The organism is Paucisalibacillus globulus, assembly GCF_900184735.1.
GTDB lineage: Bacteria > Bacillota > Bacilli > Bacillales > Amphibacillaceae > Ornithinibacillus > Ornithinibacillus globulus_B.
Window position 1 is genome coordinate 41663 of the sequence record NZ_LT855389.1, and the last position, 57671, is coordinate 99333.

Consider the following 57671-nt stretch of genomic DNA (forward strand, 5'->3'; position numbering starts at 1 on the left):
AACTAACACCATAGAACGCACTATTAAAGAGGTTAAAAAACGAACAAAGACTATGAATAGCCTACCAAACGAGAAAGCTGTTGAAAAGATTGTATACCTCGTATCCCAGGACTTCAATGAGAGATGGGGTAAAAGAGTTATAAATGAATTTAGTTCAGTTAAAAGCGAACTAAAAAAGATGTTTGAAGCTAGATATAATGATTAGATAATTATAAGAGGATTCTTACTTTTTTACGTCGGTTTGACATGGAGCCTCTGCGGGCATGACTCTTTAGCCAAGAAGCCAGATATCGAAAGATATTGGCTAAACCAATAAGGTTATCATGCCCGCCACTCTATATAAAACCTCCTTCGCTTCCTAATCAGGTGAGGAGCAACTATCTTACACAGACTTATTGACATCACCCTGGATTGGGTGCATCCTTCCCAATTTTGGTCACATGCTAGCCTGGGTTGGGTGCATCCTTCTCAGCTTTAGGTACATGCAGCATTGGATGATTCCATCCTTACCAAGTTCTAAATCATACTTTCCACACAAACGCACTCATAACAAACAACTTATTAAAATAATATATAAATTTCCTTTGTGTATTTAGTATCTCTTTTAGTTTGGTCTATGCTAGAATAACACCAAGTATTAGAAAATATAACCGAAAGGAAACACATCATGGCTCTATTTTCCAATTTTCCTATAACAGCAGCACTATTAGCAATTGTCTTTGCGCAGGTTGTAAAAATACCTATCCATTTCATAGCAACACGTGAATTTTTACCAGGGCTTGCTTTTAGTACTGGTGGTATGCCAAGTAGCCATTCAGCTGCTGTAACGGCTCTTTCAACAGCAATAGGCATTATAGAAGGGTTTGGTTCTACTTTATTTGCTGTAGCTGCAGTATTTAGTATTATTACCATGTATGATGCTTCTGGGGTTCGCAGGCAAGCTGGCAAGCATGCGACAGTTCTTAATCAATTAGTGAATGATTTTCAATTATTTTTTGAGGAAGCAAAGAACTGGGAGAATAAAGGTGCATATGAAAAAAGGGAGAATCTAAAAGAATTACTCGGACATAAACCAATAGAAGTCTTTTTCGGGGCAATTACTGGGATACTAGTAGCAATAATACTTTTTCAACTTTATTAATAAAGAGAGGGTCTCCCCTCTCTTTTATTTAGCTCTTATTTATTTGTTCACGGAATACTTGCAATGATTTATTCTCATTAAGTTGCTGTAGAACTTCTTCAGATAGAACACCATTACCCTGTTCAATAATATAAACTTCTACCTCACGTTTTCCCCATTGTGAATAGACATCCTCAACGGTGTGAAAATATAAGTCTATCTTATTGCCGTTGATTGCTCCACCTTTATCAGCGACAACACCGAACCCATAGTCGGGAATCCACATAATGGTTCCAATTGGATATACCTCTAGGTCAGCTGCGATTGTAGAATATAAGTCCCGCTTTACTTTTACACCCGAATACGTAATACCATACTGCGGATGATCTGCAGTTTTTCCCGTTGATTCTTCACCAGCTGTGTAACCTGTTGCCACAACAGTAGCTTTCGGATAGTTCTCAATATTTATAGCTTCTTCAACCGACTTAGGTCCCTCTATTTGCTCACTGGAGACATATCTCTTTTGCTTCTTTAGTATCTTTAGTTGCTTTTCCTGTAATGCTATTTTTCTGTATTCTGCTTGTCCAGCATAAAGAACATTTGAAGATACCTGATGATCTTTCTTTAACATGACGGCTAAATCTGCATACGTAATATTGGATATACTTGATAATGTTATCCAGAATGCTAGTAAAAATAAGACTGTCATGCTAATTCTTCGGACAATAATACTGATATTCAAATAACAACACCTCTCTGGGTGTCATCATTTCCTATCTAGTAAGATTTTATGCATATTGAATAGAAAACTAATCTACTATTAAAACATTTGATAACCAGATTTTCGTAAAAATTTGATTACAATACCAGACACAATCGTCCCTAAGAACCCTGAAGTTAAAATGACTATATCCCATCCATTTATAGAGAACAACTCTGAAAATGCTTTAGAAAAGGACTGCCCAGGTGATGTAAAATAGTCACCCATTGGAATCTTATCGACAATAATTAATACTATGAACGGATAAATAAATGCCATTAACCATGTCTTTCTTAATAACATATTTAAGATAAAGGCAATACCAAAAAATATGACAAAAAATAAAATAACCGAAACAATTAATTGAATCAATGTATGTATTCTCCTTTGTTAATTCACTTTTACAAAACTAATTCTATAAGGATTTCAATAAAAAAGCAAAGACGAGATACGCCTTTGCTCCTTATTCTTATTTAGTTAAACATTAGATTTAATAAAAGAAATTGAATTTACCTTTTTTCAGTAATAGACCAATTCCGCCTAATTTTAGTAAATAACGGTTGTCACTCATTTTCTTCATAACTGTAGCTTTCCATCCGAATAGCTTCTTATCTCCAAATACAACACCCATAGCATCATTATGACCTAAAGAAGCTAATGTTCCTAGTGGCTTATACTCGAACCCTTCTAAGTGGCCTTGACCTTTAACAAGTGCAGTCACATTATGTGCTACTGTTGCTGATTGTTGGATAGCAATTTGAGCTGTTGGAGGGAATGGTCTTCCACTCTCTTCATTCATAATTAAAGCACAGTCCCCAATTACAAATACATTATCATATTCTGGTGCGCGCATGTCAGGGCGAACCTGAATTTTCCCACGGTTATTTTCAAAACCAGAATCCGCAACGACAGAGCTTGCTTTGACTCCAGCAGCCCATACAGTTGTTAGAGTGGAAATCTCATTTAATTTGCCATCTTTTTCATAAACAACAGCGTCAGGCTTCGCTTCTTTTAACAATGCACCTGTAACAAATTCTACTCCACGAGCTTCAAGAGAATTCATCGCATATTCTACTAGTTCTGGATCAAATCCAGGTAGTACAGTTGGAGCTCCCTCAATGTTGATAATACGTACTTGAGATTTATCGATATCATATTCCTTACATAATTCAGGAACTTTATTAGCTAATTCTCCAACAAATTCAATTCCAGTGAATCCGCCACCACCAACAACGATGTTTAAACGAGCAGGATTCTGATCTTTATGATATTCTGCAAAATTAAACTCTAAATGTTCTCTGATTAGACGTGAAGAATTAATATCGTTAATCATCAATGCATTCTCTTCAAGTCCAGGAATACCAAATGTTGCTGATTCAAATCCTAAACCAATAACTAGATAATCATAATCTAATTCGCCATTTTCAAGTTTTACTTTGTTTTCCTTTGGTTTAATTTCAACCACTTTATCTTGTACAAAGTTAACTTTGTGTGGGTTGATAACATCTTTGATTGCAACTCTTGCTTGATCTTGATGAACAGTTCCAGCTGAAACTTCATGTAACCAAGTAGTTTGGTAATGATAGTCATTTTTATTAACTAGCGTAATGTTTGCTTCGTTTGCACCAAGTGACTTCTGTAATTTAACAGTAGTCATGATTCCTCCGTAGCCAGCACCCAAGACAACGATGTTAGGCTTCTTCATTCCTCATCACATCCATCTTTAATATTTATTAAACTATTACAAATGTGTATGTGACGTTTTTCACGAATAAAGATAAAAAAATAAAAGCAATTCTTAAAAGTGAATGTCACATAACTGTAATATATTATCCAACCTATATGATAGACCTTTTAGCTAGAATTTTCAACCCTAAATATATCTTTACACACTTTCTGGCTGTTTTCTAAAAAATTATTGTAATTCCGATTAGTTTATCTAACATATAGCAGATAGAAACTGTGCGGCTAATAATTTATTATGGGAGCAACATACCCGCTTCGGAAATACACTCCGCTTTCCGCGGGCGGCTGGTGACCCTCCTCGCGCTTACGCACTGCGGGGTCTCACCGAAGCCTATCCTCCCGCAGGACAAGGAATGCTAGGCAGCAATGCATCGCACGCAGAAAAAGTGATTTTCTTTTTCAAGGAGTCTCCGTGTATTTCCTACGCTAGTGTTGAGTGGTATTAAACAATACACAGATTTTAAAAATTAAATTGAATATCTATATATAAAGAAAACTAATCTAGCACAGGCAGAATACTTAGACTCCTCGAAAATAAAGAACAATTTTCTTCGTGCGATGATTATGCTGCCGAAGCCTTCCTTGTCCTGCGGGAAAAGCACGTGTCCGAAGACCCCTAGAGAGGCGAACTTTCCTCGAGGAGGCTGAGGCCGGGCCCGCGGAAAGCGGAGTATTCTGCCGGAGCGGTGTCGTACAGCTATACCCAATAACTAATTCTGTTGTAATTAAACTAGTTACCGCACAGTTTGTATCAGTAGCAACAGACTTTACTACTATAATTTTCTAACTTAGAAAGACTCATAAATTACAAGTATTATCTATTTATGGTAATATGTTAATGGTATTTCTCTATAAGGAGGGTTTTATATGACAGATAAAGTTTTTGATGTCACTATTATTGGCGCAGGTCCAGTTGGCTTGTTTACTGCTTTTTATGGTGGTATGCGTCAAGCAAGTGTTAAGATTATCGAAAGTTTGCCACATACTGGCGGGCAATTAACAGCCCTTTATCCAGAAAAATATATTTATGATATTGCGGGTTTTCCGAAGGTACGTGCTCAAGAGTTGGTTGATAATTTGGAAGAACAAGCTAATATGTTCGACCCTACTATAGTATTAGGACAATCAATTGAAAAAGTGGAACGTTTAGAAGACCAATCGTTTAAGCTGACTTCTAACACGGGAGAAATTCATTACACAAAAACCATGATCATTACTGCAGGAAATGGTGCCTTCCAACCACGTCGCTTAAACATAGACAATTCTGAGGATTTTGAAGGAATCAATCTTCATTACTATGTTAAAGACATGAACCAATTCAAAGATAAAAAGGTTGCTATATTAGGTGGGGGTGACTCTGCAGTTGATTGGGCAATGATGCTAGAACCAATTGCTGAAAAAGTATACCTAATCCATCGACGAAATGAATTTAGAGCCCATGAGCATAGTGTAGAGAAATTAATGAATTCCAAAGTAGATGTCATCACACCATTTGCTCCAAGTGATATTACTATTTCTAATAAAATTGAAAAAATTGCATTGGAAGAAGTTAAAGGTGATAGAAAAGTAGAGCTTGAAATTGATGAAGTCATTTGTAATTATGGATTTATTTCTTCCCTAGGCCCAATTAAAGACTGGGGGCTAGAAATAGAAAAAAACAGTATAGTTGTTAATACCAAAATGGAAACAAATATCCCTGGAATTTATGCAGCAGGTGATATCTGTACCTTCCCTGGAAAAATTAAACTAATCGCAACAGGATTTGGCGAAGGTCCAACTGCCATTAACAATGCAAAACAATACATCGATCCAAAAGCAAGAGTGCAACCAAAGCACTCGACTAGTATGTTTGAGTAAATAGAGTCGCACTGTACGGAGACCAACATAAAAAATAAGCATGAAAAGGAATCATTCCTCTTCATGCTTTTTCATTAACATTTATCTGGTGCACCTACAGTTTCCTTCGTACGGAATGAAGAACCACACCCACAAGATAAAATGGCATTAGGATTCTCAATACTAAATCCGCCACCCATTAAATTCTGTTTGAAATCAATAGTTGTTCCTTCAATTACAGGAATATCTGGCTTATGGATGATCACAGGAATCTCGTTAATTTCTTGTACAATATCCAAGTCTTCATTCACTTCCTCATCGAAACCAAGTGAATACGATAGACCGCTGCAACCGCCACCTTTTACACCAAACCGTAAGTAAACATTATCTTTTTCTTCTTTCATCATTTCCTTTATTTGGAGACGCGCACTATCTGTTAGCGATATAACCATCCTATTTCCTCCTAAATAAATGCATATCTTTACACTAGTATACATACGAAACGATACTGGTTTCAAATATTAAGATTTTCCAGTTACTCATAGTAATAGTTACCAGTAGCAACTATCCTTGCTTCACCAGTCATCCAAACGGAATCATTCTCATCCCATCTAATAAATAAATCGCCACCCTGAAGATGAACTGTTGTTAATGTATTCTTAGCAATATAGCCATTTAATGTTGCTGCAACAACTGCTGCACATGCACCAGTACCACAAGCCTCTGTAATACCAGATCCTCGTTCCCATACCCGAAAATTTAATTCATTCTCACTGACCACTTCTACAAATTCAACATTAACTCGTTCTGGAAAACGAGGATCTTTTTCAATTTTTTCACCAAGTGTAAGTAAAGGAGCTTCCTCAATATCTTCCACAAAAAATACAGCATGTGGGTTGCCCATCGAAACAGCAGTTACATTTAATATCTGATTCTCTATATTAAACGGCTCATTAACAACAAGCTCTATTTCTTCTCCAGCCATGGGAATAAGTGAACGTTTTAAACGGGGTTTCCCCATGTCAATTGTAACAGCGACAACTTTCCCCTCCACTATTTTAACTTCTGCATCAACAATTCCCGATCTAGTCTCGATTTGAAATTGGGTTTTATCTACAATTCCAACTTCATATGCGTATCTTGCAGTACAACGAAGTCCATTTCCACAGTTCATACCTTCAGATCCGTCCTTGTTAAATATACGCATTCCAACTTCTGCATTCTTTGTCGGATGGATTAGAATCATACCATCTGAACCAATGCCAGTGTTAACATTGGAAACTTTTTGAGCGACATCAGACAAAACTGCTTCCTCTATATCGAAGCTAAATAAATCAAGATAAATATAGTTATTACCTAGGGCATGCATCTTGATATAGGGAATTTCCATTTTACTTCCCCTCACTTTTGTCCCTCTAACAACTTTACGTTTCGCTGTTCCAGTGCCTCATAAATTGTCTTTAATCGTGGAATGCCCTCTGCTACCATTTCATCATTAACAAAAACAATGGGATAAAACAAATCCTCTTCTACAATTCTTTCTACAAAATCCCTGTGTTTCTCATCCTCTTGTGGTTGGTCAATATCGATATATTCATAACGAATACCTTCCGACTCATATTTTCGTGCTATTGCTGCCTGGAGCCATTCATAGGTATCAATTGAACCAGGTGCACCTACACAACTTGCGCAAATCTGCTCGGCTCCATATACCGTAATTAAAATTTCTTTATCGCCCATCTACTTCGCCCCCACATATATAGTTAGTTTCTTTTATTTTACAATTTCTCAGTATAAAGATAAAATAATAATGACTACAATTAATTAAGAGACATTAATGGAACTATATTAATAACGAAAAATAAAGAATAGATTTTTAAAGGGTACACCTTTATAATGTAATTAGGAAAGGAGAAGATGGATAATGCGTGAACAAGTACAAGAAGTATTAAATAAATTACGCCCATTTTTACTTCGTGACGGTGGAGATGTGGAATTAGTAGATGTTGATGATGAAGGCATTGTACTTCTTCGTCTCATGGGTGCATGTGGTAACTGCCCGAGCTCAACCATAACTTTAAAAGCAGGTATTGAACGTGCATTGATGGCAGAAGTACCAGGTGTAAAGGAAATAGAACAAGTATTTTAACTTAGACAATTTTAGCAGGTACCGTATGGATACCTGCTTTTTATTTACTTACTATTCCATAGCAGACTAAAAACAAAAACTATAGCCACTGAAGTAAAGGTAGATCATACTCTCGAACATCTACATTCATCCAATCAAACAACTGCCCCAATCGCTTTTCAAAAACTCGTTGCTTTATTACTAATTGTTTTAGTTCTTTATGATGCCGATCATCATTTTGTTCATTAAAGCTATCCTCTATTAAATCAAAAAAGTGTATGGGATAAGTTAATCGTGCATATAATAGTCTCCAACTAAAAATAGATAGCGGTCTAACCTCTTGATATTCTTTTAGAAATAAGCTCAACTCTCGTGGATTAATATTATCTTTTAGAAATTGATATCTAATATATTCAGCTAAATCACGGGTTGGGTGATCATAAACAAGATCATCCGTCCAGATAATTGGATTTAATAAGTGATCATAATACCTACGAAATCCGAATACACCTTGATCACTCTGATGAAATCGTTTATCTGTTTCACTTTCCTGCAAGTACTGAATCGCATTTTCACTTAATCCAATTATATAGGGAAAAATATCAACCAGTAGGCGGTAGTACTTATTTTGTTTTGAAGTTGATTCATGGTTAATTCTTTGCTCAAAAGAAGTTAGCTTTTTAATCCATAATTCTCTCCATAATCCATAGCTTGAAATCTCTTTTGGTTCGTAAGTATATGTAGCACTTCGATTATGAAAATCAGCCAATATTTTTCCATGGGATTCTTGGTGGTCATTCTGGATAGTTGAAACTCGAAATACCATATAATGATTTTGGTCCTTTTCTACAAACCACTTATTCCCCATTGTAGGAATAGGGATTGCTGCATGATTATAACCGATTTCGGCAAGATAATAGGCAAGTGCAGCTTGCTCTAAATGAATCATTTCCTTGTTCGATGAGGAAATGATAAAATAATAATAATCATTATCTCGGAACCCTTCTCTTCCGTTTATACGAACTTGTTCTGTAGCATGAATATTATAATTAGCTAATAGTAATTCTTTCATCATAATTCCCTCCCACACACCATTACTATAAATGTATGAAAAAATTACCCAATCTTAACCTAAAAAGGAGAAACGGTGGTAAACATGGATAAAAAATTAGAGCAAAGTGTATTAGAGAAAAAAGCAAGGGAACTCTTAGTAGAGAGAGGTGTTACTTTAAAAGACATCGCTGAGCTTGTCTACTACTTACAATCTAAGTATCATGAAAATCTAAGTATGGATGATTGTCTGTATAATGTAGACCGTGTATTAGAGAAACGTGAAGTTCAAAACGCAATCCTTACTGGTATTCAACTAGATAAATTAGCTGAGAAGAAAATGCTAGAAGAGCCTTTACAAACTACAATTGAAATTGACGAAGGACTTTATGGTGTTGATGAGATCATTGCATTCTCTATTGTAAATGTTTATGGTTCAATTGGGTTTACCAATTATGGTTATATTGATAAACAAAAGCCTGGAATTTTACAAAGGCTAAATGATAAATCAACTGGTGAATGTCACACATTTTTAGATGATATAGTAGGTGCAATAGCTGCTGCAGCATCTAGTAGACTAGCCCACGCTGCTGAAGACGCAAAATAGAGTAAAGGGAACTTCCCTTTACTCTATTTTTTGTATCCATTCACTTAAGTTTTGTATGAAATAGGTTGGTTTTATAGGTAATGAATCGTACTCTTCAAATCTCGTTACACCAGTAAAGACCATTAAAGTATCTATTCGCGAATTAATCCCTGCCCGAATATCAGTGTTGTAATTATCACCAACTAAGATAGTTTCATGTTGATCCGTACCAAGCACTTCTAAAGCCTCTTTTACAATAATAGCTTCTGGTTTTCCGATAAAAGTTGGACTAACCCCTGTACTAATTGATATTACCGATGTAAGTGCCCCATTTCCGGGTAAGAAACCGCGCTCAGTAGGAATTGCGATATCACTGTTGGTAGATATGAAAGCAGCTCCATTACGAACTGCAAGACAAGCTTTGGCTAGCTTTTCATATGTTATGTCTCGATCTATGCCAATAATTACTACATCACATATAGTTTCATCATTGGTAACCTGAATACCTTCACGCTCCATCGCATCAAATAAACCTTCTTCACCAATACAAAAACACGTAGCATCAGGATAATTCTGCTTAACATATTTAGCCGTTGCCATGCTAGTTGTAAAAACATCTTCTGGCTTTGCCTTTATGCCTAGATTTGTTAGATTTTCCGAGACTTGTTCCTGTGTTCTAGATGAGTTATTTGTTAGAAATAAATAGGAAACATCATGATCTATTAATTCTTTAATAAACAGTGGTGCTTCCTCAATTACTTTATTTCCTCGATATACTGTGCCATCTAAATCAATTAAATAACCTTTGTATTTCTTCAAAATAAGTACCCCTTATTCCTTAGTAAACGCATTTGCTACTCCGATTTCATTATTTAAATATTCACGAATACGAGTTGTAAATTGTTCAAGAATAGTATAGTTTTTATTCAGTACTTGTTGTACTACCTCATGATTAATATGTAAGTAATCCTTCACCAGCATTTTACGAAGAGCAATAACCTCTTTATAAGGAACGCTTTCTGTATCAGGTATAACTCTTTCATCCTCTAATATATCGATAATGTCCTCATAACTACCAGGATCGCGCATAATAAAACCATCAATCATCATATTTCCAACATCAATTACAGATTCAATAAGTAATTGCGATAACCGCTCTAAGGCTAGCTTATCTTTAGTTGATTCCACATTGAATGTTTTATACTCTTTTAATAATGTTTCTACAAATTGCAATGTAGCTTCGACTTTTTTTCTATCCACAAAATACATAGTTATACCCCCAATTCAGTACTAACACCATTATCATATCACAAAATGAGGACAAGAATGAATTAACTCAGGGTCAACCAACAAATGGAATAGTAATTATCTCCAGAACGGAAAAGATAAAGAGTAATTATCTTGTGCTTCTAAATTGGGGACTCGAATGCAAGCAAGTATGGACTATACACGTCAGTAGAAGATTAGAGGGAGTTGAAGTTATGGCTAAGGATGACAAAAAGAAGTTCTCTGATTTTTCCAATGTACGAAATCAAAAAAATTATCTAATACCAGAAGAATTTCCTGAAGGACCATTCGGTTCAAGTATTAATAAAAATGAACCTGTTGAAGGCAAATCAACACCGTGGGAAGATGGACAAAGAAGACAGAGTGCTTTTGTGTATCCATATAAGGAATTGCATGAAGACCTTCCGAGGCAAATAGACGGGGCACATCCTATTCATGATCATCCAGATGATGTTACTCCTGAACAAGAAGAATAGGCATTGTAATTCTAAGAATTAAGGGACAAACATACACCCCAATCATTGTGATGTACGTTTGTCCCTTATTATTTTAATCCTTTTTTTGTAATACAAAATAGGCACAGCCGAAATTACAATATTCAAAGATATAATCATCAAGTGCACTAATTTTTGAATCCTCTGATGCCTTCGAATTATGATCATGGTAAAACCCTCTAAGCCTTAACTGTTCATATCCCCAGTCACCTACTATGAAATCATATTTCTTAAGAATATCAGAATATCGGTCCTCTAGGGCTTTTTGTTGAAAACCTTCTTTAACATTTTCGATTAACTCGTATTTTTTCCCAAATAGTTCTATCACAAAAACTCACCCCTCATACGTTGTCTATAGTTTACCATACTTTTGCCAATATCAGCTATTCTGATTTTTTAACGCATGATTTCTCCCGTTTACTACAAACTAGTACTAATGTAATTGCTACTATTTAGGAGGAATAAGGTCATGAATAGAATATTAAGCATATTAGTCCTTGGATTAGTGTTAACTGCATGTGCACAAACAGATAATTCATCTGGAGAACAAGAGCAAGTATTAGACGAATTAGACCCAAATCGGGAGAACAAAATCCAAAACACATCAAATCTGGATGATAAATTAGGATATGTAAATTATACCAAAGACCAATTAGAACAAGATTCTGAAATACAACATGAAGCAACCATTGATCGAGTCAAAATGGCGGATATGATTGCAAGGCTTATTCTAAGAAATGAAGGTTTCAATCGAGTTGCAACGTTAGTGACCGATGAAGAAGTGCTAATAGCGTATGACCGTGATGAAGGGCTCGACCAAAAGATTGCAGCGGATATAGCTAGTGATACAGCATTCTCAGTCATGCCTGGCTTTTATCATATATACGTATCGGATAATGAAACTTTGATTCAGGATATCCAAAGTTTGCATAACTCTTCAACTCAAAATAAAGATTATGACAATACACTGGATCAGATTATTTCACAAATGAAGAAATCACCACAAGGGGTGGATCATGACAAAGAAGGTATGGAGAGGCTGGGACATAACTAAAAGTATAAGTTGAAAACCTGTACGTAACGCCACATCAGCTCCGGAAATATACGGAGACTCCTGCGGGAGGATAGGCATCGGTGAGACCCCGGAAGAGCTTTAGCTCTGAGGAGGCTCACCAGCCGCCCGCGGAAAGCGTAGTATATTTCCGGGGCATCGGTGAGACCCCGGAAGAGCTTTAGCTCTGAGGAGGCTCACCAGCCGCCCGCGGAAAGCGTAGTATATTTCCGGAGCGGGTCTATGCGCTTTTCATGTTCGTTCGGATTTTAATCAACTAAAACTCTTTTGTCCCAGCCTCAATCTCATTTATTTTAAGGAAACTGTCATGAGCGTTTAATTCGATGCAAAAAGATATTCATAAGCATGGCTGTGTTGGGTTTGTATTTATTTCAAATTTGCCATAAGAGAGGTGAATGAATTGAATTTTAGAGGCTATTTTTCAATCCTGTTTATAGTGACCATCTTATGTTCTTATCCTTTGTCTGCAAATGCAGAAGAGAAGGAAGAAAATATATATGATAAACGTATGGCACTTTATAAAAAAACCGAAGCCATTACTGAAGTACCTTGGTATTATATTGCTGCTGTTGATCAATATGAAAGGCAAATTTATAAGGATATTGAAGAAGATCAAGTTATCTCGATTAGAATACCTCCCGAAATTTGGTACGGGGCAGGTAATACATCAATGGATATTAATAGTATTGGGATATTTAATGGTAAAGGAAAAGATGGAAATGGAGATCATAGAGCGGACCCTAACAATGGTGAAGATGCACTTTATACGATGGCCTCCATTATTAAGGAATATGGGCATTCTGAAGAGGACTTTAAGATAGCCCTTTGGAATTACTATAAACGAGATTTAACAGTTCAAACCATTAAAAATACCGCGTTAGTATTCAAGAAATTTAATCATATTAATTTAACTGATCGAGACTTTCCTGTTGCCATAAATTATAACTATAGTTATCGAAACACTTGGGGAGACCGTAGAGGATTTGGCGGAAACCGAATTCATGAAGGCACTGATATCTTTGCAGGTTATGGTACACCAGTTCATTCCACCACATATGGGGTAGTTGAACTTAAGGGATGGAATTTATATGGTGGATGGCGAATTGGAATTCGTGATATCTTCAACATTTACCATTATTACGCACATTTAAGTGGTTATGAAGATAACATTAAAGTAGGACAAATTGTCAAACCAGGTGATGTTTTAGGAAGTGTTGGTTCAACTGGATATGGACCTCCAGGAACTTCTGGTAAGTTCCCACCTCACTTACATTACGGTATGTATAAGGATAATGGGTATAGTGAATGGTCATTTGACCCCTATCCGTATTTAAGAAAATGGGAAAGGATGGCTAAAAATAAAAATTAAATAATAAGACTGTCCTAGAGAGACTCTAAGACAGTCTTAATGATTAATTAGCTTCTTTTGCTTTTTTCACAGCCCACCAAATACTAGCTGCTAAACCTCCCCATACAATAACAATAGAAAGTATCATAAAAGAGATCCAGGCCATTTTATTGTGCCTCCTTTTTATATGTCTCTTCATCTTCTACTGAAGGTTTCTTCCATTTAGTAATAGCCAAGACGACACCAATTACTAATGCACCAATAGCTACTGCCCAGCCTCCCCATAGAATGAATGCATCTGGATAACCTTCGTAGTTTCCGGTTGCATTATCGAATTCCTTCATGATATTTTGTTTTAACAAACCATACATCATGTATCCAAGGACAACTGGTGTAATTAGCGATAGACTGACTGTCCACCAAGCTCCTAACTTAATATCCGAAATTTCATTTGCATGATCTTTAAGATTTTTAACTTCTCTAAGTATCCAAGCAATTAGTACTACCTCTACTAGACCTAATAGAGCTACACCGAATTGGTTAATGAAATAATCTGCTGCATCTAGGAAATATAATCCTCCCTGTGTAGCAAATAATAGTGAAATCAATGCTGCAACTCCACCACCAAAAAATACTGCTTTCCCACGAGAAATCTTGAATTTATCCATTAAACCGGCAACATAGGTCTCCGTAATCGACATTAAAGAAGTCAATCCAGCTAACACTAATGATGCAAAGAATAGGAAGCCAAATAATGCATTCAACCCAGGGAATTGATTAATAATCTCTGGGAACACAACAAACGCTAATCCAACTCCAGCATCTACTACTTCACTAACTGGCTCACCTAATTGTCCTGCCATATAACCCAAAATACCAAATACTCCAATACCTGCTAGGATCTCAAAACTGGAGTTACCAAAACCAGTAATAAAGGCATTGTTTGTGATATCTGATTTTTTAGGAAGGTAACTTGAATACGTTATCATAATCGCAAAAGCAATAGACAAACTAAAGAAAATTTGCCCATATGCTGCAACCCATACATCAGGATTTAATATCTTACTAAAATCTGGAGTGAAGAATGCTTCTAATCCATCCATTGCTCCAGGTAATGTAATTGCACGAATAACGATAATAAGGAAAATAACTACCAATGCTGGAATAAAAATTCGGTTCGCAATTTCAATACCCTTTTTAACACCTTTAAATAAAATACCCAGTACAATAACCCATACTAGAATTAATGGAATTAACACACCAGGTACAAAGCTCCCAACCTCACCAGGATTCTCTGCTAATTTCAGATAATCACCAAATAGGAATCCACCAGTATCTTCACCCCAGTTTAGATTGAAAGAAAATACGGAATAGGACATTGCCCAGGCAATAATAACAGAATAATAAGTTGAAATTACAAAGGCAACTAGAACAGCCCACCAACCAATAAATTCTGTTTTCTTATTCATACGCCTAAAGGTTAACGGTGCAGAACCACGATATTTATGCCCCATGGTAAATTCCAAAATTAAAATTGGAATCCCTGCAGTTAACAATGCAAATAAGTAAGGGATTAAAAAGGCACCCCCACCATTTTCGTAGGCTACAGCTGGAAATCGCCAAATGTTACCTAGACCAACAGCTGATCCCACTGCAGCCAAAATAAAACCTGCTCTTGTTCCCCACTGAGAACGTGTTTCCATAAAATACCTCCTCCTATCATTCTTCTTATCCCACTATGTAGTATGGAGATAAGCCTTTTATTTCGTAATTTCAGAAGTATTCAATATTAACATAGTTTTCTGAAATTACTGAACTTGTCTGTATTATACCGGTACTTTTTTCTTATGTCAAAGCATTTTTTAGATTCTTTTGTAAATAGAGAATCTTTGAAAAAGAAAGCGGGGTCTAACCTTTATTTCACAACAGTTAGAGTTGATTTGATAAAGATTAGACCCTGTTATAAGGTTTAATTATGATTGTTTTTTATTATAGTTATGAACAACAAAAGCAGTTAAGATAACTAAAAGGAATGTTACTACTAAACCTAATAGTAAGGAATTAGTTAACCCAACTAAGAGATAACCTATAGCCGAAGCGATAGCCACAATTATCGCGTATGGAAGTTGAGTTAATACGTGATCAATGTGATTGGCCCCCGCTCCTGTAGACGATAGAACTGTTGTATCAGATATAGGAGAAACATGATCTCCAAACACAGCACCAGCTAATACTGCGGCAAGTGAGGGAATAATTAGGGATGGATCTGCAATAGACATTACGTTTGCAGCAATTGGTAGCATTATCCCAAATGTTCCCCATGATGTACCTGTTGCCAACGCCATAAATCCGGAAATGACAAAGAAAATAACTGGTAATATTGCTGAACTAATATTAGCATTTTCTACCACTTGTGCTAAGTATTCACCAGTTTGTAGGGTAGATATGATAGAACCAATCATCCACGCTAATAATAGAATATAAATGGCTGGCAGCATTGCTTTGATGCCTTCCACCAATACAAGACTCGTTTTAACATGATGGTTGTTTTGAGCAACATATAAGATTAACGCTACAATTACCGCTGCTACACCACCATAAAATAAAGAGAAATTAACATTTGTATTTTCAAAAATCGATAATAATGTTACAACATCACCACTCGCATTTGCCCCAGTTATGAGCATTAGACCAACAGTTGTAAGTAATAAAACTATAATTGGTATTACTAAGTGATATACTCTACCATTTTTACTAGGTTCAAAAGAATTTGATAAATCGCCTGGTACCGTTTTATCCTTAGGTATTACTTCACCTGTTTCAACTGCTCTAGCTTCATGCTTTTTCATTGGTCCAATATTGATATTAAAGAATGCAACAATAAAAACGAGTAAGATTGCAGCTAAAGCATAGAAATTGTATGGTATCATTTTCACAAAAGCTTCTAATGGTTGAAGATCAATCATCGTAACTAGTGCCCCAACTACACCGATTAAATATGCACCCCAACTGGAGACTGGAGAAATAACTGTTACCGGCGCTGAAGTCGAATCAATAAAATACGCTAACTTCGCACGAGAAGTGTTGTAACGATCTGTTATAGGTCTTGCAATTTGCCCTACAGCTAAAGCATTAAAATAATCATCAATAAAAATGACTATCCCAAAAATTGGTGCCATAAGATGGGCGCCGCGACGGGTTTTAATTTTAGAAGTCATCCAATCTCCAAATGCCTTACTCCCACCTGACGCCTGCAAAAATGCAGTCATAATTCCTAATAATAACAAAAAACCAATCAGTTGAATCTCACCCATATTAAGAGATCCATCAGAAACAAAGATCCCATAAAACACATTCCATATTTCCTTAAAGCTATCCAACATATTAAAATTGTGAATAAATAAAGCCCCAACAACAATCCCTATTCCTAAAGAAAGTAATACCTTTCTAGTTAGTAGTACGAGTACTAACATAATAATTGCCGGGATAAGTGAAAAAATAGTTCCTTCCATTACGTTACCTCCATTGTTGTTTTAGTTTATCGCTAGACGGTCATGGAGATACGCTTTTTGAGAAAAAGAATTTTTTCCACACAAAAAAGCAACGATAGAAAATAACCTATCATTGCTTATGCAAATACGTTATCCTCCATCTCGATCTGTAGTCCTCCATGCACGTTAGCATGACAGTGTGTCTCTTGTTCAGTAAACACCCCAGCAAATAATAAGTTTGACCCTTATTACGCTTCGGCAAACAAGCCTTTCATCAATAATCTTCGTTGTCATCCTCATATTGATTACTTTTCTTATTTGCACCTCTACCTCACCGATCTGATAAGGTCTTATTAAATTATGAATCTACTATACTATATTAATCTTCCCCTTGCAAGTCTTCTTTTGGTACTGCAATGGAAGTATCTCCACCTGTACCACCATAGAAGTCTGGTACTTCTCCCATAATTACTGCTTTATCAATTAGAATTTTTGTTTTCACCTTTTCCACTTCTGAGGTAAAAGGTATAACTATCTGTACATCAGCTTCCACCTCTACATATAACGTGACGAAGAAATTATTAATTCCAAATTCTTCAGTTTCTTCACCGAGTTCCGTTCGCACCGCACCTACAAGTTCTAAATTAACTGGTATTCTCGGTCCTAAATTAGCTAAAATAGAGTTTCCTGTTGCTTGCCCAATAGGAATCTCAATAACTGTCGGGTCACGGTCAACTAATTCATCAACAGTGTCACCATAAACATCCGGTTCTCCGAGTGGATCACTGTACTGGGGCGGTGTCCCGCGATTCATACTATGAAAAAACTCCTCCACTCTATCGGTTGCTGCTCTATTAATTTTATTTACTACTGAAGGATCCCAACCTACAATGGATATATGGCCAGATTCTGTTTTTTCCGTTATAGCAATATCTTCAAATGTATATTCCTCCGCAAACTTAACTGCTGAATTAATCCCTCTAGTTGCAAATTCGGTAGTCTTTGCCCGTGCTATCTCTTTGATAGTAGGTGTAATTTCTTCATCAATAAATTCCAAACTAAAGTACGTAATAACAATGACTAATATAAATGAAATCATCAATATATACCTTGACGGAGGTGGTGAATTTCTTCCCCTAAAACCCATCCGATGCCTTTTCATAAAAAAAACCCCCTCGGTACAATCTATGCTTGTTCCAAGGAGGGTAATACTAAAAATTAGACTAAATTACAATTTATAATGGTTACATTTAGTTGGGTCGATAGATCAACCATATACGGTTCAATCTGTCCCGATTCGTTTTCAAGTATCCGAACATTGGGTCGATCACATATGTGTTTGTTCTGACTAACGACTACACCTTTCCTCTTGTCGTTAAACTCCACATACATCCCATTTGGATAAACCGCTACACTATTTTTGAAGGCTTCCACAATTCGAATATCAAATTGATTAACAGCTATACTGTATAAGAGTTCTAACCCCTCATGAGGGAGCAGGGCTCTTCGGTATACACGATTACTGCTCACTGCATCAAACACATCTGCTACCCCTATTATTTGCGCAAAAAGATGAATTTCATTTCCCTTTAATCCGCGTGGATACCCTGAACCATTAATTCGTTCGTGATGCTGATAAGCACAATGTGCTACAACAGAAGAATAAGTGTGATTTTTTCGGAGTAAATCATATCCCATAGTAGTGTGGGATTTCATGATAGAGAATTCTTCTTGTGAAAGCTTATCTGGCTTCTGTAAGATATCCGGATCTATAAAGACTTTTCCGATATCATGAAGAATAGCACCTTTTCCAAGCTCCGAAAGTTCTTTAGCATTCAAATTTAATTCAGAGCCAATAGCAAGTGAGTATATAGCTACATTTAATGAATGTTGAAAGATATAATCATCAGTTAAATAGATATCTGTTAATAACGTAATAGATTCTTCGTGTCCATTTATTTCATCCATTATACGGGTGATGATGTTGGTTAGATTAGTACTCTCTTCATCTAATACAAAGGAGTTTGTTTCTAACTTGCTTTTTCGAATACTGGAAAAAAGCTTCCTCATAGATGAAGTAGCATCGTGTCTTAGTTTTTCTGATATGACTGGTTGAATGATAATATCTCTGGTGGCCTCATCTTCTATATATACATAACTAATTCCTTGTTCCTCTAAACGATTAATTAATCTATCCGTTAAAGGAATTCCGTTATGTAATAATATGGTACCATTTTCTCCGTAAATGGTTTGTCCCAAAATCTCTCCTGGTTGAATTGATGCTGTAGCTACTAGTCTCATTATGTACTCCTAACCAGCCATTTACAAAACGGCAATATTCGACAAAATTATATATTAATAGTAACAAATCTGTTTTTAAAAAGCTATAATTAGAACAGTAATATTCACATAATTTATTTGCTATTCGGTACAGTTGATAAAAACTGCGCGGCTAATAATCTAATTTGGGAGCAACATACCCGCTACGGAAATACACTCCGCTTTCCGCGGGCGGCTGGTGAGCCTCCTCAGAGCTAAAGCTCTTGCGGGGTCTTACCGATGCCTATCCTCCCGCAGGAGTCTCCGTGTATTTCCTTCGCTAGTAATAAGTGATTAAGGGCAATAGAACCACTTAAATCCAAAAATATGATCAATAACTAACAATAATTAGAATACTAAACCAGCGCAGGCAGAATACGGAGACTCCTCGAAAATAAAGAGCAATTTTCTTCGTGCGATGATGATTATGCTGCCGAAGCCTACCTTGTCCTACGGGAATAGCACGTGTCCGAAGACCCCGCAGCGGTGAACTTTCCGCGAGGAGGCTGAGGCCGTGCCCGTGGAAAGCGGAGTATTCTGCCGGAGCGGAATCATACCACTATACCCATTTATTTTTTGAGATTAGCAGTGGTTACCGCACAGTTTCTAACAAATAATGTAGTAAACAACACCTTTAAGAAAAGCTTTATTTTTGGGGGTTATTAAGTCAACTAGTACATTTATTTAACTATTTTCTCTTCCTGAAAAACGCCAAATAAAAATGCCTCTAGAGAGACATTTTTTAAGATATTCGTTTTAAGGCTTCTTTTCCAATCATACCAACTTCCCATCCATATTTATCTTTGGAAGCGTCGGTAATCTTTTCGAGTGGTGCACTTAATAAATCATCTATGGTTCGAACTCCTACTGCCCTTGCAGCAATTACTTCACGTTCTTTTAGCTTTTCACTTAATAAATCAACATCTAAAGCTCCACACATGATATAACCTATTTCATTCGTAATCATTAATAAATTTGTTTTCGGTAATTCCACTTTTATCGCCGTGAACATTATCCCGTCCACTTCTAATGGATTGATGGTAATCATGAACATGATGCCTCCTTTTAATGTACACTATATTTCTATGCAAATGGAAGGTCATGTGTCACGATATGAATAGTATCCCTTTTAGCTATAATATTCCTTTAGAGTTTCAGCTAGAAAATCCCTTATAAAATCTGGAAGAATATAATTTTTCCTTTCTGACTTGGCTACTTCTGGTAATAATCTCCCAAATGTAAATGCATCCGCAATAACAACTGTATAGATATGGTCCATATCTACCGGCTCTTTATTCATTAATACTTCCTGAACATACTCCGAACCATTTGAATGAATTCCTGTTTTGACATGTAAACCAGAAAAAATCATTCTTCCTAGTACCTTACCTCGAAAGCCGAATCCCTTTAACTGAAATTCCATAAACTCTTTCGTTAGACTAGCTCTTACCACTTCGATTACTTCTCTACCAGTTAACTCTACAATACAAGGATTTATAGGATGTGGACATGCCCTATGAATGTCCCCTAATGTTATTCTACCAGCAGGAAAGCCATTTAGTAATAAGCCTGTATTGAACATCGCAATGTCAACATTTGTTTCTTGTTTTATTTTATTGGTTAATAGTTGCATAATCTCTGTGTGTTTATACCAATCCACTTGGATAGGTTTTTCTGTGACCACAACTGTTGTATCTAATATTTCTTCCGCCTGAACTAATAACGTATTAAGCTTTTGCTCCGTTTCAAGATCCACAGTATATTCAGAGATATCAGTAGCATAAGCTTCTTTTTTAATTAACCTTTTTTCTTTATGATCCCAAGTTAGGATTACTTCGCCTATATAATAACAATGCTTCCCTGCTGCAGTAATGATTGTTTGATTTACTTCTTCTCCACTACGCAGCAAATGATGTGTGTGTCCACCGATGATTACATCAATATCAGAAAATCTTCTTGCAATCTCTTCATCCTCACTTAATCCTAAATGAGATAATAAGACAATCACATCGGATGATTCTTTTACCTGCTGAACTAGTTTTTCTAATGTTTCATATGGGTCTCTAATATGCCACCCGAGTAACTCATAATAATCATTAAAAGGTGCCGTAAGCCCAATAACCCCAATTTTAATGCCATGATGTGTAATAAATTCTAAGCTCGGGCTTAACCATTCAGGTAATCTATCATCTAGACTCTCTAAGTTAGCACAAACTACTGGAAACTTTGCTTGATCATATAATTGGAAGAGATCGTGATGGGAAAATGTAATACCCTCATTATTTCCGATAGTTACAGCATCATAACCAATATCATTGAGTAATGTTACATTCCCTTTCCCTAGAAGTGCTTCAGAGATAGGGTGTACTCGATCGACATGGTCCCCAATATCAAAAAGCCAATACGAGTCATTTTCAAGTTCTCGTTTGGCCTTTACTCCTTTTAAGAACTTCGTAACCCTTGGCCACTGGCTGAAGTTACTATGTAAATCATTTGTATAGTAAAAATATATTTTCTCTTGCATGTGAAAACTCCTTATGCGGTTACTCCATTAATAATCATACGTAATCCAATAATGATCAATGTAATTCTTAAGATCCATTCCAGTGTTTTCCCTTTTAATAGTTGGTTCGTTCTAGCACCAAGTCTTCCACCGATCCAAGCACCAGGGATAAAGAAAAATAAATATTGCCAAATGATGTGTCCTAGCACAATATGAGTACTCGCTCCAATAATACTAACAAAGAATATCATGAACATAGACGTGGCCGTTGCAATATGAACTGGAAAACCAAACAAGAGAATCATGGCAGGTACCATAATGGATCCACCACCGATTCCAAACAGACCAGATAACGTTCCAACTACTAATGAAAGTAAAAACGCAAATGGGGTTGAGACTGCATATTGAAATTCTTCACCGTTTACCTGAAATGTTCGTACATTATTTCCCGTAACATCATTTTTTCTAGTAGAACGTTTAAGGAAAAACAGAAGTGAAATGATGATAATTAATATACCAAAATATAAGGAAAACACATCAGTATTCATAAACTGATTTAACCATGAACCAATCATACTACCAGGAATACTTCCAGTTAAAAAAAGCACAGCGGTTTTATAATCAACTCTACCCTCTTTTAAATAGGTAAGGGATGATGAAAGCGATGTGAAGACCATCGTGATCAATGAAATACCAACTATAGCTTGTGGTGTGGCCCACTCAAATCCAGGAACAAATTGATATAGTAATAATAAACTTGGGATTAAGATAACTCCCCCACCAAGTCCAACTAAACTTCCTACAAATGCTGTTAAAATACCTATAAATAAACATATAAAAAATACCAAATTCATTACCTCTAACTATTTTAGTTTTCACTACTAATTTTAGCATTGTTTTACTTAGAATCCCAACAAGCAGTTTATCGTATGGGGTTATAAGGAAACAGATTGGTTGTGTCCAAAAAAAATCCAAGTCCAGATTATTCCTGAACTTGGATTCCTATTCTTAGAAAGAATTAACCGATAGAACCTTCCATCTCGAATTTGATTAGACGGTTCATCTCAACCGCATATTCCATAGGAAGTTCTTTTGTAAATGGCTCAATAAAGCCCATTACAATCATCTCAGTTGCTTCTTCTTCGGTTAAACCTCTACTCATTAAGTAGAATAGTTGTTCTTCCGATACTTTAGATACTTTTGCCTCGTGCTCTAATGAGATATTATCATTTAAAATCTCATTGTATGGGATTGTATCAGATTTAGATTCGTTATCTAAAATTAACGTATCACACTCAATGTTAGCACGTGCTCCATCTGCTTTTCGTCCGAAATGAACCATTCCACGATACGTTACGTTACCACCTTGTTTAGAGAAGGATTTCGAAACGATTGTAGAAGAAGTATTCGGTGCTAAGTGATGCATTTTTGCACCAGCATCTTGTACTTGACCTTTACCTGCGATTGCGATTGAAATGGTGTTACCACGAGCACCTTCACCTTTTAGAATAATGGCAGGGTATTTCATCGTTAATTTAGAACCGATATTACCATCAATCCATTCCATCGTCCCGTTAGCATCAACTACGGCACGCTTGGTAACTAGGTTATAAACGTTATTAGCCCAGTTTTGAATGGTTGTGTAACGGCAATAGCCATCTTTCTTAACAATGATCTCTACAACCGCACTGTGTAATGAGTTTGTTGTATAAACCGGTGCTGTACAACCTTCTACATAGTGTACAGATGCACCTTCATCCACAATGATTAAAGTTCTCTCAAACTGTCCCATATTTTCAGAGTTAATACGGAAGTATGCTTGAAGAGGTGTATTTGTTTTTACACCTTTCGGAACATAAATGAATGATCCACCAGACCAAACTGCTGAGTTTAAAGCAGAGAACTTATTATCAGAGTATGGAATTACTGTTCCAAAGTACTCTTTAAATAAATCTTCATTTTCTTTTAAAGCAGTATCTGTATCTTTGAAGACAATACCTAAATCTTCTAGGTCTTCTTTTAAGCTATGATATACTACTTCCGATTCATATTGTGCTGAAACACCAGCTAGATATTTTTGTTCTGCTTCTGGAATACCTAATTTATCAAATGTTTGTTTAATTTCTGCAGGCACTTCATCCCAAGTTCTACCTTGTTTTTCGGAAGGCTTAACATAATAAACAATTTCATCAAAATCAAGACCCGTTAAGTCTCCACCCCATTGTGGCATTGGACGTGAGTAAAAATGTTCCAACGCTTTAAGGCGATAATCGAGCATCCACTGAGGTTCTTCTTTCATGTTTGAGATTTCTTCCACGACTCTTCGTGTTAAACCACGCTCTGTACGGAAAATAGAAACGTCTTTATCACGAAAGCCATATTTATATTCATCTATTTCAGGCGCTTTCTTTGCCATCATATACCCTCCTTCTAGTATTGTTACTTATCATTAACTCCCTTTTCCATCGCTTTCCATGCTAGGGTAGCACATTTGATACGTGCTGGAAATTGTGAAACACCACTTAGTGCCTCCGCATCTCCCATTTCAATATCAGAATCAATTTCCTCACCAAGCATCATCTCAGAAAAGAGTTTAGACATTTTTAGTGCATCTGTGACAGTTTTACCTTTTATAGCTTGTGTCATCATGGATGCAGAAGACATACTTATTGAACAGCCTTCACCCTCAAATTTAGCATCCTTTACAACACCATCTTCAACTTGTAATTGAAGTTGGATACGATCACCACATGTGGGATTATTCATATCCACTGTCAGTGCGTCACCTTCCAGAACACCACGATTTCGAGGGTTTTTATAGTGGTCCATAATGACTTGTCTGTAAAGTGTTTCCAGGTTGTTAAAAGACATTACCGAAAAACTCCTTCGTTTTCAAGAGTCCGTCAACTAATTTTTCAACATCATCTTCGGTATTATATAGGTAGAAACTTGCCCTTGCTGTTGCTGTAACATTTAACCATTTCATTAATGGTTGTGCACAGTGGTGACCAGCACGAACAGCTATACCATAGGAATCTAATGCAGTAGCAACATCATGTGGATGAACATCACCAAGATTAAACGTAACAAGTGCTGCACGATGTTCTGGTCCGTAAATTTTAATGCCTTCTACTGTACGTAAACGATCCATTACATAATCTGCCAGCTTTTGTTCATGATCCAGAATATTATCCATACCAACTTCTTCTAAAAAGTCAATTGCAGCTGCAAGGCCAATTGCACCACCGATAATAGGAGTACCACCTTCAAATTTCCAAGGTAGCTCTTTCCAAGTAGAATCATGTAAGCTTACGAAATCGATCATCTCACCACCAAATTCTACTGGCTCCATATTCTCAAGTAATTCTCTTTTTCCATATAAGACACCAATTCCAGTAGGAGCAAGCATCTTATGTCCAGAGAAAGCATAAAAGTCACAGTCTAAATCTTGTACATCAACCTTCATATGCGGAACACCTTGTGCACCATCGACAACTAGGATAGCTCCCTTGCTATGTGCAATTTCAGCAATTTCCTTAATTGGGTTTATAGTTCCAAGAACGTTAGATACATGAGCAATTGCAACAATCTTTGTATTTTCAGTAACTAACTTACGGTAATCCTCAAGTGAGACTGTACCATCATCTTGCAGGGGAACATATTTTAATGTCGCACCAGTAGCTTTAGCAGCTTGTTGCCAAGGAATGATATTACTATGATGCTCCATTGGAGTAATTAAAATCTCATTTCCTGGTTGTAGGTTAGCTCGAGCATAACTTAAAGCAACTGAATTAATCCCAGTTGTTGTGCCTCGATTAAAAATAATTTCTCCCGTACTTCTAGCATTAATGAATCGTCGAACTTTTTCACGAGCACCTTCATATTGATCCGTTGCACGCGAACCTAGTGTATGAACACCTCGGTGAACGTTTGCATTATCAAATCGATAATAGTTTTCAACAGCTTCAATAACTGATATCGGCTTCTGTGAAGTTGCAGACGAATCAAGATAAACTAATGGGTGCCCGTTTACTTCCTGATCAAGAATCGGAAACATTTGCCTAATGGCTTTAACATCCATTAGTCAACTTTCCTTTCAATTACTTGCTTCAACTGTTTCTTAACAGCATCAATCGGTAATTGTCTTACTACAGGATCAAGGAATCCATGAATGATTAAACGCTCCGCTTCTTCTTTGGAAATACCACGACTCATTAAGTAATAAAGTTGCATCGGATCGACACGTCCTACAGATGCAGCATGACCTGCTGTTACATCGTCCTCTTCAATTAATAGAATTGGGTTTGCATCCCCACGAGCTTTTTCACTTAACATTAGAACACGAGATGTTTGTTCACTATTGGCACCAGATGCACCATGTTCAATTTTACCAACGGCATTAAAGATTGAAGTTGCGCTTTCTTTCATAACACCACGTTGTAAAATCTGGCCATCTGTGTTTTTACCGAATTGAACCATTTTCGCTGTGAAGTTCTGTGTTTGTTTACCACGTCCAACAGTAACTGCATTGGCATTCGATACACCACCGTCACCAACTAAATGAGTAACGTTCTCAGAAATTGTATCTCCATCATTCATTTGGCCTAAAGCCCAGTCAATTGTAGCATTACGATATCCAACACCACGACGGTTTACATAAGTAGTAGTACCAGCTGCAAAATTATCAACTGCACCAAATGAAATCTTCGCATTATCTTGCGCGATGACTTCTGTTACGATATTAGCAACTGTAGCTTCATCCTTATTATTAGAAATATAGTTTTCAACATATGTTAAACTACTATTTTCTTCAGCAACAACTAATACATGATTTACTAGTGCTACTTCTGGATCTTCTTGCCAGAATATAGCTTGAATTGGCTCTTCTACTTGAACATTTTTAGGGACATAAACGAAAACTCCCCCGTTCATTAATGCTGCATGAAGTGCTGTTAATTTATGTTCATCAATTGAAACAGCATCTTTCATATAATATCGTTTTACTAATTCTTCATGCTCTTTCAACGCTGTAAAGATGTCCGTGAAAATAACACCTTTATTTGCTAATTCTGGACTCAATTTTGCAAATGCAACTGTTTGGTTACGTTGAATTACAAGATTCTCTGGTAACGCATCTACATCAAAGAAATCTTGGATTTCAGTAGGCAACTCAGATAATGAAGAAATAGTTTCTCCCGTTGCAACATGTTTAAATTGCGTAAAATTCCATTTACCGATCTTTGTTTTATCTGGTTTTGGTAATTCTAATGTTTCAGCTTTTTCTAATGCACTAACACGTAATTCTTTCATCCATGTTGGTTCATTATGCTGACTTGAGAACTGTTCAATATAGCTTCTATCATAAGGTAGCTTTGTGTCCACAGTCATATTACCCCTCCTAACTATTAAGCGTTTTGTCCTACTGTTTCGTCTTCGATACCTAACTCTTCCTTAATCCAGTCATATCCTTCTGCTTCTAAGCGTTGAGCTAGTTCAGGACCGCCAGATTTAACAACGCGACCTTGCATCATTACGTGCACAAAGTCTGGAGTAATATAATTTAATAGACGTTGATAGTGTGTAATGATTAAGCAACCGAAATCTTCGCCACGCATTTTATTAATACCTTTGGATACCACTTTTAATGCGTCGATATCTAGACCAGAATCAATTTCATCAAGAATTGCGATATCTGGTTTAATCTGCATTAATTGAAGGATTTCATTACGTTTCTTTTCTCCACCAGAGAATCCTTCGTTTAAATATCTTGTTGCCATACTTTGATCAATTTCCAAGAAGTCTAAATCTTGGTCTAAACCTTTGATAAATTTCATTAGTGGAATTTCATCGCCTTCCTCACGGCGCGCATTAATAGCTGAGCGTAAGAAATCTGAAGTTGTAACACCACTAATTTCACTTGGATATTGCATTGCTAGAAATAGACCTGCACGTGCACGCTCATCTACTTCCATTTCAAGTACATCTTCACCATCTAGAAGAATGCTTCCTTCTGTTACTTCATACTTAGGATGACCCATGATAGCAGATGCTAACGTTGATTTACCAGTACCGTTTGGTCCCATAATAGCATGGAATTCTCCACCCTTAACGGTTAAATTAACACCTTTTAATATCTCTTTACCTTCAATTGACACATGAAGATTTTTAATTTCTAATACAGATCCTGCCATATTGATACCTCCATATATTGTTATGATATTTGGATATGTAAAATATCGATATCCATTCTCAATTTATTCTCATTACAATCTTATAGCATTTCGAATCGATTATCAACTTATTTGGGTTGTTGAAAGATGTCCCTATAATATAGGATAAAACAGGTATTCAAATAGAATCTTCAAGCCAAAAAACAACTGAGGATTCCCAGGAGGGAAACCTCAGTTTCACATGTATCATCTATAAATATTACTATCAATTTCAGCAACAATATATTTACATTTATTGTATTCCTCTTGCCGTCTCCTTTCAACCTTCATTCGGTTTTCTAGTTTACGACAATAATCAGCATACCCCATATGGTGTGACGTTTGCATAGCTTTTTCCATTTCCGAGGTATAGTTCATCTTTATCTCACTATTAATAGTGAATCATCCTTTCGTTGTAATGACAATTTCAATGTTAGCATGAAGGTATGGTGGACACCAAGTCTGATTTAGTCGCCAATTTTAGTTTCTTTTTACATCACACCCGCTATAATCTAAATAATGGATTAATCCATAAACATTTACACTTTTACTCGCATATACTGTTATTTACTAGTTAAACAAAAAAAACAGTAAACCCTAAATAGGATTTACTGTTATTAAAATTAATTGTTTCCACCAACAGGTACTACCGCTCCATCATATTTCTCAATAATGAAGTTTTGAATTTCTTCTGATTGAAGAACTTCAACAATTTTCTTCAAGTCCTCATTATCTTTATCTTCTGCACGTGCAGCAATAATATTTACATAATCAGATTCTTCACCTTCAACAAATAATGCATCCTCTAGCGGCTTTAAGTCACCTTCAATTGCATAGTTTGTATTAATTGCCACAAGAGTATCTTCCTCATTGTTATAAGCCTCAATTAAGAATTCTGGATTAACTTCTCCAAATAAGAACTGTAGATTTAATGGATTTTCAACAATATCCTCTTGTGATAGTGTTAATGGATCCTCTATATCATCTGAAACCTTAATTAATCCTTCTGCTTCAAACAACTCAAGAACACGAAGATGATCTGCATCATTACGACTGATAATTACTTCTGTGCCTTCTGGAATCTCTTCTACACTTGTAATTCCTTTTGAATAAATTGCAATTGGTTCAATATGAATGCCACCTAGATTAACAATATCATATGCTTTATCTGGATCTGTAGTTTCGCCTTCAAAAAATGGAATGTGTTGGAAATAGTTAGCATCAATTGCGCCTTCATCTAAATCTAAGTTAGGTAAGAAGTAATCGGAATACTCTTCAATTTCAATTGTGATACCTTCCTCTTCAAGAATAGGTTTAGCCTTTTCTAGAACCTCAGCATGTGGTGTACTAGTTGCGCCAATTTTAATAACCTCATCATTTCCACAAGCAGCTAAAAGTCCAATAAGTAAAATCGATAGTACAAATAATAATTTCTTCATTTTTGTAATCTCCCTTATTTTTATGTTATTTATCTTTTATCCAATTTCTTAGTAATCAAGTCACCAATAAATTGGAAAATGAAAACAATAATAATGATTAATACTGTACAAACAAACACAACGTCAAAATCTCGTCGTACAAATCCATGATAATAGGCGAAATCTCCTAGTCCACCAGCACCGATAACCCCAGCAACTGCCGTGTATCCAATTAGTGCGATTGCTGTTACGGTTGCTCCAGAAACTAGAGCAGGCATTGATTCAGGTAATAACACTTTAAAGATAATTGTTTTTGTTTTCGCCCCCATCGATTGTGCAGCTTCTATTACTCCTCTATCCACTTCACGTAAACCGATTTCTACTAACCTCGCATAGAATGGAGCAGAACCAATAATTAAAGCAGGTAAAGCCGCGTTCGACCCTCTAAATGTACCCATTAAAAAGGTTGTGAAAGGTATTAACAACAAAATTAAGATGATAAAAGGAATAGCTCTGAATATATTTACGATTGTTGCTACAATTAAATTTAAACCCTTATTCTCCCATAGATTCTCACTAGAGGTTAAATAAAGTAAGAGGCCTAATATAATTCCAAAAATAACTGTTCCTACTAGTGCCAGAAGTGTCATATAAAATGTTTCCCCTGTTGCGACGATGAGTTCTTCCAGTACTACGTTAGGGAATAATTCCTTAAGCATGGGCTAAAACCTCCACTTCTACTGAGGTTTTCTCTTTGATAAAATGAATTGTATTCTTTACCTCATTTTGCTCGCCATTGATTTGGACAATTAATGTACCATAGGCACCTAATTTGGTCTGTGTAATCTTCCCTTGAAGTATGTTCACTTCTATATTGAATTCTTTGGATATATTACTAATTAGGGCTTGGTTTGCCGATTCCCCTACAAAATGTAATCGAACAAGCTCACCAGTTGTATGATCTACTAATAATTGTTCTAAATCTCCATCTTGATTTCCCATCACTTGCTCTACAAATTTCTTAGTTACCGGCTGCTTAGGTTTTAGGAACACATCTAGGACTTCACCTTTTTCAACAATTTTTCCATTTTCCATTACCGCAACCCGATTACATATCTTCCTGATGACATGCATTTCATGAGTAATCAGAATGATGGTTAACCCAAGTCTCTCGTTAATATCAACTAGTAGGTCTAGTATTGAATTTGTAGTCTCTGGATCTAGAGCAGATGTTGCCTCATCACAGAGTAATACTTTTGGATTATTAGCTAATGCTCTAGCTATACCAACCCTCTGCTTTTGACCTCCACTCAACTGCGAGGGATAAGCATTTTCTCTACCTGATAGCCCCACTAGGTCAATTAACTCATTTACTCGCTTTTCTCTTTCCTCTACAGATACTCCAGCTATCTCTAACGGAAATGCTATATTTTCACTTACTGTTCTTGACCAGAGTAAGTTGAAATGCTGAAATATCATACCTATATTCTGCCTAGCAACTCGAAGTTTATCTTTACTAAGAGCAGTTATTTCTTGTTCGCCGATTGTTATTTTACCTGAAGTTGGTTCTTCTAAACGATTTAACAGCCTAATCAATGTACTTTTCCCAGCGCCACTATAACCAATCACACCAAATATTTCACCATCTTGTATGGTTAAATCTAGATTATCTACTGCAGTAATTTGTTTTTGATTGAGACGGAATATTTTCGACAGTCCTTCAATGGATATCACCAGAGCATCCCTCCTATTTCTATGATGTACTATTCGTTATTCCACATTCGTTTAACTTCGAGAACACAGAATATTTTATTACAAACAAAAAACGCCTTTCTGTAAGAGAACAGAAAGACGTAATAATATATATTAGATCTTCACGTTCTCTCATCTTTCAAAGCTAATGCTTTGTAGGACTTAGCACCTTTTTCAAACACGAATGTTTGAAGGTTGCCGCGGTTTCATAGGGCCTTTCCCTCCACCGCTCTGGATAAGAGATAAATCATTTATTCAATTTTCGATAAAACTAACTATAGCACCAGAGTAAATATGTGTCAACCATAAAAAGAAATTTTTTTAAATATTTTCTTTAAATAACTCTGGTTGGTATTCTAATAGATAACTATAAATATTAGGTATAGAGTGAAACACATATACTTTTTCACGAATTATATTATCTTTTTTTATTAACAGGCAGGGAACACTTTCTATTTTGTTGTCCTGCATAAATTCAGGAAAAAATGATGCATTCATTTCATAGAAAACATCTGTCTTGTGCACACTTTCTATCTTTTCCAACATGGTTCTTGCTAGATGGCAGGTTCCACAAAAAGGTGTATAAATATATAGTAACAAATCTTTTTCTTCTAATGTTTCCTCGTTTAATTGCTTCAAAAAATCACCTACCTGTAAGCTAGACTAAATAATGAGGATTGACTGAAATTTGCTTACCAAGTAATAGCATAGCTAATATTCTTTCCGGTGTAGCTGCAACTTCACGGTATTCACTACTTACATAAATATGCTCTGCATGTGGTAATTCAAGAGAAAGCTGCTTTCTAAGCTTCAGCCCGGATTTATCTTCGTCAACAAAAATATAAACATCTTTTTCATCTAATTGATAGGTTTCTAACATTTCATCAAATCGCTCTATATCAAAGGTTCCATTTGTACAAATAATCGTAACCTGATCTTCAATTACCTTCTCAAGCTGCCTTTTATCAGTTAGCCCCTCCACTATTATTACACGTTCAGAATGATGTGAAATCATGATAGATCCCCCTCTATTTGAAAACGCAAGGCGTCATATTAGTACAACTAGATGTCTAGAAATCTTTGAAATTAAAACTGACTCTTTCCCTTAAAGCAGGAAAAAAGTCAGTGTATAATGCAATATCAAATTAGTCTTGCTCAATCAGTTCTTTATAGGCTTCTGATGATAATAGTTCATCTAGTTCAGATTCGTTGCTAAGCTCGACAACTATCATCCAAGCATTTTCATAAGGAGATTCATTAACAAGCTCAGGGCTGTCTTCTAACTCAGTATTAACTTCGACAATTTTCCCACTTACAGGTGCATATAACTCAGATACAGTCTTCACAGATTCAACACTTCCAAATGGCTCATCAACAGAGATTTCATCTCCAACCTCTGGAAGTTCAACAAATACGATATCACCTAGTTCATCTTGTGCAAAATCTGTAATACCGATACGAACCGTGTTACCTTCTTTTTTTACCCATTCATGTTCTTTTGAATATAATAAATCGTTTGGTAAGCTCATTGTAATCCCTCCGAATAATTGGTTGTACATTTACTATACAACCTATATTTGTTTATTGCTAGTATTATTATTTAGACCCAGCTACTCTGAAATATTTCTTCTTTAAAACCTAACGTAACCACTTTTCCATCGGTGACAATTGGTCGTTTAATAAGCATCCCATCTGAAGCTAAGATCTCTGCCATTTCCTCGTTTGTTGCATCCTGAATCTTCTCTTTTATATTTAATTCACGATACTTCTTACCACTCGTATTAAAGAATTTTTTAGCAGGAAGTCCACTTTTTTCAATTAGCTCTAATATTTCTTCCTTGGAAGGTGTTTCTTCCACAATATGTATGCTGTTATAGGAAACGTTATGCTCATCAAACCATTTCTTCGCCTTTTTGCATGTTCCACAGTTTGGATACCAGTAAAATGTAAGTGCCACAATACCCCTCCTTTATTACTATTATATTACCATGATTTGTGTCGAATTATAAGGGGGAACACTTCATTTGCTAAGGCTCTTTCGCAAAGTTAGTTGCAATTGATAGAAACTGTGCGGTAACTAGTTTAATTACAACAGAATTAGTTATTGGGTACAGCTGTACGACACCGCTCCGGCAGAATACTCCGCTTTCCGCGGGCCCGGCCTCAGCCTCCTCGAGGAAAGTTCACCTCTGCGGGGTCTTCGGACACGTGCTATTCCCGCAGGAGTCTACGTATTCTGCCTGCGCTGGTTTAGGTTTCCTACTTTAAGTTAGCAAATAATGATTGTCTTGGTTTTAATTGTTAATCTTTTTTTCACTCAAAACTAGCGTAGGAAATACACGGAGACTCCTGCGGGAGGATAGGCTTCGGTGAGACCCCGCAGTGCGTATGCGCGAGGAGGCTCACCAGCCGCCCGCGGAAAGCGTAGTGTATTTCCGAAGCGGGTATGATGTGCTATACAAAATGGGAATTAAAACTATCTAGCTAATTTTTTTGGAGATTAAATCTAAATCTATTAAATTAAATGCTATACTAGTCTTAATATTAAAAACGTAAGGAGTTAGAATGGATTATATTAACGATTTACCAATACTGTTTATTGCAATAACACTCTTCCTATATATACCGTTACGTATCTCGTATCGGAAGAAAATGAAGATTAAAAATAATAAACTCCGAGAGATTACTTTTATATTACTCATTGCGTATGGAGAAAGCTTACTTTACTTAACCTTATTTCCAACATCATCGGTAGTACCTAATCATGTTTCTATTAATCTAATACCATTTAAAACTATTAATTTATACATTAATCACCACCAAGACTTCACACTTCAAGTTATAAACTTATTAGGTAATGTAGTGGTGTTCATTCCAATTGGAATTTTTGTATTACTGTTACTAAATCGAGTTACATTCTTTAAAGTCTCTTTCATTGGTCTAGGGAGTACATTATTCATTGAAGTAATGCAATTGTTGCTGTCGATTAACGGGGTGATATCACGTAGTTTTGATGTAGATGATTTAATATTGAATACTGCCGGGGTAATAATTGGATATGCCATCGGTACGCTAGGACGAAAATTCTTTCCTCTATAGATACGGAGTGATTATTTATGATAAAAAATGAATTAGTTCTAAGAGACGTAAATGAGGGTGACCTGCCCATATTCTATAGCTATCAAACAGATAGAAGTGCAAACTATATGGCAGCATTTACAGCTAAAGATCCATTAGACGAGAAAGCATTCCTGAGGCATTGGAATAAAATCATGTCTGACGAAACGGTAATCATCAAGACTATCATAAAAGATAATACAGTAGTTGGCCATATTGCTAAATTTGAAATGTTCGGTTCGCCTGAAATCACCTACTGGTTAGGAAAAGAACATTGGGGCCAAGGAATAGCCACAGAAGCGTTGAAAATGTTTTTAAATTTGGTTACCATCCGGCCAATATTTGCTCGTGCAGCCAAAGATAATTTGGCCTCTTTAAAGGTACTTAATAAATGTGATTTTCAAATTATATCTGAAGATAAGGCTTTTGCAAATGCAAGAGGTATGGTAGTCGAAGAATATGTTTTAAAACTTAGCAAGTAAGACAAGAGAAAAAAGCTAGAATCTAAAGTGATGTATTCTAGCTTTTTAAAAGAACTTGCCTAACATTACCGAATTAGAAAAATTCATAGAGTCCCTCATCAAAATATGAATACTCATCGTTTGAAACTTTATAACGAGTATAGCCCTCATAAAAAGCATTTAGGTACTCTGGATTTTGTTTCAAACGACCAATCGCTAACGATTCATCGTACCGAGGGTCACCAACTGCCATACCTGAAACATCAATGAACATCTTAACTTCCCCATGAATAACTAAAACATTGTCAGTAGTACAGTCTCCATGAATAACAGTTTGCTTTACTGGTAAAGGCTTATGAGATATTAATTTATCTAGTAATTGGATATTTCCATCTACTCCACCTTGTTCTAAGTTTTGCTCTGCAATCTTTAATTGAACATCTAACCAATTATTGTCATGATTCAACGAGTTGATTGGACCTAATTCATGAAGTTGATTAATAAAACTACCAAAACTTTTTATTAATGCTAATTTCTCTTGGAAATTTGCATGTTCTAATGCAGTAGTTAATGAGATTCCTTCCTCAAATGACATCAGTAAGTGGCTTTTGTCCTCTTCCTTTATAAACCCATAGTAATGCGGAACAGATATTTTGGTTTGTTTAACTAATTTCTTCAGTACCTGGGCTTCGGTCTCAAGCCACTCCCTATATCTATCCTCAGAAGAGCTTTTCAATATAAAATTCCCTGATAAGGCACTAATCTTTTGTACAATGGAAGTGCAACCTTGTTCTTCTAATTTTGAAATACTATATATTTCTCCGACAACATTTTCTATTTGTTTAAGTAATTCTTGGTTCAATGGTATCACCCACACTTTAATTTAAATCAATTGAAGAAAATTAGTAGAGGAGCTTGATTGTTAAAATCAAGCTCCTCACATTTTTAACATCATGAACTCTATTAATTAAACAGTATATTTTTCAGCTTCAATAATTCCTGCAGCAATCTCACGTTTCTTAGCGATTACATTAGTTGGAGTATGACGAGTCAGTTTGCGAAGTGACGAAAGCATCATACGTAATGTGTCTCCTTCTTCAACTGCAATTAACGTTTCTTTTGCATCAGCTTCAATTCGGTTGAATGCTTCTTGTACATAAACCTGCGTATAAAGAATCTTTTGTTTATTTTTATCAGCACCAGTAGCATTGATTGCTTTTTCTGTACGAAGGATTGCACTTTCCATGTTGTAAACTTCCGCAACCATATCTGCAAGATTCACAAGAATTTCTTGTTCTTTTTCAATCTTTTGCATGTACTTTTGTGCTGCTAATCCAGCACCAAGTAGTACGATCTTCTTCGCATTTCTTAATAGATACTTTTCTTGTTCTAGAGGCTCAGTACCTGGCTCTTCTGGCATCATCATCATCAGTTCTTCTTGAAGGCTCATTGCTTTTTGGAATAAAGGTAAGTCACCTTTCATTGCCTTCTTCAACAATGTACCTGGAACTAGTAAACGGTTAATTTCGTTTGTACCTTCAAAGATACGGTTGATACGAGAGTCACGGTAGATACGTTCCACTTCATATTCTTGCATAAAACCATAACCACCGTGCATTTGCACCGCTTCATCTGCTGCATGGTCAAGTAATTCAGTAGCCATATATTTGTTCATGGAGCACTCAATTTGATATTCAGCAATGGCACGAGCAATCTCACGACCATCCTTCAATTGTTCATCAGTTAAAGAACCCATACGTTGTTCGAACAATCCAACAGTACGATATACTGCACTTTCGTTCGCATAAATTTCAGATGCAATTGTTGCAAGCTTTTCTTGAGTTAATGAAAACTTAGAGATCGGTGTGTTAAATTGTTTACGTTGGTTTACATACTGTGTAGCAACTTCTAGAGCACGTTTTGCCCCTCCTACACCACCAATTGCAAGCTTATAACGACCTACATTCAAAATATTAAAGGCAATAATATGCCCGCGGCCTTTTTCACCAAGTAGATTTTCTACTGGAACCTCTGCGTCCTCTAAAATTAACGTACGAGTAGAAGATGATTTAATACCCATTTTCTTTTCTTCCGGTCCTGTAGAAACACCAGGGAAGTCTTTTTCAACAATAAATGCAGAGAAGTGTTCACCATCAATCTTTGCATAAACAACAAATACATCAGCAAAAGCGGAGTTTGTGATCCATTGTTTTTCGCCGTTTAATACATAGTGTGTTCCTGCTTCGTTTAATTTAGCAGTTGTTTTGGCACCTAAAGCATCAGAACCTGAACCTGGCTCCGTTAATGCATATGCTGCGATAAGTTCCCCAGTTGCAAGTTTTGGAAGATATTTTTCTTTTTGTTCTTCATTACCAAAGAATACAATTGGAAGCGATCCGATTCCTACATGGGCCCCATGAGTAATAGAAAACCCACCAGCACGAGCAAATTTTTCTGTTATTAAGGATGAACTGATTTTATCTAACGCAAGACCACCGTATTCTTCTGGCACGTCCGCACCTAGTAGGCCAAGTTCACCTGCTTTTTTTAATAGGTCTACAGAATGTTCGAATTCATGGTTTTCTAGTTTTTCTACTAGTGGTAATACTTCTCCGACGACGAAGTCTTCTGTTGTTTTGGCAATCATTTTGTGTTCGTCTGTGAAGTCTTCTGGAGTAATGATATCTTCTCCTGTTAGGTCTTCAACTAGGAAGGATCCACCTTTGAATAATCTTTCTTTTGTTTCACTCATTTTATATACATCCTTTCATTAGAAAGTTAAATTTGTTTAAATCTCGCTATACCTTTCTTCCCAAGTCCGCGTCCCGTATACACTTCGCTTTCCGCGGGCGGCTGGTGAGCCTCCTCGTGCTAATGCACTGCGGGGTCTCACCTATGCCTATCCTCCCGCAGGAGTCTCCGTGTATTCGGGCCGCTCAGTGTAATTAACAAGTTTAACTAAACTAAAACTATAGTAAAAGCTTTCAATGACTAATTAGTTTACCAGCCTACTAACTTACAAGAGTTCGAATACTCCTGCTGCTCCCATTCCGCCGCCGATACACATGGTTACGACTCCGAATTGAATGCCTTTTCGTTTCATTTCATAGGCAAGGCTTAGGGTTAGTTTTGTTCCGGTCATGCCTAGAGGGTGGCCTAGTGCAATTGCTCCACCGTTTACGTTTACAATATTTGTGTCTAAATCTAGTGCTTGAATTACTCGCACAGATTGGGAAGCAAATGCTTCATTCAGTTCGAATAGTCCAATATCAGATAGACTTAACCCAGCAATTTCTATTGCTTTTGGAATTGCTTTGACTGGTCCTACCCCCATTATTTCTGGTTCAACTCCTGCAACTGCAAAGGAACGGAATTTCACTAATGGTTTCAGGCCTTCTGCTTCTGCCTTTTCTCGGTCCATTACCAGAACCGAAGCAGCGCCATCACTCATTTGTGATGAGTTACCAGCTGTAACAGAGCCCCTCACATGGAAGGCTGGGCGTAGTTTTGCAAGTACATCCATGGTTGTTCCTGCTCTAACACCTTCATCAGTATCGAAGAGGAAGGATTTTTCCTCCACTTTGTTGTTTTTCCCGATAAAACGTTCTGTAATTTCTACCGGTACGATTTCCTCTTTAAATTTATCTTCAGCAATTGCTTTTGCCGCCCTCTCATGACTTTGTACAGCGAAGGCATCCTGGTCTTCTCGAGAGATACCAAAACGATTTGCTACCTCTTCTGCTGTATGTCCCATCCCCATATAATATCCTGGTGCATCAGCTACTAATGTAGGGTTTGGTTTAATAACGTGACCTGGCATTGGTACTAGACTCATAGACTCAGCACCACCAGCAATTATTGTGTCACTCGCACCAAGCATAATACGTTCCGATGCGTATGCAATACTCTGTAGACCAGAAGAACAATATCGATTAATCGTAATACCTGGTACATCTGTTTTCAGCCCCGCAAGGCCTGCAATGTTACGAGCCATATTCATTCCTTGCTCTGCTTCCGGAATTGCACAACCAATAATGACATCATCTATATTTCCATCATAACCACCAGCACGTTTCAATGTTTCTTTAATAGTTAATGCTGCTAAATCATCTGGACGGCTATTTCGTAATGACCCTTTATTTGCTTTTCCTACAGGGGTTCTAGCACCTGCTACTATAACTGCTTCTCTCATTCTATTTCCCCCTCCCTAGTTTCTCAGTGGTTTTCCTTTTAATAACATGTGCTGCATACGAGCTTGTGTTAGCGGTTCAGCAATTAGACTTAGAAAAGCTTCACGTTCTAAATCAAGCATGACTTGTTCGTCAATTAACGTACCTTCTTTAATACGACCACCTGATAATACATATGCCAACTTCTCAGCAATTTTCACATCATGATCCGATGCATATCCACCAAATTGTAATGTTTTTGCACCAAGTACCATTGCTGCGTAACCAGCATCACCAACAACTGGAATTTTCTCACGCTTTGGAGCTCTGTATCCTGCTTTAGCAAGTTCCAATACACGTTGTTTTGCATCATGGATTAAATGGTCTGGGTTAACACTAATCCGATCATTTGCATCTAAGAACCCATTTTCTCTTGCCTCTTGTGCAGATGTTGAAACTTTCGCCATTGCCACTTTTTCGAAAACATCATTGGCTACTTTGGTCAGATCGAAGTTAATGCCCTTTGCTAGATTTCGTAGTTCCTTTAAGTAAAGTTCTTTTGTTCCCCCGCCACCAGGGATAAGGCCAACTCCAAATTCAACAAGGCCCATGTATAATTCACTAGATGCTTGAATAGCTGCTGCCGGGAGCGATACTTCAGCTCCTCCCCCAAGTGTCATATTAAATGGTGCTACCACTACTGGCTTGTCGGAGTATTTAATCGTTGTTCCCATGTCTTGGAACATTTTCACAACCATATCTAGTTCAAAGAAGTTATCATCCTGTGCTTCCATTAGCATTAAGGCTAAGTTAGCACCAACACTAAAGTTCTTACCTTGGTTTCCAATGACTAGACCTTCATAATTTTTTCCAACTTCTTCTACTGCATAATTAACCATTTGGATGGTATCAAAGCCGATTGCGTTACTTTTCGAATGAAATTCTAGTAAGGCAACTCCATCACCAATATCAACTAAGCTTGCTCCCGTGTTCTTTTTTATAACACCTTGAACATCCTTCAGGCGTTTAATATTGATTTCTTTCGGATTAAATTCTTGCTTCTTATATTCATTATTGACTAGGTAGAACACATCACCATTGTCTTGTTTATAGAAGGATTCATGACCAGATTCAAGTAACTCTAATACCCAACTTGGTATGTCTTCCCCTTCTTCCTTCATACGATCTACAGAAGTTCTTAAGCCAATCGCATCCCAAGTTTCAAATGGACCTATTTCCCAACCGAATCCCCACTTCATTGCTTGGTCAATTGCAACAATATCGTCTGCAATTTCACCCACTAACTCGGCCGAGTAAAGTAAAGCAGGTTTTAATATATTCCAAATTAAGTCTCCAGCACGGTCACCTTTCATGTTTACAAGCGCTTTCAATTTATTGCGAGGTCCTTTTGCTTGCTTAGCCAACTCAACAGCTGGAGTTTTCAATTTTCCACGATCTTCATATTCCAATGTTTCAGGGTTTAATTGATAAATTGTACTTACGCCTTTTTCTTTTTTCTTTAAGAAGAATCCTTGACCACTTTTTGCACCTAACCAGCCGTTTTCTTGCATTTTCAACATAAATTCAGGTATATCAAATACGTCCTTCTCTGCACCTTCTACCTGTTCATAGACATTTCGTGCTACATGGATAAAGGTATCTAATCCAACAACATCTAATGTGCGGAAAGTAGCACTCTTTGGCCTACCAATAAGTGGACCTGTTACAGAGTCTACCTCGCCAACACTATATCCACCTTTAAGCATCTCTCTAACTGTAACAAGTAATCCATATGTTCCAATACGATTGGCAATAAAGTTAGGTGTATCTTTTGCTTCTACAACACCTTTCCCTAACACGTCTTCACCAAATTGTTTCATAAATGCGAGTACTTCTGGATCTGTGTGCTCAGTAGGAATAACTTCTAATAATTTTAAATATCTAGGTGGGTTAAAGAAGTGTGTTCCTAAGAAGTGTTTTTTAAATTCCTCTGAACGCCCTTCTACCATTGCATTTACTGAAATACCGGAAGTATTTGAACTTACAATGGAACTTTTTTTACGAAACTGATCTACCTTTTCGAAGACAATCTTTTTAACATCTAATCTTTCGACAACAACTTCAATAATCCAGTCCACATCAGCTAATCTTTCCATATCGTCATCCATATTCCCTACTTCAATTAAGTCGAGACTATCAATGGATACGATAGGTGATGGTTTTTGTTTTAATAGTGCTTGCTTACTACTCGATGCAATTCGATTTCGTACTGCCTTATCCTCAAGGGTAAGTCCCTTTTTCTCCTCAGCTTCTGTTAATGCTCTTGGTACTATATCAAGCATTAATGTTGGAATACCGATATTTGCTAGATGTGCAGCAATGCCGGAACCCATTACACCCGAGCCTAAAACCGCAGCACGCTTGATTGTTCGCTTCATGTTTTGTCCCCCAATCACATTTTGAATGAATACTCATTCATTTTTACGGTAAAAAATTAAGGACAGTCTCCTATCCATCTATATTCACTATAAATTATATTCAGACATTTCGCAATAAAAATTATTACATTTCTATTATCTTTTTTTCTAAATCACTTCCCTCAGATACTAATTCTGAATGATTTACTTCGAAGGAAGTCTTTATGAATCAGTATAGCCATCTAGTCTCGTGGGAAAATAAACATAATATTTCTCTATAATCGTAATCATTCCTATTTACAAATCGAAACGATTACGATAAGATACATTAGTCAATATGAATTATATGAAATCGAGTGATAAAAAAATGAAACCTTTTAACTTATTTTTTTCGATTATACTAATGAGTATCCTCCTTATTGGATGCCAAAACGAAGCTACTAATCATCAAACAAAGGAAAAGCTAACAATATATACATCGGTTTATCCTATACAATATGCAGTTGAAAAGATAGGTGGAGACACCATACAGGCCTTATCCGTCTTTCCACCAGGAGTTGATGCTCACTCCTATGAACCAACAACAAAAACATTAACTACTCTTGCTAAAGGTGATGCGTTTATTTACATGGGAGCAGGAATGGAGGGATTCTCCGAAAGCATTGCAGATGCTCTGGAATCTGAAGAGATTGAACTTATTGAACTAGGGAATCATGAAGAACTGTTTGAAGAAAATCATCATGAGGATGAGCATAATCACGAGGAAGAATCTAATAATCATCACCATGATGACGGACATAACCACGGTGACCATGACCCACATATATGGATAGATCCCCTTCGGATGATTGAAATGAGTCACATTATTACGGAATACTTAAGCCAATTAAACCCAAGGAATAAAGAGCTTTATCATACTAATTATCAATTATTAAAAGAAGATTTGTCTAAACTTGATTTAGAATTTCAAGAAACATTACAAAGCAAAACAGATAAACAAATTCTTGTTTCCCATGCAGCATATGGATACTGGGAAGTACGATATGGTATTACCCAAATTCCAATTAATGGACTTTCTTCCACTAGCGAACCTTCGCAACGTGATTTAGTTCAAATTATAGAACAGGCTAAAGAGAGTAAACTGAAATACGTCATTTTTGAACAAAATGCAACTAGTAAAGTATCTAGTATTATACAAGATTATATTGGTGCTGAGGCATTGACCATTCATAACTTAGCAGTCCTAACAGAAAAGGACATTAGAGAAAATATGGATTATCTATTATTAATGAGACATAACCTAAATGTGTTAGCTCAAGCAACCAAATGAAAGGAAGCTACCTGAATATGAATTCAATTATCTCTTTACAAGATATTAACTTTTCATACGAGAATAAAACCATTCTTCATCATATAAACTTTGAAATTCCAAAAGGAGCCTTTGTTGGCCTTTTAGGACCCAATGGTGGAGGAAAAACAACCTTAATCAAAATAATCCTTGGGATGTCAAAACCTGATAGCGGGAGATTAACTTTGTTTGATAAATCTCTTGAGGAATTTAAAGATTGGAATAAAATTGGCTTTGTGTCACAAAAATCTAACTCCTTTAATAAAGGGTTTCCTGCTTCCGTTTACGAAGTAGTGTCTTCTGGTCTTACTAGTAAAGTGGGATATCTTAGATTTTTTAATCATAAGCATAAGGAAAAAATCCTTCAGGCTATTGATGCCGTTGGAATGAGTGAGTACGCCTATGAAAATATCGGAAATCTGTCTGGTGGGCAACAACAACGAGTATTTATCGCACGTGCATTAGTTAGTGAGCCTGAATTGCTTATTTTAGATGAACCAACTGTTGGGGTAGATTATGAGAATGTACAACGATTTTATGAGCTACTACATGAATTAAATAAACGTAATGGAATTACCTTGTTATTAGTGACACATGATACTGGGACAATGACAAAATATGCCACTAATATCGCTTGTCTAAACAAAACACTTCATTTTCACGGAAAACCAGAAGAATACGAGAATTTAACAGAAAAGGAAATGTCAAAACTTTATGGTCATGACGTGAATATTATTTCACACGATCATTAATGTTGGAGGAGAACCAATGATTGCAGATTTATTAGAATATGACTTTTTGAGGCAAACATTTATTACTGGAATATTAATTGGAATTATCGCACCACTACTAGGAACGTTCATTGTGGTTAGACGTCTTTCCTTAATAGCTGATGCACTTTCCCATGTTACTTTGGCCGGAATTGCTTTTGGTCTATTCCTAGAAAAGAAGTTTTCCATTATGATACTATCCCCTATTTATAGTGGCTTATTATTTTCCGTTATGGGATCTATATTCATTGAAAAGTTAAGAAGTGTCTACAAGGCTTATCAAGAATTAGCTATTCCTATTATTCTTTCAGGAGGAGTAGGTCTAAGTGTTATTTTTATTGCATTAGCGGATGGGTTTAACACGGAGTTAATGAATTTCCTATTTGGTTCTGCATCAGCTGTAAGTAGAACAGACTTTATTACCATATTTATTATCACTATTTTTGTTTTAGTTATCATTTCATTATTTTATAAAGAGTTATTCACTCTATCATTTGATGAGGAACATGCTAAAGTTTCCGGAATTCATTCCAAACAGATACATTTATTATTTATCATTTTGACTGCATTAGTCATTGCCGCTTCCATCCAAATAGTTGGCGTGTTATTGGTTTCTTCCTTGATGACATTACCTGTTGCAGCAAGTATGCGTATAGCGAAAGGTTTTAAACAAATGATGTTTCTCGCTATTGTATTTGGAGAGTTAGCTGTTATGATAGGATTAATAGCAGGATATTATTTAAATATTCCACCTGGTGGAACCATTGTTGTTGTAGCAATTATTATTTTATTAATCGCAATAGGATATAAAAAATTACCAGTAGCAACAAAGGGGGCAAGAACATGAATACCTCTGAAGCAATCGAACTTTTAAAGAAAAAAGGGTTCAAAACCACGGGAAAGCGAAAAGATATTTTAACATATTTTGAGAATGAAGACAGATATCGTACTGCAAAAGACCTTATCCAGCATTTAGAAGAAACACATGAAGGAATAAGTTTTGATACCATTTATCGAAATTTACATCTTTATAATGAAGTAGGAATTCTGGAATCTACAGAATTAAATGGGGAAAAGCACTTTCGAATGAATTGCACACATCATCACCATCATCATTTTATTTGTAAGGATTGTGGAAAAACAAAAGAAATTGAGGTCTGTCCAATGGATGAAGTAAAAAGAACCTTAGCTAACTATGAAATTGAAGATCATAAATTTGAAATCTATGGATTATGCCCATCATGCCAACACACTTAACATCCTGGAAAGAATACCTTGCAGTAGGTATAGGTGGTATGTTTGGTGCTGTTGGACGCTATAGTATTTCTGTTTTTGTGGAAAATCGTTTCCTTTTTCCAATTGAAACTTTAGAGGCTGGGACAAAAGAGTTTTAGTTGATTAAAATCCGAACGAACATGAATAGCGCATAGACCCGCTCCGGAAATATACTACGCTTTCCACGGGCGGCTGGTAAGCCTCCTCAGAGCTTAAAGCTCTGAGGGGTCTCACCGATGCCTATCCTCCCGTAGGAGTCTCCGTATATTTCCGGAGCTAATGTGGCGTATCGTTCAGGTTCTCAACTTATACTTTTAGTTATGTCCCAGCCTCTTTTTGCTAAGCTTTCTATTAGCTAGTAAATGGTTTAGAAGAAATGTACCCCCGACAATATCCATAGGATTTACAACCGGGGCAATCGGTGCATTTACAACCTTCTCTACCTTTGCTGTTGAAACGATAGAGCTTGGTGTAAATCACTTTTTGTTAAGTTTTATTTATGTTTGCATTAGTGTTATTGGGGGAATCTTATTCTGTTTTATGGGTTATAAACTAGCAAATAAAGGAAAGAGAACTATATGAATTTTATTATCGTTGCACTAGGGGGATTAGTAGGCAGCATCCTCCGGTTTTATATTTCTATCAAACTAAATAAACGCTTAATAGCTACTTGGATTGCCAATATTTCCGGGTCAATTATATTGGCTTTTTTACTCTATTATTATTCTAATGATGTGCTAAACAAATCCCTTTGGTTATTTTTCGGCGTCGGGTTTTGTGGTTCATATTCTACCTTTTCAACCTTTGGCAACGAATCTTTGCAGTTGATCATGAATAACCAATTAAAAGCTGCAATGAAGTATATGATGACAACCTTATTAGTATCTCTACTTTGTGTGGGGATTATCTTATCTTTATTAGGATATCAGTTTTAGTCCGACAGCTGCTGATAGGACCATACACATAAACAATATTCTCAAGAAAGTCTTTGGTTCATTGTAAAAAACCATTCCTATGAGCACACTACCTACCGTACCAATACCCGTCCATACTGCATATGCCGTCCCCATTGAGATAGACTGCATAGCCAAGGCAAGAAATATGAAACTTACGGTAAATCCACCAATTAGTAACGTAAAGCTCCATAGGTTTTTCTTTTTATTGACTTGATTAATCCCTGTAACTCCAAGTACTTCCCCTATCCCTGCAATAATTAATAGTATCCACTCCATTTAAACCGTACTTCCTTCCTGTTCCTTCTCTTTAGTCACCGTCTTTAAGCCTATGACACCAATTAGCAATAATACAATTAAACCAACTTTAGCAAGTTGAAATGGCTCACCAAAGACAAGCATTTCCACGATTACTGTACCCGCTGCGCCTGTCCCTGTAAATACTGCGTAGGTTGTTCCAGCTGGTAGCTTGCTAGAAGCAACAACGAGTGCATGCATGCTGACATAAATTGCAATGATAGTTAATCCCCATGTCCACCAATTATATGAATGCTTCAATCCCACTACCCAACCAATTTCAAAGAAAACACCAAGCCATAATAAATTCCAATATTTATTCATCTAATCACCTCATCTTGATGTGGAGTTTTAAAAAATACTCCGCCTATAAAAAAAGCCCGGGAAGATATCATTATTCTTGATATCCTCCCGGGCTTTTCTCCCTCCGTGTACACTTCCGTGCGTTTTCTCTCGGACCAGACCATATTATGCGGAACCCTAGAAAACTTTATATTTTATATTATGACAGGTAAGTAATAAAAAGTTAAGTATTATCTACTTTATTGTTTTTTAACAAATTCTGCTCAAATAGTTTAATCATGTTCCTTAACTTATCTTCTTCCTCAACCGTAGTGCTTTGTTCACCATAACGTACTTTTTGGTATACCTGAATATCACCTTCTAAACCGATACGTTCAAACCAATTCTCTATGGATTCATGGCTCATTCTACCAAGTTTAGCCTTAGATGCTTTCCTCTCAAAATCATAGACAATTTTTCGAATAGGATGATTTGGTTTTAACTTCCTTCTTTTAAAGACTTTACCGAAAAATCGACCATCATCTTTAACTTCGTCCGGCTGTATGTTAAAACCATTCGCTTCCAGGTCCTCAGTTTCATAAGCTTCTGATTTCATAGATTTATAAATAATGAACGTAAGGAATAGTACTATTGCACCTATAGAAATAGCTAGTAATAAATTAAAATGATCACCATCCGAAGGTTCAAAATGCATCTCAACTGTTTCACCTTCAGCAAATCCTGGTGTACCCTCTATAGGCTCCATTTGGTTCACACCACTTTTGAAGAAATCACTGATCCCAAGCCATTCAAAAAAACGAGCTATGAGACTAGCAAATAAGGTAATTCCACCACCAATTCCAGACCAAAACTTACTTGCTACCCATGACAGAGTATCAGATAACAAATAGATTATTAGGATTGTCCCAAGAAAAAATCCACTTATTTTTGCCCATTCTGTCTTATGAAAAGCTCTTTGATTTTCTTTTTCAATCACTAATAAATTACTAAATGTAAACCCTAATACTATTACGACAATTTGTGTAATAAATACAATTACTACATCAAAATTTCGCATTAAAAATATGCCAAGTATCGTTAGAAGCAAAGTCGCTGATATATAAGTAGACTCATAACCAAGAAAACCCTTTCCCCGTATCGCAATATAACGCCAAGCAAATAAGCCGGAAAAAATTATACTTAAAAAGAGTGGGTATTCTATTATATAAAATAATAGAAATACTACCGGTATAAACGCAATATAAGGTAAATAGCTGTTCGTCCTATTCGAGATGAAAGAATACACAATCCCAATACCAGCTAAAATCGCCAAGTAATACCACACCGGTACATTTCCATAATGATAGAAATTAAACGGAAGCAAAGCTAGATAAATAATTATTCCTTCCGCTAAGAAGTGATAAGTTTGGGTTATATTCATTTGTTTTGTGCGCACTTCTTTCACCTCTATTCTTTATTTCTTTATTTCGCTTCAAGTATCTCTTCCATACTTTTTAATTGCTTTCGTAACAAATCCTTTTCGGAGTCACTTACATTTAGGTGACCATAACGAACACCTTGATAGACATTAATATCTGCTTCTATTCCTAACCGTTTAAACCAATCTTCTATTGTTTCATGTACTTTTCTGCCTTTATTATGCTTAACAGCTTTTTTCTCAAACTGAAATACCATCTTACGAATAGGATTATCTGGTACTCTTACCTTTCGATTAAAAAATGAAAACTTCTTCTCATCAACAAGATTATCACGATGAATTTGAATGGGGCTATTTAACATAGCTTCCTGAACTTCTACTTTAATAAATCGTCTCTTCACTTGCCTTTTCACAAAAGAAATAGCTAGAAGTACAAGAACAAATAACAACACTACAGCAATAGCAAAGACTAATAATCCTGACATTTCTTTAAGAACACTTTCATCCGGTGCCATATAACCATAACCATCATGTGTTATCTTGTCAGGGTCTTGGTCTGGCCAACCTCTTTTTTCAACCTCCCAAAATCCCAAGAAGTTAGAAACACCAAGAATAGTACTACTTGCCACAAGAATCAGTCCATCCCATAGGGTAACTGTAATACTACGAAGTAAAGGGTAAGTAGAAAGAAATAATCCAGCCCCTGCAATAAGTAAGCCTATAAAATACCCTGGGATTTTACGATCAATTTGTTTCCGATCTTCTTTAACAACATGTACCAAATGACTAGTGATATAGCCAAAAAACAGTATGATAAACTGCAAAAAAGGGTATATCATAAATTTACTATCATGAACAAAAATACTCACAAAAATTGTGGCAAATACAGTTAATAGTATATAAAGAGGCTCTCTTCTAATTTGTTCTTGATTCTGTATAGCCATATATCGCCAAACTAATAAACCAGATAAAAGAATAACGATTAAAATCGGATAATCTAGAAAAAAGAAAATCCCAATTAAAACTGGCGCAATCAATACATACACAAATAAATTTGCATTGAACTTTTTAATTAATGTAAAAACCACACAAGCTAAAGCAATAACAGCTAGATAACTCCAATACGGTACAAAAAAATATCGGTGATAGAGTACAGGTATAAATACCATAAATAAGATAATAGCTTCACTTAAGAAATGGTATGCGTAGGCAATAAGTGGATGATTATGTTGCATTCCTCATTGCCTCCCTTGCAACCGGTCGAATACCTGCTCCACCTTCTCCTTCCACTACTTGATATACACTATTTTGTACTTGTTTCCATGAATTCATCATATCGATCGAACCTGCAGGAAGGTCACCTATGAAAATAATGGTTTTTGGCTTAATAGACTGCTTTCCAATTTGGAAAAGCATCTTATTAAATGGTAGAATTGGAGCCTGTTTATGTACCCTAGCAAGCATTTCTAAGGCATGCATGTAGTGAGTTTTTCCTTCCCCCTCGTGTAAATGCACATAAGGTACTTTTCCAGGCTTTCTTGCATTAATATAGATTTCAAACGGTATTCTCATCTTTGTGGCATATTCGCTAAGAAATGCCGTATAAGATAGTAGGTTCTCTAGATTTTTATTGAAACTCACCATATTTTTATCATTTTCTGTTCCTAAATTAATGACAAACACAAATGTTCGGTCTACTACCTTTTCGTAAATGTTAGTCTGCATTTTCTGTGTTTTAACCGTTGCTTTCCAATTGATTTTATGGAAAGGATCACTGTAGCTATAATCCCGAGTTCCAAGTGGGCTTTGCACATCCTCAAATGGAGAGTAATTTAACCTACTTTCTCCCGGCATCATGTGAAATACGGCATTTGCTCCTTGCACTGGAAGTAATTTGGGATATACAATAAATTCCGTTTGATAAAAATCATAGTATCGTAATCTAAGTCTATTAAAATTTAGTAGATGTGGAAAATCATAGGATATATTTTTAACCCTAGCCACACCACGTTGCTCTGCACGCACTGGAAATTCAAGCACCGTTTTCTTTTTCTGAATCATGGATAGGGGAAGTTTTATTTCCCTCCAGTATTCCTTCTCATCTTTTACTAGTGTATATGCCTTAATAGCTGAACCAATCTGAAATGTTAATTCTCCATTAATAAGTGGAAATGTAGAACGATTTTCGATCTCCATTTTAAAATTAATTTCTTCTCCTGGAAAAAGCTTAATTGCCCGGGGTTTATTCTTTAAAGAAAGGCTCTTCTCCACACTTTTATTATAAATTTTATAGGCGATAAGATACGCTGCAAAAATACCAACTGCGATAAAAACAACAGCAGATCTAAAAATAACCCCGATAACAAAGAACACCAATAATGCTAAAAAGATATAGTCAAAGCTTCTAGAATCCTCTGTTCCAGCTTCCTTTCTCCATGTCATTGTGTAACTGCCCCTTCTTCAACTGGCACAGGTACTGCCTCCAGAATCTCTTGTACAATTTGTTCTGATGTCTTTTTTATCGAGCCCTCCATGGTTAAGATTAAACGATGTTCGAATACATAAGGTGTTAGCGTTTTGATATCATCTGGAGTTACGTATTCTCTCCCTCTTAAGTATGCCCGAGCCTGTGTAGCACGCATAAGGGCCAACATTCCCCTTGGACTGATTCCTAATTCTACCTCATGATGATTTCTTGAAGCATGAACTAAATCTAACAGATAATCGTAAACAACATCTGAAATCGTAATTTGTTTAATATCTTCTTGTATTAAACGGATTTCTTCTAATGATAATACTGGTGTAATTTCTTCATATGGATCACTAGTACGATATGTAGTTAGAATTTGTTTTTCTTCCTCTTTTGTTGGATATCCAATATCCACTCTAAATAAGAAACGGTCAAGTTGTGCCTCAGGTAAAGGGAATGTACCATAGTTACTCTCTACTGGGTTTTGAGTAGCAATAACAACAAAAGGTGCCTCTACTTTAATCGTTTCTCCATCGATAGTTGATTGATATTCTTCCATCACTTCCAACAAACTAGACTGTGTCTTTGGCGTTGCTCGGTTAATTTCATCCGCTAGTAGTACATTAGATACTACTGGACCAACACGCAGTTCGAATTCCTGTGTCTTTGGATTAAAGAATCGAATACCAGTTACATCACTAGGAAGTACATCTGGTGTGAATTGAACACGATTAAATTCTCCGTTCATTACTTTTGCAAAACTCTTTGCTAGTTTAGTTTTACCAGTTCCCGGAACACTTTCTAGTAGAACATGACCCCCAGCGAATAATGCTGTGAATAGTAGATCAACAACGTCCTCTTTTCCGTAGATTACACGGTTAAGTGCTTCTTTAGCTAGTCTAATATTTTCCATCTCTAAAATCCCCCTAATAGTGATAAAAGTTTGATAATTTATATTATTATAACATGTCTTTATACTCATTTACGATTAATATCTTTAAAGGTTTCAAAGAAATAAAAATTAATTACAAAAAAAGACAAACCAAGCTGGTTTGTCTTTTACCATATTCATTATACTTTTACGATACGAATCTTTTTAATTTGATAACCATCATTTTCTTCTACGATGAATTGATAGCCGTCATGTTCAACTGTTGTACCTTTTTTAGCTTCAACATTATGATTGATAACCCAACCAGCTATCGTGTCAACTTCCTCTTCATCTAGATCTGTACCTAGGAATTCATTTACTTCATATAATAGTAACTTACCATCTACTACCACAGACCCATTTTCTTGTTCTTCGATCATAGGTGTTTCATGAACATCAAATTCATCTCTGATGTCACCGACTATTTCTTCAAGTATATCCTCAACCGTAATTAAACCAGCAGTTCCACCGTATTCATCAACTACAATTGCCATATGAATACGTTCCTTTTGCATTCTTAATAGAACTTGTTTAATTGGTGTTGATTCTGAAACATGTATAATAGGGCGAATATGAGGCAAAATCGATTCTTTCTCACTAGTAATATGACCAGTGAATAGTTCCTTAATATTAACTAAGCCAATAATATGATCTTTATCCTGATCAGCAACAGGGTATCTGGTATATTGACCCTCTCGGATTACATTTATATTAGTTTCATAACTATCTTCTTTAAAAAAGCAGACCATTTCAGTACGTGGTACCATAATCTCTCGAGCAACACGTTCGTCAAATTCAAAGATATTGTTTACATACATCATCTCAGCTTTGTTTATTTCACCATTTTTGTAACTCTCAGAAAGAATGAGACGGAGTTCTTCTTCTGAATGAGCATTTTCATTTCCTTCAACAGGTTTTATGCCCAGTAAACGTACAAACAGTTTTGCTGTTCCGTTTAAAATAAATAAAATAGGGTATAAGATAATACGGACCATTAATAATGGCTTTGCTAAAGCTAATGCCATTGCTTCTGCTTTATTTGTTGCTATTGCCTTCGGTACTAATTCGCCAATAACTATACGTAAAAACATAATAATGAAAAAAGCAATTAAAAATGACAAAAATCCAACCGAGCTTGTTAAACCAGCATCCTCAAAAAGGGCACGGAACGCTGTTTCAATCGGACTCTTTCCTAGCCATCCGAGTCCCAATGCAGTTATTGTGATCCCGATTTGGCATACATTAATAAATACATCAAGATTATCATCTATTTTTTTTAAGCTAATTGCTTTTGAATTACCTTCTTCAATCAATTGATCTATTCGGCTAGAACGGACCTTTACAATGGCAAATTCGGTTGCTACAAAGAAAGCAGTTAACAGTATCAATGCAGCAACCCAAAGTAAGTTTACTATATCCAATTAAGATCCTCGTATCCAAGTGATACGGAGGATTTCACCTCCTGATTAATTAAAAAATACATACGTTAATCCGACCATATCGTAGATGATTCCACACAAAGGGAAACCGATACATCTGCAAAAGTTATTTGATTCAAATTTACCTTCCCATCAGAATCACCTACCTCCCTATCATAATTATATTCTATCTAATACAATCAGTCTACAAATATTTCTTCGTTTTCATGTTTTGTACAAGCCTCTCATACAATAAATTGTAACGCTTGTACAAGGTGGTTAGATTATGATACGGAAAGCACTAGCAATTTTAATCGGAAGTACACTAATTGCTATAGGCATTAATTATTTTGTAATACCGCATCATCTAGTTGAAGGTGGGTTAATAGGCGTCGGTTTAATTGGAAAATATGCTTTTGATTTCCAACCAGGATTAACCATTATTATATTAAGTTCCCCACTCTATCTCATAGCATTCTTTCACGAACGCAGTTTATTTTATAACGGAATCCATGGACTATTAGTTTCGTCTTTCTTAATAGATTTGCTTCGCCCTATCTCAACCCACTCATCAGTCCCAATCTTTATTAGTAGTTTAAGTGGTGGCTTCATTATCGGTATTGGAATCAGTATATTACTTATTAACCATGTTAGCAGTGGTGGAATGGCCCTTATTGCATTACTCTTATCAAAAAAAACATCGATCAATGTCGGCATTTTTATATTATTTTTCGATAGTTTAATCATTCTGGTAGGGTCCGTCGTTATTTCGGAAACAACTATATTCTACTCTGCATTACTTGTGGGTACGGTTGGATTTACTACGTTGTTTTTTACCAGCTTTTTAAAACCAAAAGAAATAGCTCCTCTTACTTGAGAAGCTATTTCTTTTCAATAACTTTATTCTAAGTTGTTGTGGTTTGACTTCAGAATCTTTAGAAAAGCAATAACAATAATAACCAGAATAATCGTGAATGGTAATGCAGTAATTAATGAGGCTGTTTGCAATGCATCTAATCCTCCTGCTAACAAAAGTACCACTGCAATGGCGGTTATTAATACACCCCATACTATCTTTACAAACAATGAAGGGTTTATACTCCCCTTTGAAGTCATACTGCTCAAAATATAAGTCGCTGAATCTGCTGATGTAACCAAGAAAGTGAAAATTAACAAGATAGCTAGAACTGAAAGAACACTAGAGATTGGCAATATTTTAAAAGTCTCAAATAATGCAACTGCCACATCTTCATTCACAGCTTCTGCAATCTTGGTACCTCCATTTAGGTCACTGTTTAGTGCAGTTCCTCCAAACACAGCTACCCATAAACATGCAATAACAGGAGGAACAATTAAAACTCCAAAAACAAATTCTCTTATGGTCCTCCCCCTTGAAACCCTTGCAATAAATGCACCAACAAATGGGGACCAAGCAATAGCCCAAGCCCAATAGAATATAGTCCAGTCTCTTACCCAGTGCCCACCTCTATATGGAGTTAATCGGAGACTATACTCAATAAAATTTGTTAAATAATCTCCCAAACCTAGTACAAAGGAGTTCAAAATAAATACAGTTGGTCCTGCAAAGAAGACAAACAACAATAAAATTAAACATAAACCTAAATTAATATTACTTAACCACTTAATCCCTTTATTTAGCCCTGTACTAGATGATAATAAGTAAAGAACTAGCATTATAACCGCAATAATTAATTGAATCCAAGTCGAGTTCGGTAAACCAAAGCTGCTGTTTAGACCCCCATTCATTTGTAATATTCCAAGTCCTAAGGAGGTTGCTACTCCCATTACTGTAGCAATTACAGCTAAGGAGTCAATTGTATTACGAACGATACTATTACCACCTACAATAGGTTTAATAGAAGTAGAAATTAGACCATTCTTCTCTTTTTTAAATTGATTATATGCAATGATTAATCCAACCACTGCAAATACAGACCATTGGCTAATCCCCCAGTGAAAAAAACCATACCCCATTGCTATTCTTGCTGCATCGTCTGATTTACTAATTAAGTCAGGAAAAGGAGTTATAAAAAAATGGGACATCGGCTCCGCAACACCCCAGAATACCAGACCAGATCCAAAACCAGCCGAAAACAACATTCCAATCCAAGTAAAAAATGGATATTCAGGTCTTGATTTTTGAGGTCCCAAACGAATTTTTCCGTATTTGCTTATGGATAGACCAATTAAAAACATGACAAACGCAAAAACAGCAAGTAAGTAAAGCCAACCAAAATTAACTGTCGTAAAATTAAATAAGGATTGAGCTACTTCCCCGAATTTCTTAGGTAAAATTGCCCCTAAAAGAACGAGTATAGAAATTATGATTGCAGATACATAAAAAACTGGATTGTGATAGGATTGCTTCTTCATATGTAATCCTTTCTTATAGTAAATTGACGTAGTATCAATTATTCTTCGATGTAATTGTCTATTTATGCAGTCTTTTATCATTTGCTTTTTTATCTCTGATAATAACAAAGGGTCAGATATCCCAGCTTACTGAGAAATCTGACCCCCTATATATAGTAGTCTTTTAATTTTATTATTTTACTACTCTTCTTACATGACCTGAAAAATGGTTTTTCCAGTATCCAGAGGACATATCAGCAACAGCTAGCCCTGTAGAGTTCTGAGCACCAATGAATTTACCATTTCCAACATAAATTCCAACGTGTCCATTTGTCTTGTACGTATTAAAGAATACTAAGTCTCCAGGTCTTATATCACTATAAGAAACTTTTGTTCCTGAGTATTGCATTGCTGCAGTGCTTGATGGTAAGGAGACACCAGCTTGTCCATAAGCCCATGAAACGAAACCAGAACAGTCAAATCCACCAGGCCCTTTACCAGCCCACACATAAGGAGTTCCTAAATGTGGATATCCAGCATTGATAGCCGTTTGAACTACATTACCAGATACAACAGGCGCACTTTTCGTTTTTGTTTCTTTCTTACTTAGCGTAGTTAATGAACCATTTGAGCCAGACCCATTAGTTGAACCTGCAACAACTGGGTTAGCCGCAGCATGTTGGGCAGCAATCTTGCGATTAACTTCTGCTTGTAGAGTAGCTAATCGGCTATCCTCCATTTGTAAATCATCTATTTTAGCTTGTAGATTTTGCTCTTTAGCTTTTAAGTCACTTTTTCTAGCCTCATTATCTTCTTTTTGAGTTAGGATAGTTTGTTGCATTCCTTCTAGCTCTGTTTGTAATTCAGATAACTCAACAAGTTTCTCAGCAACCTTAGTTTTATCCGCTTCAAGCTGATCGACTAAATCTTGATCTGATGATGTAATTTTATTTACTGCTGTTACACGACTAATAAAGTCTGTGAAACTAGAAGAACCAAAAATCACATCTAGAAAGCCAATATTACCACCATTTTTTTGGTAGTTAACCATACGATTACTTAGTATGTCATAACGCTTTTCAATTTCTTCTTGTAATTTTGCAATTTCTTCTTCGGTTGTTTTAACTTGTGCATTTGTTTCATCGATCATTTTTTGATTCGATTTTAGAGCACTCTCAACCTCTTTAATTTTTTCATTTAATTCTTCTATTTCTGTTAGAACTGTTGCAATCTCTGCTTCAGCCTTGGATAGTTTATTTTGAACTTCAGAACGATCATCCTGAATTTGTTGTAAGTTAGGTTCCGCGTATACAGAATCAACAGCTAAATTACTGGTTACACCAATTACGATTACTGTAGCAATTGTAACGAAAGACTTTTTCACTTTCTTCCCCACTTTCTAGACATTCTATTAAACTACTAGATGTTGTCTATGTATACTGTCTATTAAATCTATTACTTTAGTCTTAAAAAGTATAACATCAATAAATTTCACTAGTATTATTGTTTTGTTACAAATAGATTTCAAAGTGTAGGACTAGGTATTAAGACTATGATTAAGGAGCACTAAAATGTATTAGAGACAGCACCCTAACAATCTAATTAGCTTATTGCTAGTGTAGAATGTTAGAGGCTGCCCCCCTCCGCAACCCTATTTAGGGATAAAACCTAAAACTGAGCTTCTTCCGTAGATCCTTTTAATGCTACAGTTGAAGAAGTTCCTCCTGAAATAACCTGTGCTACTTCATCAAAGTATCCCGTACCAACTTCTCGTTGATGCCTTGTAGCAGTATAGCCAAATTCTTCACTTTGAAATTCATTTTGTTGCAGTTCGGAATAGGCAGCCATACCAGTCTCTTTATACTTTCTCGCAAGTTCAAACATACTATAGTTAAGTGCATGGAATCCGGCTAATGTTACAAATTGGAACTTATATCCCATTTTTGAAAGTTCATCTTGAAAACTCCCAATCTGAGAGTCTGATAATTTTTGCTTCCAATTAAAGGACGGGGAACAATTGTATGCAAGTAATTTATCTGGGAATTTTTCATGAAGGGCATCAGCAAACTGTTTGGCCTCTTCTAAACTAGGCTCTGCCGTTTCGCACCAGATTAAATCTGCATAAGGTGCATAGGCAATTCCTCTAGCAATTGCCTGTTCAATTCCAGCCTTCGTTCTGAAAAAGCCCTCTGCGGTTCGCTCACCTGTGATGAATTCACTGTCAGTAGGATCTACATCACTTGTAATTAAATCAGCAGCATTCGCATCCGTTCTAGCAATAATTAAAGTAGGTGTTCCCATAACATCTGCTGCAAATCTAGCAGCAATTAGATTTCGCACAGCTGTTTGAGTTGGCAGTAAAACTTTCCCACCTAAATGACCGCATTTTTTCTCTGATGATAATTGGTCCTCGAAATGCACGGCCGCAGCACCCGCTTCTATCATTGACTTCATTAATTCAAATACATTCAATTGTCCTCCAAAGCCCGCTTCTGCATCGGCGACAATTGGGACAAACCAATCAATTTCTTCTTCTTTTCCTTCTGAATAATGAATTTGGTCTGCTCTCTGGAGTGCCCGATTTATCCGTTTTACAACGGTTGGTACACTGTTTACAGGATAAAGACTTTGATCAGGATACATTTGACCTGCAACATTTGCATCTGCTGCTACCTGCCAACCACTCAAGTAAATTGCCTTTAATCCAGCTTTAACCTGTTGGACAGCTTGGTTTCCCGTAAGTGCACCTAGAGCTTTGACATAAGAATCACTATTTACCATTTCCCATAACTTCTCTGCACCTCTAGTGGCTAATGTATATTCGATATCAATG

63 protein-coding genes and 3 riboswitches (1 of these 66 cut by a window edge) are annotated in these 57671 nt (G+C 36.2%); of the genes, 18 read left to right on the forward strand and 45 right to left on the reverse strand.

All coding sequences use genetic code 11. The annotated features are described in order from the left end of the window. The coding region (locus tag BN999_RS20300) for a transposase (RefSeq protein WP_141249051.1) at positions 1 to 205 on the forward strand (205 nt) is incomplete at its 5' end. Between the two features lie 462 nt (positions 206 to 667). Continuing rightward, a complete protein-coding gene (locus BN999_RS08800; protein WP_096271014.1) occupies positions 668 to 1141 on the forward strand; it encodes a divergent PAP2 family protein in 474 nt (157 codons plus the stop codon). Between the two features lie 28 nt (positions 1142 to 1169). On the opposite strand, the gene BN999_RS08805 is transcribed toward BN999_RS08800, so the two are convergent. The 3 genes from BN999_RS08805 to BN999_RS08815 all read right to left on the reverse strand — a co-directional run bounded on the left by BN999_RS08805 (position 1170) and on the right by BN999_RS08815 (position 3585). Beyond that, positions 1170 to 1862 carry a 3D domain-containing protein gene (locus BN999_RS08805; RefSeq protein ID WP_303621462.1) on the reverse strand — a complete coding sequence of 231 codons (693 nt, stop codon included), beginning with the start codon at positions 1860 to 1862 and terminating at the stop codon, positions 1170 to 1172. Between the two features lie 78 nt (positions 1863 to 1940). Continuing rightward, a complete protein-coding gene (locus BN999_RS08810) occupies positions 1941 to 2252 on the reverse strand; it encodes a YuiB family protein (protein ID WP_096271015.1) in 312 nt (103 codons plus the stop codon). Positions 2253 to 2370: 118 nt separating this feature from the next. Beyond that, on the reverse strand, positions 2371 to 3585 hold the full coding sequence (locus tag BN999_RS08815; RefSeq protein ID WP_096271016.1) for an NAD(P)/FAD-dependent oxidoreductase: 1215 nt from the start codon (positions 3583 to 3585) through the stop codon (positions 2371 to 2373). Positions 3586 to 4493: 908 nt separating this feature from the next. Between BN999_RS08815 and BN999_RS08820 the strand changes: the two genes are divergently transcribed. Beyond that, on the forward strand, positions 4494 to 5483 hold the full coding sequence (locus BN999_RS08820) for an NAD(P)/FAD-dependent oxidoreductase (RefSeq protein WP_096271017.1): 990 nt from the start codon (positions 4494 to 4496) through the stop codon (positions 5481 to 5483). Between the two features lie 74 nt (positions 5484 to 5557). Here the strand turns inward: BN999_RS08820 and BN999_RS08825 are convergent, their stop codons facing one another. The 3 genes from BN999_RS08825 to BN999_RS08835 all read right to left on the reverse strand — a co-directional run bounded on the left by BN999_RS08825 (position 5558) and on the right by BN999_RS08835 (position 7202). Beyond that, entirely contained in the window at positions 5558 to 5914 is a 357-nt protein-coding gene (locus tag BN999_RS08825) for a HesB/IscA family protein (RefSeq protein WP_096271018.1), read from the reverse strand. 83 nt (positions 5915 to 5997) lie between these two features. Next, the gene (gene dapF, locus BN999_RS08830; protein WP_096271019.1) at positions 5998 to 6852 is read right to left on the reverse strand and encodes a diaminopimelate epimerase; all 855 of its coding nucleotides are present in this window, start codon (positions 6850 to 6852) and stop codon (positions 5998 to 6000) included. A gap of 11 nt (positions 6853 to 6863) precedes the next feature. Next, positions 6864 to 7202 carry a YuzD family protein gene (locus BN999_RS08835; RefSeq protein ID WP_096271020.1) on the reverse strand — a complete coding sequence of 113 codons (339 nt, stop codon included), beginning with the start codon at positions 7200 to 7202 and terminating at the stop codon, positions 6864 to 6866. A 184-nt stretch (positions 7203 to 7386) separates the two neighbouring features. Between BN999_RS08835 and BN999_RS08840 the strand changes: the two genes are divergently transcribed. Beyond that, the gene (locus BN999_RS08840; protein ID WP_026907002.1) at positions 7387 to 7611 is read left to right on the forward strand and encodes a NifU family protein; all 225 of its coding nucleotides are present in this window, start codon (positions 7387 to 7389) and stop codon (positions 7609 to 7611) included. 79 nt (positions 7612 to 7690) lie between these two features. Here the strand turns inward: BN999_RS08840 and BN999_RS08845 are convergent, their stop codons facing one another. Next, positions 7691 to 8662 (reverse strand): hypothetical protein, encoded by a 972-nt coding sequence (locus tag BN999_RS08845; protein WP_096271021.1) that lies wholly within the window; start codon positions 8660 to 8662, stop codon positions 7691 to 7693. 84 nt (positions 8663 to 8746) lie between these two features. Between BN999_RS08845 and BN999_RS08850 the strand changes: the two genes are divergently transcribed. Next, the gene (locus BN999_RS08850) at positions 8747 to 9247 is read left to right on the forward strand and encodes a phosphatidylglycerophosphatase A family protein (protein ID WP_096271022.1); all 501 of its coding nucleotides are present in this window, start codon (positions 8747 to 8749) and stop codon (positions 9245 to 9247) included. 18 nt (positions 9248 to 9265) lie between these two features. Here BN999_RS08850 and BN999_RS08855 read toward each other — a convergent pair whose 3' ends face one another. Both BN999_RS08855 and hepT read right to left on the reverse strand, forming a co-directional pair. Then, entirely contained in the window at positions 9266 to 10045 is a 780-nt protein-coding gene (locus BN999_RS08855; protein WP_096271023.1) for a TIGR01457 family HAD-type hydrolase, read from the reverse strand. Between the two features lie 12 nt (positions 10046 to 10057). Beyond that, positions 10058 to 10495 carry a type VII toxin-antitoxin system HepT family RNase toxin gene (gene hepT / locus BN999_RS08860; RefSeq protein ID WP_096271024.1) on the reverse strand — a complete coding sequence of 146 codons (438 nt, stop codon included), beginning with the start codon at positions 10493 to 10495 and terminating at the stop codon, positions 10058 to 10060. A gap of 212 nt (positions 10496 to 10707) precedes the next feature. Between hepT and BN999_RS08865 the strand changes: the two genes are divergently transcribed. Then, a complete protein-coding gene (locus BN999_RS08865) occupies positions 10708 to 10989 on the forward strand; it encodes a hypothetical protein (protein WP_096271025.1) in 282 nt (93 codons plus the stop codon). Between the two features lie 73 nt (positions 10990 to 11062). On the opposite strand, the gene BN999_RS08870 is transcribed toward BN999_RS08865, so the two are convergent. Then, positions 11063 to 11335: a YutD family protein gene (locus BN999_RS08870; protein WP_096271026.1), complete on the reverse strand. Its 273-nt coding sequence runs from the start codon at positions 11333 to 11335 to the stop codon at positions 11063 to 11065. Between the two features lie 141 nt (positions 11336 to 11476). Here BN999_RS08870 and BN999_RS08875 point away from each other — a divergent pair, with 141 nt between their 5' ends. Both BN999_RS08875 and BN999_RS08880 read left to right on the forward strand, forming a co-directional pair. Further along, a complete protein-coding gene (locus tag BN999_RS08875; protein ID WP_096271027.1) occupies positions 11477 to 12061 on the forward strand; it encodes a YhcN/YlaJ family sporulation lipoprotein in 585 nt (194 codons plus the stop codon). A 418-nt stretch (positions 12062 to 12479) separates the two neighbouring features. Beyond that, the gene (locus BN999_RS08880; RefSeq protein WP_096271028.1) at positions 12480 to 13448 is read left to right on the forward strand and encodes a M23 family metallopeptidase; all 969 of its coding nucleotides are present in this window, start codon (positions 12480 to 12482) and stop codon (positions 13446 to 13448) included. Positions 13449 to 13491: 43 nt separating this feature from the next. On the opposite strand, the gene BN999_RS20305 is transcribed toward BN999_RS08880, so the two are convergent. The 21 genes from BN999_RS20305 to BN999_RS08975 form a co-directional block, all read right to left on the reverse strand. Beyond that, positions 13492 to 13593 (reverse strand): MetS family NSS transporter small subunit, encoded by a 102-nt coding sequence (locus BN999_RS20305; protein ID WP_141249049.1) that lies wholly within the window; start codon positions 13591 to 13593, stop codon positions 13492 to 13494. A 1-nt stretch (position 13594) separates the two neighbouring features. Further along, positions 13595 to 15130, reverse strand: coding sequence for a sodium-dependent transporter (locus BN999_RS08885; RefSeq protein ID WP_096271029.1), 1536 nt, complete (start codon positions 15128 to 15130; stop codon positions 13595 to 13597). 270 nt (positions 15131 to 15400) lie between these two features. Next, complete coding sequence (locus BN999_RS08890) at positions 15401 to 16939, reverse strand: Na+/H+ antiporter NhaC family protein (protein WP_096271030.1); 1539 nt, start codon at positions 16937 to 16939, stop codon at positions 15401 to 15403. Between the two features lie 141 nt (positions 16940 to 17080). Beyond that, positions 17081 to 17255, reverse strand: a riboswitch (Lysine riboswitch). A 42-nt stretch (positions 17256 to 17297) separates the two neighbouring features. After that, entirely contained in the window at positions 17298 to 18080 is a 783-nt protein-coding gene (gene yunB / locus BN999_RS08895) for a sporulation protein YunB (RefSeq protein WP_096271031.1), read from the reverse strand. Positions 18081 to 18136: 56 nt separating this feature from the next. Further along, positions 18137 to 19219, reverse strand: a complete 1083-nt coding sequence (locus BN999_RS08900) for an HD-GYP domain-containing protein (RefSeq protein ID WP_096271032.1) — start codon at positions 19217 to 19219, stop codon at positions 18137 to 18139. Between the two features lie 760 nt (positions 19220 to 19979). Beyond that, entirely contained in the window at positions 19980 to 20285 is a 306-nt protein-coding gene (locus tag BN999_RS08905) for a YunC family protein (RefSeq protein ID WP_096271033.1), read from the reverse strand. 81 nt (positions 20286 to 20366) lie between these two features. Further along, positions 20367 to 21761, reverse strand: a complete 1395-nt coding sequence (locus BN999_RS08910) for a bifunctional metallophosphatase/5'-nucleotidase (protein ID WP_096271034.1) — start codon at positions 21759 to 21761, stop codon at positions 20367 to 20369. 11 nt (positions 21762 to 21772) lie between these two features. Next, positions 21773 to 22588 (reverse strand): sulfite exporter TauE/SafE family protein, encoded by an 816-nt coding sequence (locus tag BN999_RS08915; protein ID WP_096271035.1) that lies wholly within the window; start codon positions 22586 to 22588, stop codon positions 21773 to 21775. 170 nt (positions 22589 to 22758) lie between these two features. Continuing rightward, complete coding sequence (gene sufB, locus BN999_RS08920; RefSeq protein ID WP_096271036.1) at positions 22759 to 24156, reverse strand: Fe-S cluster assembly protein SufB; 1398 nt, start codon at positions 24154 to 24156, stop codon at positions 22759 to 22761. Positions 24157 to 24179: 23 nt separating this feature from the next. Further along, the gene (gene sufU, locus BN999_RS08925) at positions 24180 to 24611 is read right to left on the reverse strand and encodes a Fe-S cluster assembly sulfur transfer protein SufU (protein WP_096271037.1); all 432 of its coding nucleotides are present in this window, start codon (positions 24609 to 24611) and stop codon (positions 24180 to 24182) included. Next, the gene (locus tag BN999_RS08930; RefSeq protein ID WP_096271038.1) at positions 24601 to 25821 is read right to left on the reverse strand and encodes a cysteine desulfurase; all 1221 of its coding nucleotides are present in this window, start codon (positions 25819 to 25821) and stop codon (positions 24601 to 24603) included. The genes sufU and BN999_RS08930 overlap by 11 nt, the downstream gene beginning before the upstream one ends. Continuing rightward, positions 25821 to 27128, reverse strand: coding sequence for a Fe-S cluster assembly protein SufD (gene sufD / locus BN999_RS08935; RefSeq protein ID WP_096271039.1), 1308 nt, complete (start codon positions 27126 to 27128; stop codon positions 25821 to 25823). Before sufD ends, BN999_RS08930 begins: the two co-directional genes overlap by 1 nt. A gap of 17 nt (positions 27129 to 27145) precedes the next feature. Next, positions 27146 to 27931, reverse strand: a complete 786-nt coding sequence (sufC, locus tag BN999_RS08940; RefSeq protein WP_096271040.1) for a Fe-S cluster assembly ATPase SufC — start codon at positions 27929 to 27931, stop codon at positions 27146 to 27148. Between the two features lie 225 nt (positions 27932 to 28156). Then, the gene (locus BN999_RS20575) at positions 28157 to 28327 is read right to left on the reverse strand and encodes a hypothetical protein (protein ID WP_176481924.1); all 171 of its coding nucleotides are present in this window, start codon (positions 28325 to 28327) and stop codon (positions 28157 to 28159) included. Positions 28328 to 28572: 245 nt separating this feature from the next. Beyond that, positions 28573 to 29388: a MetQ/NlpA family ABC transporter substrate-binding protein gene (locus BN999_RS08945; RefSeq protein WP_096271041.1), complete on the reverse strand. Its 816-nt coding sequence runs from the start codon at positions 29386 to 29388 to the stop codon at positions 28573 to 28575. 29 nt (positions 29389 to 29417) lie between these two features. After that, complete coding sequence (locus BN999_RS08950; protein ID WP_096271042.1) at positions 29418 to 30086, reverse strand: methionine ABC transporter permease; 669 nt, start codon at positions 30084 to 30086, stop codon at positions 29418 to 29420. Next, the gene (locus BN999_RS08955; protein ID WP_096271043.1) at positions 30079 to 31101 is read right to left on the reverse strand and encodes a methionine ABC transporter ATP-binding protein; all 1023 of its coding nucleotides are present in this window, start codon (positions 31099 to 31101) and stop codon (positions 30079 to 30081) included. Before BN999_RS08955 ends, BN999_RS08950 begins: the two co-directional genes overlap by 8 nt. Positions 31102 to 31248: 147 nt before the next feature. Continuing rightward, a riboswitch (SAM riboswitch) is annotated at positions 31249 to 31361 on the reverse strand. Between the two features lie 79 nt (positions 31362 to 31440). Beyond that, complete coding sequence (locus BN999_RS08960; RefSeq protein ID WP_096271044.1) at positions 31441 to 31758, reverse strand: thioredoxin family protein; 318 nt, start codon at positions 31756 to 31758, stop codon at positions 31441 to 31443. Positions 31759 to 31777: 19 nt separating this feature from the next. Next, positions 31778 to 32134: a toprim domain-containing protein gene (locus BN999_RS08965; RefSeq protein WP_096271045.1), complete on the reverse strand. Its 357-nt coding sequence runs from the start codon at positions 32132 to 32134 to the stop codon at positions 31778 to 31780. A 130-nt stretch (positions 32135 to 32264) separates the two neighbouring features. Then, positions 32265 to 32648 (reverse strand): glycine cleavage system protein GcvH, encoded by a 384-nt coding sequence (gcvH, locus tag BN999_RS08970; RefSeq protein ID WP_096271046.1) that lies wholly within the window; start codon positions 32646 to 32648, stop codon positions 32265 to 32267. Positions 32649 to 32719: 71 nt separating this feature from the next. Then, positions 32720 to 33076: an arsenate reductase family protein gene (locus BN999_RS08975; RefSeq protein WP_096271047.1), complete on the reverse strand. Its 357-nt coding sequence runs from the start codon at positions 33074 to 33076 to the stop codon at positions 32720 to 32722. Positions 33077 to 33684: 608 nt separating this feature from the next. Here BN999_RS08975 and BN999_RS08980 point away from each other — a divergent pair. Next, complete coding sequence (locus tag BN999_RS08980) at positions 33685 to 34218, forward strand: VanZ family protein (RefSeq protein WP_096271048.1); 534 nt, start codon at positions 33685 to 33687, stop codon at positions 34216 to 34218. Positions 34219 to 34235: 17 nt separating this feature from the next. Next, a complete protein-coding gene (locus tag BN999_RS08985; protein WP_096271049.1) occupies positions 34236 to 34718 on the forward strand; it encodes a GNAT family N-acetyltransferase in 483 nt (160 codons plus the stop codon). A gap of 73 nt (positions 34719 to 34791) precedes the next feature. On the opposite strand, the gene BN999_RS08990 is transcribed toward BN999_RS08985, so the two are convergent. From BN999_RS08990 to BN999_RS09005, 4 genes are all read right to left on the reverse strand, one after another. Further along, a complete protein-coding gene (locus BN999_RS08990) occupies positions 34792 to 35559 on the reverse strand; it encodes a phosphotransferase (protein ID WP_096271050.1) in 768 nt (255 codons plus the stop codon). A gap of 105 nt (positions 35560 to 35664) precedes the next feature. Then, positions 35665 to 37449 carry an acyl-CoA dehydrogenase family protein gene (locus BN999_RS08995; RefSeq protein ID WP_096271051.1) on the reverse strand — a complete coding sequence of 595 codons (1785 nt, stop codon included), beginning with the start codon at positions 37447 to 37449 and terminating at the stop codon, positions 35665 to 35667. Positions 37450 to 37713: 264 nt separating this feature from the next. After that, positions 37714 to 38889, reverse strand: a complete 1176-nt coding sequence (locus tag BN999_RS09000; protein WP_096271052.1) for an acetyl-CoA C-acetyltransferase — start codon at positions 38887 to 38889, stop codon at positions 37714 to 37716. Between the two features lie 15 nt (positions 38890 to 38904). Continuing rightward, entirely contained in the window at positions 38905 to 41304 is a 2400-nt protein-coding gene (locus BN999_RS09005; RefSeq protein ID WP_096271053.1) for a 3-hydroxyacyl-CoA dehydrogenase/enoyl-CoA hydratase family protein, read from the reverse strand. 382 nt (positions 41305 to 41686) lie between these two features. Here BN999_RS09005 and BN999_RS09010 point away from each other — a divergent pair, with 382 nt between their 5' ends. The 7 genes from BN999_RS09010 (at position 41687) to crcB (ending at position 45611) form a co-directional block, all read left to right on the forward strand. After that, entirely contained in the window at positions 41687 to 42613 is a 927-nt protein-coding gene (locus BN999_RS09010; RefSeq protein WP_255247428.1) for a metal ABC transporter solute-binding protein, Zn/Mn family, read from the forward strand. 17 nt (positions 42614 to 42630) lie between these two features. After that, the gene (locus BN999_RS09015) at positions 42631 to 43383 is read left to right on the forward strand and encodes a metal ABC transporter ATP-binding protein (RefSeq protein WP_096271055.1); all 753 of its coding nucleotides are present in this window, start codon (positions 42631 to 42633) and stop codon (positions 43381 to 43383) included. 16 nt (positions 43384 to 43399) lie between these two features. After that, complete coding sequence (locus BN999_RS09020) at positions 43400 to 44248, forward strand: metal ABC transporter permease (protein WP_096271056.1); 849 nt, start codon at positions 43400 to 43402, stop codon at positions 44246 to 44248. After that, entirely contained in the window at positions 44245 to 44658 is a 414-nt protein-coding gene (locus tag BN999_RS09025; RefSeq protein WP_096271057.1) for a Fur family transcriptional regulator, read from the forward strand. The genes BN999_RS09020 and BN999_RS09025 overlap by 4 nt, the downstream gene beginning before the upstream one ends. After that, positions 44643 to 44795: a hypothetical protein gene (locus BN999_RS20580; RefSeq protein WP_176481925.1), complete on the forward strand. Its 153-nt coding sequence runs from the start codon at positions 44643 to 44645 to the stop codon at positions 44793 to 44795. Before BN999_RS09025 ends, BN999_RS20580 begins: the two co-directional genes overlap by 16 nt. A gap of 217 nt (positions 44796 to 45012) precedes the next feature. Then, on the forward strand, positions 45013 to 45258 hold the full coding sequence (locus BN999_RS09030; protein WP_096271058.1) for a fluoride efflux transporter FluC: 246 nt from the start codon (positions 45013 to 45015) through the stop codon (positions 45256 to 45258). After that, positions 45255 to 45611, forward strand: a complete 357-nt coding sequence (crcB, locus tag BN999_RS09035) for a fluoride efflux transporter CrcB (protein WP_096271059.1) — start codon at positions 45255 to 45257, stop codon at positions 45609 to 45611. Before BN999_RS09030 ends, crcB begins: the two co-directional genes overlap by 4 nt. Here the strand turns inward: crcB and BN999_RS09040 are convergent. From BN999_RS09040 to BN999_RS09070, 7 genes are all read right to left on the reverse strand, one after another. Continuing rightward, positions 45594 to 45908, reverse strand: coding sequence for a DMT family transporter (locus BN999_RS09040; RefSeq protein WP_096271060.1), 315 nt, complete (start codon positions 45906 to 45908; stop codon positions 45594 to 45596). The genes crcB and BN999_RS09040 overlap by 18 nt on opposite strands. Next, the gene (locus BN999_RS09045) at positions 45909 to 46250 is read right to left on the reverse strand and encodes a DMT family transporter (protein ID WP_096271061.1); all 342 of its coding nucleotides are present in this window, start codon (positions 46248 to 46250) and stop codon (positions 45909 to 45911) included. An 82-nt stretch (positions 46251 to 46332) separates the two neighbouring features. Continuing rightward, positions 46333 to 46421, reverse strand: a riboswitch (guanidine-I (ykkC/yxkD leader). A gap of 31 nt (positions 46422 to 46452) precedes the next feature. After that, positions 46453 to 47649, reverse strand: a complete 1197-nt coding sequence (locus BN999_RS09050; RefSeq protein ID WP_141249050.1) for a hypothetical protein — start codon at positions 47647 to 47649, stop codon at positions 46453 to 46455. Positions 47650 to 47690: 41 nt separating this feature from the next. After that, entirely contained in the window at positions 47691 to 48881 is a 1191-nt protein-coding gene (locus BN999_RS09055) for a hypothetical protein (protein WP_096271063.1), read from the reverse strand. Next, a complete protein-coding gene (locus tag BN999_RS09060) occupies positions 48871 to 50088 on the reverse strand; it encodes a DUF58 domain-containing protein (RefSeq protein ID WP_096271064.1) in 1218 nt (405 codons plus the stop codon). The genes BN999_RS09055 and BN999_RS09060 overlap by 11 nt, the downstream gene beginning before the upstream one ends. Next, the gene (locus BN999_RS09065) at positions 50085 to 51029 is read right to left on the reverse strand and encodes an AAA family ATPase (RefSeq protein ID WP_096271065.1); all 945 of its coding nucleotides are present in this window, start codon (positions 51027 to 51029) and stop codon (positions 50085 to 50087) included. The genes BN999_RS09060 and BN999_RS09065 overlap by 4 nt, the downstream gene beginning before the upstream one ends. A 158-nt stretch (positions 51030 to 51187) precedes the next feature. Beyond that, positions 51188 to 52468 (reverse strand): hemolysin family protein, encoded by a 1281-nt coding sequence (locus BN999_RS09070; protein WP_096271066.1) that lies wholly within the window; start codon positions 52466 to 52468, stop codon positions 51188 to 51190. 283 nt (positions 52469 to 52751) lie between these two features. On the opposite strand from BN999_RS09070, the gene BN999_RS09075 reads away from it, so the two are divergent. Beyond that, a complete protein-coding gene (locus BN999_RS09075) occupies positions 52752 to 53342 on the forward strand; it encodes a YitT family protein (protein ID WP_096271067.1) in 591 nt (196 codons plus the stop codon). 23 nt (positions 53343 to 53365) lie between these two features. On the opposite strand, the gene BN999_RS09080 is transcribed toward BN999_RS09075, so the two are convergent. The 3 genes from BN999_RS09080 to aceA all read right to left on the reverse strand — a co-directional run. Further along, complete coding sequence (locus BN999_RS09080; RefSeq protein ID WP_096271104.1) at positions 53366 to 54859, reverse strand: BCCT family transporter; 1494 nt, start codon at positions 54857 to 54859, stop codon at positions 53366 to 53368. 172 nt (positions 54860 to 55031) lie between these two features. Then, positions 55032 to 56222: a C40 family peptidase gene (locus BN999_RS09085; RefSeq protein WP_096271068.1), complete on the reverse strand. Its 1191-nt coding sequence runs from the start codon at positions 56220 to 56222 to the stop codon at positions 55032 to 55034. Between the two features lie 284 nt (positions 56223 to 56506). Then, positions 56507 to 57671: the 3' portion of an isocitrate lyase gene (gene aceA / locus BN999_RS09090; protein WP_096271069.1), read on the reverse strand. 110 nt of this gene lie beyond the right edge of the window; the window shows 1165 of its 1275 coding nt (coding positions 111-1275); the start codon falls outside the window, past its right edge — the gene reads right to left on this strand; its stop codon occupies positions 56507 to 56509.

Coding starts and splice junctions, on each gene's coding strand:
- BN999_RS08800 (WP_096271014.1), top strand. CDS start 668: ATGGCTCTATTTTCCAATTTTCCTATAACAGCAGCACTATTAGCAATT.
- BN999_RS08815 (WP_096271016.1), bottom strand. CDS start 3,585: ATGAAGAAGCCTAACATCGTTGTCTTGGGTGCTGGCTACGGAGGAATC.
- BN999_RS08820 (WP_096271017.1), top strand. CDS start 4,494: ATGACAGATAAAGTTTTTGATGTCACTATTATTGGCGCAGGTCCAGTT.
- BN999_RS08825 (WP_096271018.1), bottom strand. CDS start 5,914: ATGGTTATATCGCTAACAGATAGTGCGCGTCTCCAAATAAAGGAAATG.
- dapF (WP_096271019.1), bottom strand. CDS start 6,852: ATGGAAATTCCCTATATCAAGATGCATGCCCTAGGTAATAACTATATT.
- BN999_RS08835 (WP_096271020.1), bottom strand. CDS start 7,202: ATGGGCGATAAAGAAATTTTAATTACGGTATATGGAGCCGAGCAGATT.
- BN999_RS08840 (WP_026907002.1), top strand. CDS start 7,387: ATGCGTGAACAAGTACAAGAAGTATTAAATAAATTACGCCCATTTTTA.
- BN999_RS08845 (WP_096271021.1), bottom strand. CDS start 8,662: ATGAAAGAATTACTATTAGCTAATTATAATATTCATGCTACAGAACAA.
- BN999_RS08850 (WP_096271022.1), top strand. CDS start 8,747: ATGGATAAAAAATTAGAGCAAAGTGTATTAGAGAAAAAAGCAAGGGAA.
- hepT (WP_096271024.1), bottom strand. CDS start 10,495: ATGTATTTTGTGGATAGAAAAAAAGTCGAAGCTACATTGCAATTTGTA.
- BN999_RS08865 (WP_096271025.1), top strand. CDS start 10,708: ATGGCTAAGGATGACAAAAAGAAGTTCTCTGATTTTTCCAATGTACGA.
- BN999_RS08875 (WP_096271027.1), top strand. CDS start 11,477: ATGAATAGAATATTAAGCATATTAGTCCTTGGATTAGTGTTAACTGCA.
- BN999_RS20305 (WP_141249049.1), bottom strand. CDS start 13,593: ATGGCCTGGATCTCTTTTATGATACTTTCTATTGTTATTGTATGGGGA.
- BN999_RS08885 (WP_096271029.1), bottom strand. CDS start 15,130: ATGGAAACACGTTCTCAGTGGGGAACAAGAGCAGGTTTTATTTTGGCT.
- BN999_RS08890 (WP_096271030.1), bottom strand. CDS start 16,939: ATGGAAGGAACTATTTTTTCACTTATCCCGGCAATTATTATGTTAGTA.
- yunB (WP_096271031.1), bottom strand. CDS start 18,080: ATGAAAAGGCATCGGATGGGTTTTAGGGGAAGAAATTCACCACCTCCG.
- BN999_RS08900 (WP_096271032.1), bottom strand. CDS start 19,219: ATGAGACTAGTAGCTACAGCATCAATTCAACCAGGAGAGATTTTGGGA.
- BN999_RS08905 (WP_096271033.1), bottom strand. CDS start 20,285: ATGATTACCATCAATCCATTAGAAGTGGACGGGATAATGTTCACGGCG.
- BN999_RS08910 (WP_096271034.1), bottom strand. CDS start 21,761: ATGCAAGAGAAAATATATTTTTACTATACAAATGATTTACATAGTAAC.
- sufB (WP_096271036.1), bottom strand. CDS start 24,156: ATGGCAAAGAAAGCGCCTGAAATAGATGAATATAAATATGGCTTTCGT.
- sufU (WP_096271037.1), bottom strand. CDS start 24,611: ATGTCTTTTAACAACCTGGAAACACTTTACAGACAAGTCATTATGGAC.
- BN999_RS08930 (WP_096271038.1), bottom strand. CDS start 25,821: ATGGATGTTAAAGCCATTAGGCAAATGTTTCCGATTCTTGATCAGGAA.
- sufD (WP_096271039.1), bottom strand. CDS start 27,128: ATGACTGTGGACACAAAGCTACCTTATGATAGAAGCTATATTGAACAG.
- sufC (WP_096271040.1), bottom strand. CDS start 27,931: ATGGCAGGATCTGTATTAGAAATTAAAAATCTTCATGTGTCAATTGAA.
- BN999_RS20575 (WP_176481924.1), bottom strand. CDS start 28,327: ATGAACTATACCTCGGAAATGGAAAAAGCTATGCAAACGTCACACCAT.
- BN999_RS08945 (WP_096271041.1), bottom strand. CDS start 29,388: ATGAAGAAATTATTATTTGTACTATCGATTTTACTTATTGGACTTTTA.
- BN999_RS08950 (WP_096271042.1), bottom strand. CDS start 30,086: ATGCTTAAGGAATTATTCCCTAACGTAGTACTGGAAGAACTCATCGTC.
- BN999_RS08965 (WP_096271045.1), bottom strand. CDS start 32,134: ATGATTTCACATCATTCTGAACGTGTAATAATAGTGGAGGGGCTAACT.
- gcvH (WP_096271046.1), bottom strand. CDS start 32,648: ATGAGCTTACCAAACGATTTATTATATTCAAAAGAACATGAATGGGTA.
- BN999_RS08980 (WP_096271048.1), top strand. CDS start 33,685: ATGGATTATATTAACGATTTACCAATACTGTTTATTGCAATAACACTC.
- BN999_RS08985 (WP_096271049.1), top strand. CDS start 34,236: ATGATAAAAAATGAATTAGTTCTAAGAGACGTAAATGAGGGTGACCTG.
- BN999_RS08995 (WP_096271051.1), bottom strand. CDS start 37,449: ATGAGTGAAACAAAAGAAAGATTATTCAAAGGTGGATCCTTCCTAGTT.
- BN999_RS09000 (WP_096271052.1), bottom strand. CDS start 38,889: ATGAGAGAAGCAGTTATAGTAGCAGGTGCTAGAACCCCTGTAGGAAAA.
- BN999_RS09005 (WP_096271053.1), bottom strand. CDS start 41,304: ATGAAGCGAACAATCAAGCGTGCTGCGGTTTTAGGCTCGGGTGTAATG.
- BN999_RS09010 (WP_255247428.1), top strand. CDS start 41,687: ATGAGTATCCTCCTTATTGGATGCCAAAACGAAGCTACTAATCATCAA.
- BN999_RS09015 (WP_096271055.1), top strand. CDS start 42,631: ATGAATTCAATTATCTCTTTACAAGATATTAACTTTTCATACGAGAAT.
- BN999_RS09020 (WP_096271056.1), top strand. CDS start 43,400: ATGATTGCAGATTTATTAGAATATGACTTTTTGAGGCAAACATTTATT.
- BN999_RS09025 (WP_096271057.1), top strand. CDS start 44,245: ATGAATACCTCTGAAGCAATCGAACTTTTAAAGAAAAAAGGGTTCAAA.
- BN999_RS20580 (WP_176481925.1), top strand. CDS start 44,643: ATGCCAACACACTTAACATCCTGGAAAGAATACCTTGCAGTAGGTATA.
- crcB (WP_096271059.1), top strand. CDS start 45,255: ATGAATTTTATTATCGTTGCACTAGGGGGATTAGTAGGCAGCATCCTC.
- BN999_RS09040 (WP_096271060.1), bottom strand. CDS start 45,908: ATGGAGTGGATACTATTAATTATTGCAGGGATAGGGGAAGTACTTGGA.
- BN999_RS09045 (WP_096271061.1), bottom strand. CDS start 46,250: ATGAATAAATATTGGAATTTATTATGGCTTGGTGTTTTCTTTGAAATT.
- BN999_RS09050 (WP_141249050.1), bottom strand. CDS start 47,649: ATGAATATAACCCAAACTTATCACTTCTTAGCGGAAGGAATAATTATT.
- BN999_RS09055 (WP_096271063.1), bottom strand. CDS start 48,881: ATGCAACATAATCATCCACTTATTGCCTACGCATACCATTTCTTAAGT.
- BN999_RS09060 (WP_096271064.1), bottom strand. CDS start 50,088: ATGACATGGAGAAAGGAAGCTGGAACAGAGGATTCTAGAAGCTTTGAC.
- BN999_RS09065 (WP_096271065.1), bottom strand. CDS start 51,029: ATGGAAAATATTAGACTAGCTAAAGAAGCACTTAACCGTGTAATCTAC.
- BN999_RS09075 (WP_096271067.1), top strand. CDS start 52,752: ATGATACGGAAAGCACTAGCAATTTTAATCGGAAGTACACTAATTGCT.
- BN999_RS09080 (WP_096271104.1), bottom strand. CDS start 54,859: ATGAAGAAGCAATCCTATCACAATCCAGTTTTTTATGTATCTGCAATC.